Source organism: Variovorax sp. AC103, from assembly GCF_979254005.1.
Window position 1 is genome coordinate 57672 of record NZ_CEEDFC010000027.1, and the last position, 48735, is coordinate 106406.

Consider the following 48735-nt stretch of genomic DNA (forward strand, 5'->3'; position numbering starts at 1 on the left):
AGATCCTCCAGGCCGTGAAGGACACCTTCGGCGTGCCGGTGCTCACCGACGTGCACGAAATCGCGCAGGCGGCGCCGGTGGCCGAGGTGGTCGACGTGCTGCAGCTGCCCGCCTTCCTGGCGCGGCAAACCGACCTGGTGGTGGCGCTGGCCAGGACGGGCCGGGTCATCAACATCAAGAAGCCTCAGTTCCTGAGCCCCTCGCAGATGCTCAACATCGTGGAGAAGTTCAAGGAAGCGGGCAACGACAAGCTCATTCTTTGCGACCGTGGCACCTGCTTCGGCTACGACAACCTGGTGGTGGACATGCTGGGCTTCGGCGTGATGAAGAAGATCACGCAGGACCTGCCGGTGATCTTCGACGTGACCCATGCGCTGCAGCAGCGCGAAGCCGGCGCCGCGGCGTCGGGCGGGCGCCGCGAGCAGGTGGCCGACCTGGCGCGCGCCGGCATGGCGGTGGGCTTGGCCGGCCTGTTCCTGGAGGCACACCCCGACCCCGCGCAAGCCAAGTGCGACGGCCCGAGCGCCCTGCCGCTGGACAAGCTGGAACCCTTTCTCACGCAGCTGAAGGCGCTGGACGACCTGGTCAAGTCGTTCCCGGCCCTGAAGATCTAGCACGGCGATTCAAAAAAGAATGGCTTCGTACTAAAGATCTCGCTGGACTTTCCGATAGATCATTCAGGCGCCTGAACCCGGCACGAGAGGGTCAACGCCGAGGCCCGCCCTCCCGGCGCGAATGATCAAAAAGGAAAGGTTCAGGATGAACCGCGAAGCTGCAACGTCAGGACATGACTTCTCGAGGTGGGCGCGCCTGACCGAGAGCTATGCCGAAGAAGTGGAGGCCCTGCGCCGCCACGAACCCGGGGCGTCCATGCGGCTCATGCGGATCGCCCACGCCATGAAGCAAGACCCGTTCGGCCCGAACTCGCCGGACTCCGAGCACATGCCGCTTCCGCTGCGGCTGGCTCCCCCGCGGCCCCGCAGCCCGACCTGGCAGACGCAGGCGCGCAGGACGCTGCTCAGGCTGCGATTGCTTCTTCGGGCGCTGGCGGCCCGCCGCGCACAAGGCGACGCCACGACCCCGCTGGCTTGAAACCGGCCTCACAGTGAAGCCCGCGGGCTGGAGCCTCGGCGACCGCGTTAAGACGGCACGGTCATGAAGACCGTGCATACTCGCGCGCCCCCGAAATTTCCAGATACATCAAAGGACCTCATGTCAGGACACGGTTTTCACGTGCACGGCCCGCACGATCACGAACTCGAACACGCAGCCTCCGGAGGGCACGACGACGGCCATGGCGGCAGCGCTGCGCATGGCACGGACGGCAAGGATGGCGGCATGAGCATGACCAGCAAGATCGCGGTGTGCACCGCCGTGATCGCCACCGTGGGCGCCATCTTTTCCTACATGGGCGGGGCTACCCAGGCCAACGCCGGCCTCTACAAGAACAACGCCGCCATCAAGAAGACCGAGGCGTCGAACCAGTGGAACTACTTCCAGTCGAAGAGCACCAAGCAGGCGCTGGCCGAGTTCGCGCGCGACACCGCCACCGACGACGGCCGCCGCCAGGGCTGGCAGGTGAAGGTGGCGCGCTACGAGCAGGAAAAGACCGACATCCAGACCGCCGCCCGCAAGCTCGAAGACGAGTCCAACAAATGGGACGCGCAGTCCGAAGAGCAAACGCACCAGCACCACCGCTGGGCGCAGGCCACCACCGTGCTGCAGGTGTCGATTGCACTGGCGGCCATTGCGCTGCTCACCAAGAAGAAATGGCTGGAGCGCGGCATGTTCGGCGTGGCCGTGGCCGGGCTGGCCATCGGCGTGCTGGCGGCGCTGCACATCTAGCGCCGGGGCGAGCCGGCGCGGCCGCGGCTACTTCTTCGGCACCGCGTCGGCGTCTTCCGGCCACTGCTGGGGCACGCGGCGCAGGTTGTCGACCGAGTAGCCCAGCGTTTTCAGCTGCGTGACGGCGGCCTGGTAGAGCGGCTCGGGAATGGTCGGCGTGCGCGCCATGATCCATGCGTAGTCGCGGTCGCTGCGGCCGATGATCGTGAGCTGGTAGTCGCGGTCGATGTCCACGATCACGTACTCCGCCTTGATGGGCCAGATGAACTGCATGCCCCACACCGCGTTGCTGGTGCCCGGCACCACGGTGCCGGTGGGGTTCATGGTTTTCAGCGGGCCGTCGAAGCCGCCTTCGCGGTAGCGAAAGCGCGTGTCGATGCTGCCGTCGGGCTTCAGGCTGTACGACTCCACGGCGTTGAACGCGTTGCGCTCCGGCCGCGTGGGAATGTTGCCGATGACATACCAGTCGCCCATGAAGCGCTGCAGGTCGACCTGCTTCACCGGCGCGATGGTGGGCGGCGACACCGCGCAGCCAGTCATCATGAACGCGGCCAACACGCCCAGGGCCATGTGCAGCGGCGGGCGGGCAAGGAGGTTTTGGAGGGTTCTTGGCATATTCAGGCTCCGGTGTGGGATGCCGAACACTATCGCGCGCCCCCGCAGCGCCACGTCGGACGGCACGCCTTCACCGCATCGCCGAGCGTTGCCGGCGTTTCGCAGGCGCCGGGCTACGCGCGCAGCGCGCCGGGCATCAGCGGCATGGCCGGCAGCGCCGCCGACACCACATAGCTGCCGCGTCCGTTCTGCTTGGCCTGGTACATGGCCTTGTCCGCTGCGGCGAGCAGGTCTTGCGGTGTTTCGTCGCCGCCGCCGAGCGCGATGCCGATCGACACACCGATGGCGGTGCCCGAGTGACGCAGTGGCAACGGCCGCACGATGGCGTCGATGCACCTTTGCGCCAGCGCCAGCGCGGCACTTTCCGCCGGCTCTTCGAAGTCGGCGGCCAGCAGCACGAATTCGTCCCCGCCCATGCGGGCCACCGTGTCGGTCTCGCGCACCAGGCCGAGCAGGCGGCGCGCAATTTCGCGCAGGGCCTCGTCGCCCGCCTCATGGCCCAGGGTGTCGTTGAGGTTCTTGAAGCCGTCCAGGTCGAGGTACAGCACGGCCACCTGGCTGGCGTTGCGCTTGGCACGCACCAGCGTCTGCTGCAGCCGGTCGTCCAGCAGCTTGCGGTTGGGCAGGCCCGTGAGGCTGTCGTGGTGCGCCAGGCGCGCCAGCGCCGCCTGGTTGTCGACCAGCTTGGCGAGCAGGCGGTTGAAGGCCTGCGTGAGATGCCCTATTTCGTCGTTGCGCACCACCCGCAGCGGCGTCAACGGGAGTTCGCCGCGGGTCATGCGGTCGGCTTGGTCGGCGGCGCGCAGCAACGGGCGCAGCAGCCAGGCCAGGACAAACCCGATCACGATGAGCACGCCCAGCACGGCCGGCGCGCGCTGCTGCAGGATGAAGCGCTGCATGCGCCCCACGGGGGCCAGCGCTTGTTCCACGGGCAGCCGTGCCACCACGAACCAGCCGCTGGTCGGCACCGAGGCGATGGCCGAGATTTCGTCGATGCCCTTGGCATTGCGCGTCGTGCCGCTGCCGCGATAGCCCTCCATGGCGCGGTCGTGCAGCAGGTTCACGCCGACCGGCGGGGTGGGCGTGAGCGACATCGAGACGTCCGTCGAGGCGACGAATAGCCGGTCGCGCGGCGACACCACCAGGATGCCGCCCGCCTGCCCCACGCGCCCGCGCTGCAGATGCTCGAGCAGGCCGTCGGCCGACAGGTCGGCGGTGGCCGCCAGCACCGCGACGACCTGCCCGGCCCCGTTGCGCACCGGCGCGGCCATGGGCAGCACCGAATGACCCGAAACGGGAACGGCCTGCGCGCGGCCCAGGCTGGACCGCCCCGCCAGGGCGCCGCTGAATTCCGCGCCGCCGACCGGAAGCTGTCCGACGCCGTCCAGCCGCTGGCCGGAGGCGTCCGCCACCATCAGGCCGAGCGGGAACACGGGGCTCAGCGTGCTGCGTTCTTCCAGCCATGCACGCAGCTGCCCGGGTTGCGAAAGAAGCTCGGGCGGCAAGGTGGCCGCCAGGCGCTCGAGGAACAGCAGCCGCTCGCTCAGGTAGTTGTCGACGTCGCGGGCGACGTAGCCGGCCAGCGCCGCCTGCTGGGTCGCCACCGATTCCGTCAGGTCCTGGCGCAGGAAGCGGCTGAGCTGGAAATAGCTGGCGGCCGTTCCCACGAGCGCCATCACCAAGCCCATCACAATCAGCCGAAAAACCAGGCTATTGACAGATTTTCTAGGTTTCACTCGGGTGGCAGGTGATGGGCGGAAGGTTCGCGACTGTAGCGCAAGCGCCCGAGGGCTCCCCGAGCAGGAACCGAGCCAGCCGGCGGCTGGACATCGAAAGGCACGGAGGATGCAAACGCATACGGAAGTTCTAGCACGAATTCAGCGATTGCCACTGCATCGCCGATTCGCGGCGCAGGCCATTGCCGTTACGCGCGTGGCCGCGGCCTGCTCGTCGAGCGCAAGGTCGTCTGCTCGGAGCGGCATTCGCGCACCAACGGGGACTTTCTCGGATGCGTGCCGCTCCCCCATCCCATCAAGCGCTCAGCGGCAAGGTGTGCGGTGGAGCCTGCGCCTGGCGTGACGGCTGATGGGGAGCAATGGATGCAACGGCCGGCTACCTGGACAAGACCAGGAACTGGGGTTGGACGCCGCCGGTTGCCACGGTCGGCACGGCCATCGGGCTCAAGGCGCCGGTGCTGGCATCGATGGTGAAGGTCGATATGTCCTTGGAAACGGAATTCGTCACGTAGGCGAATCGCCCGGTGGGGTCCACGGCGATGGAAGAGGGAGAACTCCTGACCGCCACTGGCGGCACGGCCATGGGACTCAGCGCGCCGGTGCCGGCATCGACGGTGTAGGCCGACACACTGCTTGAGCCCCGGTTCACCACATAGGCAAACCGGCCCGAGAGGTCCACGGCGATTGACAAGGGAACGTTCAGCGTGGCCGAGCTTGGCATGGCCATCGGCGCCAATGCGCCGGTGCCGGCATCGATGGCGAAGGCGGACAGGTCGCTGGAGAACGCATTGGCTACGTAGGCGAACCGGCCCTTGGGGTCGAACGCGACGGCGCTGGGCCCCGATCCTGTAGGCACCGCCGGCACGGCCAGCGCGGTGAGCGCGCCGGTGCCGGCATCGATGGCGTAGGCCGACAAGGTGCCGCCCGTCCGGTTTGCCACGTAGGCAAACCGGCCCAGGGGATCGACGGCGAGGAACACGGGGTAGCGGCCCGTGGCCACCGCCGGCGCTGCCAGCGGTGAGAGCGCGCCGGTGCCTGCGTCGACCGCGTAGGCAGACACGGTGTAGCCGTAGCTGTTGGTGACGTAGGCAAAGCGACCGGTGGGCTCCACGACCACGGAGATGGGGCCGCCTCCTGTCGCCACCGGCGGCCCTGCCAGCGCAGTGAGCACGCCGGTGCCCGCATCGATGGTGTGGGCCGACACGGTGTTGTCCGCCGTGTTGGGCACATACGCAAATCGGCCCGTGGGGTGCACCGTCATGGCGCCGGGATCGGCCCCGGTCACGGGCATCGGCCCGGGCACGTTTCCCAGGGCGCCGGTGCTGGCATCGACGGTGTAGGCAAAGAGGTTGTTGGAGCCCGAGTTCGTCACATAGGCAAAGCGCGCCGGAGGTGCGGCGCAGTTCACCGCCACGTCGGCGACAGCGGCATTGCCCACGGTGCCCGTGCCGTTGCTGACGGTACAGACCCGGGTCAGGATTTTCGGTTGGCTCTTGACCGTGACCGCATAGCCCGCGCCGCCGAGCACCGCGGTGGCGAAGCTGAAACTGCCGTCGGCCGCAATCGCCAGGTCGTCACCGGCGTTGTTCTGCAACACCAGGCCGGGGCCCAGGAGGCCGCTGGCCTTGCCGCTCACGGTGTACGTCGCGCCGGATGCTGCCGGCGGTGCGGGTTCGGCAGGGGCCTGGGCGGCCGGCGGCGTCGATGCCGAGGGAATCGGAAACGCGAGACCACCACTCCCGCCGCCACCGCCGCCACCGCCGCCACCGCCGCCGCAGGAGGCCAGGCCGACGACCATGGCGCCCAGCACGGGCCTGCCCAGTCGATCGGACAACGAACGCCGGGTGGCATGCGCGCGCGAAGTTGGAGAACAGATGCCACCGGTTGGAGCGAGCGCCGACATGAAAGAGCCTTCAGATCAGGTGAATTTCAAAACGTGTCGGAGTGTGTGTTTTTTGGGTGCGGCAAGCCATCCCCGAGAACTGGTAGACGCGCTCAGCACCCTGAAGAAGCGGGGCCACTTCGCGAAGCCACGACGCGCCGGCTTTCGTTGCGCGAAACGTAGTGTTTTCCTTGCGTCCTGCAGATACACAGGCATACGCAGTTGACGCCGCAAGGTGGTCGCACGCCGAAGAATCGGCCACGTTCACACATCGATGAACGCAGCCACTCATCTTCCGAAGGAACCCCATGCGCTTTCGCTCCCCTGCCCTTTTCTTCGCCGTGGCGCTCGGCGCTTGCGCATCGGCCCTGACGCTGTCGTTCGCCGCCTCGCCGTGGGGAGGCGACATCGCCGCGGCCGATGCGCAGCCCGCGCCCGAATTCCAGAACATCGACACCTGGCTCAACTCGCCGCCGCTGAAGCTGCAGGACTTGCGCGGCAAGGTGGTGCTGGTCGACTTCTGGACCTACACCTGCATCAACTGCCTGAACCACCTTCCCTACGTGAAAGACTGGAACGAGAAGTACAAGGACCAGGGCCTGGTCGTGGTGGGCGTGCACACGCCGGAGTTCGCGTACGAGAAGTCGACGAAGAACGTGAAGGACGCCATCGAGCGTTTGCAGATCAGGCACGCGGTGGCGCAGGACAACGGCTACGGCACCTGGAAGGCCTTCGACAACCAGTACTGGCCGGCCGTGTACCTGATCGACAAGCAGGGAAAGATCGTCTACTCGCACTTCGGCGAGGGCAGCTATGGCACTACCGAGAAGAAGATCCAGGCGCTGCTGGCGGAGCAACCCAAGTGAAGAAGCTCTGGCTGGCCTTGCTGTTCCTCACGGGCGGCATCGCGCATGAAGTGCGCAACCCGGTCAGCTGCCAATGCATCGCCACGCGCGCCGATGCACGCGCGCGCCGGCGTCAGTCCAGCGCCTCGACCGACGACGCGAACACGTAGCCCTCGCTGCGCACCGTCTTGATGTAGCGCGGCTCGCGCGCCCCGTCGCGCAGACGCTGGCGCAGCCGGCTCACGAGCAGGTCGATCGAACGCTCGAACAGCTCGGCCTCTCGGCCCTGCGTGAGGCTCAGCAACTGGTCGCGGCTCAGCACCTTCTGCGGGTGGTCGAGAAAGACGCGCAGCAACCGGTACTCCGCGCCGCTGAGCGCCACCATCACGCCGCTGTCGTCGATGAGGTGACGCGCCGTGGTGTCGACCTGCCATTCGCCGAAAGCCAGCATCGAGGCCGACTCCGTCGAGCGCATGTTCGGCGGCAGCATGCGCGTGCGGCGCAGCACCGCGCGCATGCGCGCGAGCAGTTCGCGCGCTGCGAAGGGCTTGGCCAGGTAGTCGTCAGCGCCCATCTCCAGGCCGAGGATGCGGTCGGCCTCCTCGCTGCGCGCAGTGAGCATCAGGATGGGCGTGGCCTTGTACTTGCCGGTGCGCAGGTCGCGGCACAGCGTGAGTCCGTCTTCGCCCGGCAGCATCAGGTCGAGGACGATGAGGTCGAACGGGCCCGACTCTTCCAGTGCGGCACGCATGTGCCTCCCCGTGGGCACCGCCACCACGCGCAGGCCGTTCTTGACCAGGTAGGCGGTGAGCAACTCGCGGATCTCCCGGTCGTCGTCGACGATGAGGATGTGGTCGGAGGTCTTGGGGGTCATGGCGGTGCGGCGGGGCCTGCAGGTGGGCGGAAACCGCAATGTAGCCCGGCCGGGGCGCGGCGCAAGGCGGCTTGTATGCCTGTGTATCCGGCGGGACGCGGCGCCACACTACGTTGCGCTGCGACGCAGGGCACCGCCAGCGCCGGGTAATGTTCCATGTCGAACGCCACGGTGCACACACTGCAATACAAACAAGCGGCCGAAGGGCCGGGCCGGGGTCTATAAACCCGTCCATGCCTACCTCCGCAAGTCTCCCCGCTGCCCTCGGCCTGCGCCGATGGCTTCCGCGCTCGCTGTTCTCGCGCGTGACGTTGATCATCGTCGTCGGCCTGGCGATTGCGCAGCTGCTGACCTTCGCCTCCATTCGCTACGAACGCGGCATTGCGATGCGCGAATTGATGATGACGGGCATCGAGCGGGACATTGCCAGCTCGGTGGCCATCCTCGACCGGCTGCCCGCCGCCGAGCGCGAAGGCTGGCTGGCGCGGCTGGAGCGGCGCAACTACCGCTTCGTGCTGGGCGGCACGGCGCAGGGCACGCCGCCCGACACGCCGATGTCGCAGCAGTTCGCCACGGCCATCGCCGATGCGATGCGGCCGTTTCGCATCGCCAAGGTCGCGCAGGTGGACAACCCGCCGCAGGGCCTGCAGATCCAGGTGCGGCTGTCGGACGGCTCGGACGTGGTCGTGCATGCGCGCCGCGTCGACATGCCGGTGTCGAGCTGGGTGATGTGGCTGCTGTGGCTGCAGCTGCTGGTGCTGGCCGTGTGCGCCTGGTATGCGGTGCGGCTGGTCACCAGGCCGCTGGCGCAGCTGGCCGACGCGGCCGACGAGCTGGGGCCCGACCTGAAGGGCAAGCCGCTGCCGGAAGAAGGCCCCACCGAGGTGAAGCATGCGGCGCGTGCCTTCAACGCGATGCAAAAGCGCATTGCGGGCTACATGGCGGAGCGCGTGGAAATCCTGGCGTCCATCTCGCACGACCTGCAGACGCCCATCACGCGCATGCGGCTGCGCACCGACCTGATGGACAGCGAGCCAGACCGCCACAAGTTCCGCCAGGACCTGGATGCGATGCATGCCCTGGTGCGCGAAGGCGTGACCTACGCGCGCACGCTGCACGGCGCCACCGAGCCGCCCCTGCGCATAGACGCCGACGCGCTGTTCGAAAGCATGCTGGCCGACTACGAGGACGCGGGCCAACAGGTGCGGCTGGAAGGCCGCGTGGGCGAACCCATCGTGACGCGGCCGAACGCGCTGCGCCGCATCTTGATGAACCTGATCGACAACGCCTTGAAGTTCGGCGACGACGTGCGCCTGCAGGTGCATTCCGGCGCGGACAGGCTGGTGCTGGCCGTGGTCGACAACGGCCCGGGCATTCCGCCCGGCGAGCTGGAGCAGGTGCTCAAGCCCTTCTACCGTGTCGAGGGCTCGCGCAACCGCAGCACCGGCGGCACGGGCCTGGGCCTGGCCATTGCGCACCAGCTCGCGGTGGCAATGGGCGCGGAGCTGGCGCTGCGCAACCGCGGCGAAGGCGGGCTGGAAGCCAGGCTCAGCTTGAACATCCGCGCCGCGCAGCAAAGCTGAACTTCTCCCGCCATCGACCCCTGCCGAGACCTGCACCATGCTGTTCCTCATCGTTGCCTACCTGGGTGGTGTGCTCACCATCCTGAGCCCGTGCATCTTGCCGGTGCTCCCTTTCGTGTTCGCACGGGCCGACCGTCCGTTCCGCTCGCATGGGCTGCCCATGCTGGCGGGCATGGCGCTGGCTTTCGCCGCCATCGCCACGCTGGCGGCCGTGGGCGGCGGCTGGGTGGTGACGCTGAACGAGTACGGGCGCCAGGCGGCCGTCGCGCTGCTGGCGGCGTTCGGCGTGACGCTGCTGTTTCCATCGCTGGCCGAGCGGCTGAGCCGGCCGCTGGTGGCGCTCGGCATCCGGTTGTCCGACACGGAGCGCGCACGGGCATCGGTGGTGTCGCCGCTGCTGCTGGGCGTGGGCACGGGGCTGCTGTGGGCGCCCTGCGCGGGGCCGATCCTGGGGTTGATCCTGACGGGTGCGGCGCTGAATGGCGCGAGCATCGGCACCTCGCTGTTGCTGCTGGCATATGCGGCGGGTGCGTGCACGTCTCTCGCGGCGGCGCTGCTGTTCGGCGGGCGGCTGTTCGCAGCCATGAAGGGCTCGCTGCGCACGGGCGAATGGGTGCGCCGCATGGCGGGCGTCGCCGTGCTGGCGGGTGTGGGCGCGATTGCGCTGGGGCTGGACACCGGCCTGCTCAGCCAGATCTCCTTCGGTACCACCTCTGCGCTGGAGAAGGTGCTCGTGGACAAGGTCGACACGAAGAGGCAGCAACCGCAGGCCGGCATCGACCGTTCCGGCCTGATGCCGACTTCGGCGCAGCCCGGGCCGACGAAGCCCGCGCTGTCCCTGCCCGACGAGGGCGGCTTCGCGCCGCTCACCGGCGCCACCGAATGGATCAACTCCGCCCCGCTCACGCCCGAAGGCCTGCGCGGCAAGGTGGTGCTGGTCGACTTCTGGACCTACTCGTGCATCAACTGCCTGCGCGCCCTGCCCTACGTTCGCGCCTGGGCCGGGAAGTACAAGGACGCGGGCCTGGTGGTGGTCGGCGTGCACACGCCGGAGTTCGCCTTCGAGAAGCAGCCGGCCAACGTGCGCCGCGCGACGCAGGACCTGGGCGTGGGCTTTCCGGTGGCGGTGGACAGCGACTACGCGATCTGGCGCGCCTTCGGCAACCAGTACTGGCCGGCGCTGTACTTCATCGACGCGCAGGGGCGCATTCGCCATCACCAGTTCGGCGAAGGCAAGTACGAGCAGTCGGAGCAGGTCATTCAACAGCTGCTGGCGGAGGCCGGTCGGCCGGCCGCGTCCAGCGCATTCGTTTCGCCGCAGGGCCAGGGCACGCAGGCCGCGGCGGCCGCGTCACCGGCCCTCTCGGGCGAGACCTACCTGGGCCATGAGCGCGCGCACGGCTTCGCGTCGCCGAGCGGCATCGCGAACGACCGGCCGCGCGCGTACTTGGCGCCCGCGTCGCTGCGCACCAACCAGTGGGCGCTGAGCGGCGAGTGGACGGTCGACAGCGAGCGCGCCGTGCTGGGCCATGCCAACGGCCGCATCGTCTATCGCTTCCACGCGCGCGACCTGCACCTGGTGCTGGGCCCGTCGGCCGACGGCAAGCCGGTGCGCTTCCGCGTGCGGGTCGACGGCAAGCCCCCGCTGGCGGACCACGGCGCGGACATCGATGCACAGGGCAACGGCACGGTCGACGCACAGCGGCTGTACCAGCTGGTGCGGCAGGCGTCGAATGCACAAGACCGGCTGTTCGAGATCGAGTTTCTCGATGCCGGTGCGCAGGCCTACGTGTTCACCTTCGGCTGAGCGAGGCGCGCGCCACGCGGCCTGCCTCAGAGCAGGCCGAGCGTCAGCGCCTTCAGCGTGGCCGCGGCGCGCGTGGTGCAGCCCAGCTTGCGAAAAATGTTCTCCAGGTGCGCGCGCACGGTGCTCGGGCTGATGCCCAGCGAGCGTGCCGCTTCCTTGTTGCTTTCGCCGAGGCTGATGCGGCCGAGCACTTCGACCTCGCGGCCGGAGAGCAGCGCGGACGCATCGCCCGCCGGCAACTGCACCGCGGCGTCGACGTGCGGGTGCCCGGTGAGCGCGGCGACCGCATGCGCGTCGAGCCGCCCTGCATCGGCCTCGGCGCGCAAGGCGCCGAACGCGTCGGCCTCGCTCAGCGCGGCCTGGCCGGGGCGGCCGGTACACAAGGCCACCCAGTGCGCGGCCACGGCAAGCACACGCGCCTCGGTGTCGATGGCCGCGCCCTTCACGCCGCGAAAGAACCCGGAGCCGTCGAGGCGCTCGTCCACGAAGGAGGCGATCTCGGCCTCGGGGCGCAGCGTGTCGATGCGGCGCGCCGCACGCTCCGTCCAGTACGGCACGAGGCGCAGCCGCTCGGTGTCGGCCTCGCTGCGCACGCCGGGCACGTCCCACACGCCGTTGGGCACCGACGCGCGACCGATGCCATGGATGAGCCCCGCGCGGTAAATGCGCTGCTGCCGCGCGGCGTCGAGCCCCATGTCCGCCGCGCAGCGCAAGGCCGCTTCGGCCACCCGGCGCGAGAAGCCGGTCATCCACGGCAGCTTGAGGTCGATCACGTCGGCGATGAGTTCGAGCGGTGCGGTGGTGCCCTGCAACGCACCGGCCAGGGGCAAGGGCTCGGCGGCGGCGCCCTGCTCCAGCACGTGGAGCCAGTCGAGCGCATGCCGCTGCACCGCATCGACCAGGAAGGCCGGGTAGCGCGCATCGGCACGCTCGGCGATGTAGCGCAGCGCGTTGTTCAGGCCGTGCACGCGGGAAAAAATCTCGAGGTCGCCCGCAATGGACACCAGGAACACTTCTTCGGGAATGCGCGAGGCGTCGAGCCCGTTCGGCTTGCCGTGACCGTCGAAGGTTTCGAAGATGTGGCGCAGCGGCAGCTCCACCGCCGCCGGCATGCCCAGCGTGCGGGCGATGTCGCCGGACACTTCGCAATGGATTTCGGCGAGCGGGCCGACGGTGCCTGCAAAGTCGGATGCCGCGCGCGCCGAGGGGGTCGAGAGCATGGTGCGCCGCCCGCCGACGTCGTCGCCCAGCAGGTCGGAGAACTCGGGCGCATTGGCCGTGCACCCTGACCAGCGCAGCAGCGACACGCAGGCCGCATGGCCCTGCGTTTCCTGGCTGCGCCCGGTGGCGGCCGCGAGCTGCGAAGCCAGCCACGCGGTGCGCGCCGAATGGTCGATGGGCTGGCCCATGCTGAGATCGCCGACGAATGCGAGGGCGCGAATGGCGTCGAAGACCTGGACGGAGGAGGAAGGCGGCACGGGAGGCGGAAGAAGCGGAGGGAGGCGTGCCGGCGCAAAGGACTGCCTTGCGCCGGCACGCGGCACCTTACTTGGATTGGCGCACAGCGTCCAGGATCACCTCGGCCACCTTGGCGGGCTGCGACTGCTGAGGCACGTGGCTGCTGTTCACGCGCGTGAGGTGCGCGCCGATCTTCTTCGCCATGTCGAGCTGCAGCGCGGGCTGGATCATGTGGTCGGCGCTGGTGGCCAGGTACCACGAAGGCTTGGTCTTCCAGGCGGCCACCGAGAGCTTCTGCTCGAACGACTTGCCCAGGATGGGGCCTTGCGTCGCGGTCATGACGGCGGTGGCCGAGGCCGGCAGGTCTTGCGCGAAGTGCTTGCTCATGCCCTCCCTGGTGAGCGACAGGAAGCCGCTCTTGTCGGCCACGATGTGCGCGAAGCCGGGGGCCGGCGGATAGTCCTTGCCGAGCTCGGCGCTGTTCTGGCCGGCGTCGGGCGCGAAGGCGGCCACGTAGACGAGCGAACTCACCTTGTCGTTGGCGCCGGCCTCGGTGATGACCGAGCCGCCCCACGAATGGCCCACCAGCACCACCTTGCCGGGTTGCGCGTCGATGGCGCGCCTGGCGGCGGCCACGTCGTCTTCGAGCGAGGTCAGCGGGTTCTGCACGGCCACCACGTGCAGGCCCTTGGCCTGCAGCAGCGGAATGACCTTGGCCCAGTCGGAGCCGTCGGCGAAGGCGCCGTGGACGATCACCACGCTGGGCTTGGCGGTGTCCGATGCGGCCGGCGTGGCAGCCGTGGCGGAAAACGAGAGGCCGATGGCGGCGGCAGCGGCGGCGAGCTTGAAGCGTTGGAGGGTGGTCATGAGGATCTCGGTAGGGAGTGATGGAGAACCCGTACTGTCCGCCTCAGGGGGCGTGGCCGCCATTGGACGAATGTCCGATCGGCGGCCCTGCTATACTCGCGGCTTCGCTCAAAGATCCTGAGCGTTGCCTGTCCAGGCAAGCCGAATCTCATACCGGCGCGTCGAAGTCACTACGACGAGAAAAACAAAAATGACTTCATGCAAAAGAATTTGCCGTAGCGTGGACCGCGTAAGAGTTCACGACCACCTTCCAAAGCCCGCCTCGCGCGGGCTTTTTCATGGGCGTCAGGCCCTGGGCTCCAGCAAGGCGCGAGGAGCACAAGCACCCGGCCGGACATGACGGGCGCTGAGCGTGCACAAGAAGGTGACAGCAGGCGCGGCATCGAGGCATTCCCTGAGCAGTTTTTTTATCCCTCCCTGGCCTCTACCAGCGCCGGCCTGCTGTCGAAAGTCAGTGTGGTCCAGCGAAGTGAAGTCAGGGTGAAGTCCGCGCGCGGGTTCTGTGAAACAGGGCTCGAAGCGCTCAGAAATTGGCCCATTCTTCCGACGCGTGTCTTGCCGACTGCTTCGGCGCCGCTACTGCGCGCAAGATGCGCGGCGACGAACTGCCTGCCATGGAGAGCGCCGGTGGCGTTGCGGGCGTCTTGCGGGGCAATGCGGAAGTCTCAGGATGTTGGCTGAAACGCGATGCCGTCGATCACGCCAATGATGTCCAGATCTTCTTCGACGAGCTGTGGATCGATGCCATGGTGCCGACCACCTGCGAGCCCACCGTGCCGCCCTTGTTGGCCACCTCGGAGGCCGACCTGGCCAGCTGGTCGGCCTGGCGTGCGTCCTCCGCGTTCTGCCTGACCGTGGACAACAGAGAACCGGCTGCGTCGCCGGTCCTCTTTGTCTATCGTCACCCAGGCCTGCTGCTTGAAGATTCGGCTGTGCAAGAGCGGATCGCGAGCGTGCATGGAATCGGTCTTGCCCAATTTTTTGCGGCCTGCGTGGAGTGGCATGCGGAGGTGAAACTGCTTGCATGGCACTCAGGAAAAAAAACGGGTCAGAGCTTGTGGCTCTGACCCGTTGTTCCATCTACTGATTTTGGTCGGTGTGAAAGGATTCGAACCTTCGACCCCTTGCACCCCATGCAAGTGCGCTACCAGGCTGCGCCACACACCGAAGCTCTCAATTATAGCTGTGTAATTTCAGCGTCCGATGGTCAACAGCTCACGAATTTCAAAGAGTTCGCGACGCAGGTGCAACAACTGCGACAGATCGGCCGGCTTCGCCGTTGCTGACGCCGACACGGGCGCCTCCTGCACGACGGCGGCGTCGAATTCTTCCTGGTCGATCTCGATCGCTTCCATGCCTTCGAGCGGAACCTCGCCGGCCTTGCGGCGCTCGCGCTCGCCCTGCACGAGTTCCTGCAGCTTGTTGCGCGCACCGCTGATGGTGAAGCCCTGGTCATAGAGCAGGTCGCGAATGCGGCGAATCATGAGCACCTCGTGGTGCTGGTAGTAGCGGCGGTTGCCACGACGCTTCATGGGGCGCAGTTGCGTGAACTCCTGCTCCCAGTAGCGCAGCACGTGCGGCTTGACGCCACAAAGTTCGCCCACCTCACCGATGGTGAAGTAGCGTTTGACAGGAATCGGCGGGAGCGTTTTCTCCATTGAAATCAAGACTGTGCGCGGGAAACCTTAGAGATTACTCCACGCAGGCGCACAGCACCAAGCACTATTCCGCGCCCAGGCTCCACTCGACCTCGGACGCGTTGCCCTGATCGATGCTTCCGTGGATCTGTTCCTTCAGTTTCGCGCTCGCGTGGAAGGTGGCCACGCGGCGCTCACCGATGGGAATGGCTTCGCCGGTGCGCGGATTGCGGCCCGGCCGTGGCGCCTTCACGCGAATCTGGAAGTTGCCGAAGCCCGAGATCTTCACGTCCGTGCCTTCAATGAGGCTGCCGGCCACGAGCTCGAAGAAGGCTTCGACCATGTCCTTGGACTCACGCTTGTTCAAGCCGATCTGCTCGAACAGCAGGTCGGCCAGATGCGCCTTGGTGAGCGCCGGTGTTTCGAGGGCCTCGAGCGTGAATTCGGCAGCGTTCATTCTCATCAACCCCTCAAGCGGCCGCCGAGCGTGGCGCCCAATTGTTCGACGATGGCACGCACGGCGGGTTCGACCTGCTCGTCCGTCAGGGTGGCGCTGTCGCTCTGGAAGCTCAGGCGCACCGCCATGCTTTTCTCGCCCTGCGCCAGCGCACCCGGCGCGGCCGCGGCGCCATCGCGCAACGGCTGCGGACGGTAGATGTCGAACAGCGCCGCATCGCGCAGCAGCCCCTGCGCAGCGGTTGCCGCGCGAATGGTCTGCATGAGCGCGTCGTGCGTGACCGACTCCGCGACGACGACCGCGATGTCGCGTTCGACGGCTTGGTGCTTGGGCACGGCCTGCGCCACCGGCACGGGCCGCGCGGTCACGGCGTCGAGGTCGAGTTCGAACAGCACCGGCGCCTGTGAGAAGTCCCACTTCTGGCGCCAGCGCGGATGCAGTTCGCCGACGAAGCCGACAGCCTTGCCGTCGACCAGCACGCGCGCCGAACGGCCAGGGTGGAGCGCGGGATGCTCGGCCACCTCGAAGGTCGGGACCACGGGCGCAAGCAGCGCTTCGACGTCGCCCTTCACGTCATAGAAATCGACGCGCTGCGACTTGCCGTCCCAGCGCGACTCATCGGCGTCGCCCCAGGCCAGGCCAGCCACGCGCATCGGCTGGTTCACACCGCGCACTGTGCTGTCGGTGGTGGCCACGCTGTCGTCGCGCAGGAACACACGGCCCGCTTCGAACACGCGCACACGTGGCGCCTTGCGGTCGAGGTTGAACTTGAGCACCTGCATCAGCGAACCGAGCAGCGAGGAGCGCATCACGCTCATCTGGCTGGCGATGGGATTCAGCAGCTTGATCGGGTTGGCCTTGCCGGCCAGGTCTTGCTCCCAGTGCGCTTCGACAAAGCTGAAGTTGATCGTTTCCTGGTAACCCAGCGCGGCCAGGCTGCGGCGCACCGCGAACCGGCTGCGCTGTGCCTCAGGGCGCACGCGCGCGGTGATGGGCGCCAGCGGCGCCGTGGTCGGCAGGTTGTTGAAGCCGATCAGGCGAGCGACTTCTTCGATCAGGTCTTCTTCGATCAGCAGGTCGAAGCGATGCGGCGGCGGCGTCACGGTCAACGTGCCCTCGCCTTCCTTGATCGCAAAGCCGAGGCGGTTCAACGCATCGGCGCACTGCGCCTGGGTCAGCGGCATGCCGATGACGCGCGCTGCACGCGCCACGCGCAGCGTGACGGGCACGACCGCGGGCAGGTGCAGCGTCTGGTCGTCGATGGCGCCGACCTGGCCGCCGCAGATCTCGACGATCAGTTGCGTGATGCGCTCGATGATCTGCACCGTGCGGCTCGGATCGACACCGCGCTCGTAGCGGTGGCCTGCATCGGTCGAGAAGTTGAAACGGCGCGAACGGCCCTGCACGGCTTCGGGCCACCAGAACGCGGCTTCGACGTAGATGTTGCGCGTGTCGTCGGACACCGAGGTGGCGTCGCCGCCCATGATGCCGGCGAGCGACTCGACCTCGCGGTCGTCGGCAATCACGCCGACCTTGTCGTCGACCGAGATGGTCGTGCCGTTCAGCAGCTTGAGCTGTTCGCCCGCCTTGCCCCAGCGCACCGTGAGCCCGCCGTGGATCTTGTCGAGGTCGAAGATGTGGGTCGGCTGGCCGTACTCGAACATCACGTAGTTCGAGATGTCGACCAGCGGGGTCACGCTGCGTTGTCCGCAGCGCGCGAGGCGCTCGACCATCCAGCCGGGCGTGCTCACCTGGGTGTTCACGCCGCGCATGATGCGGCCCGAGAAACGGCCGCAGAGTTCGGGTGCTTCGACCTTGACGGGCAACACGTCGGTGAACGCGGCCGCGACCGCGGCGATGGCCGGGGTCTTGAGCGGCGCACCGGTGAGCGCGGCGAGTTCACGCGCCACGCCATAGACGCTCAGGCCGTGCGCCAGGTTGGGCGTGAGCTTGAGCGTGAGCAACGCGTCGTCGAGCTTGAGCACGTCGCGCACGTCGGCGCCGATGGGTGCATCGGCATCGAGCTCGAGCAGGCCGCCATGGTCTTCGCTGAGTTTCAGCTCGCGCGCCGAGCACAGCATGCCCTGGCTTTCGACGCCGCGCAGCTGACCGAGCTTGATGAGGAAAGGCTTGCCATCTTCGCCCGGTGGCAACTCGGCGCCGACAAGCGCACAGGGCACCTTGATGCCGACGCGCGCGTTGGGCGCGCCGCACACGATGTTGAGCAAGGCGCCCTGCCCCGCATCGACCTGGCACACGCGCAGGCGATCGGCGTTGGGGTGCTGCACCGCTGCCTTGATTTCACCGACCACGATGCGCGTGAAAGGCGGCGCCACCGGTCGGCGCTCCTCGACCTCGAAGCCGCCCATGGTGAGCGTTTCGGCCAGTGCGGCGCTGTCGAGGGGCGGGTTGCAGAACTCGCGCAGCCAGGATTCCGGGAATTGCATCTCTTCGATCTCGATCTGGTTTTTTTATGGGTGGGTGCTTACTGGAACTGCGAGAGGAAACGCAGGTCGCCGTCGAAGAAGAGGCGCAGGTCGTTCACGCCATAGCGCAGCATCGTGAGCCGATCGGGGCCCATGCCGAAGGCGAAGCCAATGTAGCGCTCGGGATCGAGCCCCATGTTGCGCACCACGTTCGGGTGCACCTGGCCGGCGCCCGACACCTCGAGCCAGCGGCCGGCCAGCGGGCCGCTCGCGAACTGGATGTCGATCTCGGCGCTGGGCTCGGTGAACGGAAAGAAACTCGGGCGGAAGCGCAGCACGAGGTCGTCGCGCTCGAAGAAGGTGCGGCAGAAGTCGGTGAAGACGACCTTCAGGTCCTTGAAGCTCACGTTCTCGCCGAGCCACAGGCCTTCGCATTGGTGGAACATGGGCGAATGCGTGGCGTCGCTGTCGACACGGTAGGTGCGGCCCGGCGCGATCACGCGGATCTCGGGCGCCTTGACGGTGCCGGTCGCGTCTGCGGCGGCAGCGGCGAACTCGGCCGCATATTTCTTGATGTGCTGATGCGCATAGCGCACCTGCATCGGGCTGGTGTGCGGACGCAGGTTGTAGGGAACACCGTCGTCGCCGTTGATATCGACATAGAAGGTGTCCTGCATCGAACGCGCCGGATGGTTCGGCGGGTTGTTGAGCGAGGTGAAGCTGTGCCAGTCGCTCTCGATCTCGGGGCCGTCGGCCACGTCGAAGCCCATGCTCGAGAAGATCTCCTCGATGCGCTCCAGCGTGCGGCTCACGGGGTGCAGGCCTCCCGGAATGCGGCGGCGGCCGGGCAGGCTCACGTCGAGCGCCTCGGCGCGCAGTTGCAGCGAGAGTTCTTCGTCTGCCAGTTGCTGCCGGCGCTCGGTCAAGGCGGCCTCGATGGCCTGCTTGCCCACGTTGATCGCGGCGCCGCGGGACTTCTTCTCCTCGACACTCAGTGCGGCCATGCCCTTCATCAGCTCGGTGATGCGACCCGACTTGCCGAGGAACTGCGCCTTGGCGTTTTCGAGTTCAGCGGGCGTTTTCGCCTGGGCGAAAGCGGCGCCTGCGGTGGCTACCAGGGAGTCCAGCTCGTTCATAGCAACAAAAATCTTCGAGGGGAAATAAAAAAGAGCTGGAGCCTTTTCAAGCGCCAGCCCTTGAGCCGTGGGCGCAGGAAGCCGCCCGAAGGCGGCACTCCTGCTGTGCAGAATCAAGCAGCCAGCTTGGCCTTGACCTGCTCCACGATGCCGGCAAAAGCGGCCTTGTCGTGCACGGCGATGTCCGCAAGCATCTTGCGGTCGATCTCGATACCGGCCTTGCGGATGCCGTTGGCGAACTGGCTGTAGGTCAGGCCCAGTTCACGCGAGGCGGCGTTGATACGCGCAATCCACAACTGACGGAACACGCGCTTCTTGGTACGGCGGTCACGGTAGGCGTATTGGCCTGCCTTCATCACCGCCTGTTTGGCGACGCGGAAAACATTGCCGCGGCGACCGCGGAAACCCTTGGCGAGTGCGAGAACTTTCTTGTGGCGGGCGCGAGCCGTTACACCACGTTTGACGCGAGGCATGTGTGTACTCCTTGTTCGTCTGAGTTAAATGCCACGGCCGGGCAGCATGGCGGCGACAGAAACCATGTTGGTTTCATGCACTGCGACTGCACCACGGAGGTGACGCTTGTTCTTGGTGGTCTTCTTCGTCAAGATGTGACGCTTGAAGGCTTGACCGCGCTTGACGGTGCCACCGGGACGAACGCGGAAACGTTTTTTCGCGCTGCTCTTGGTCTTCATTTTGGGCATGTGAATGCTCCTTTAGTTTGTGCTCGTGAGGCGCCGCGGATACTCCACGGACTTGTTGGCCCCGAGACACTTCTTTATCTCGCCGCTGCCTGCGCTTCTTTCGAAGTGCCGGCAACGGCGAAATCCCTTCAAAACCTCGCTACTGCGACCCCGCCCGTTCAGGCCGTTGCGGGAGACGCCGCTGCCGGCGCAGCATCTGCTGCCGGCTTCGGTGCGGCGCCTCCGGCCTTCTTGCGGCCCGGCGCGATCATCATGATCATCTGGCGGCCTTCGAGCTTCGGGAACTGCTCGACCATGATCAGGTCGCCCAGTTCGTCGCGAATGCGCTGCAGCAGTGCCAAACCGAGCTCCTGGTGCGTGATCTCGCGGCCACGGAAGCGCAGCGTGATCTTGCATTTGTCGCCCTCATCGAGAAAGCGCTTGATGTTGCGCATCTTGATGTTGTAGTCGCCGTCGTCGGTACCGGGGCGGAACTTGATTTCCTTGACCTCGATGACCTTTTGCTTCGACTTCGCCTCGGCTGCCTTCTTCTGCTCGTGGTACTTGAACTTTCCGTACTCGATCAGGCGGCAAACCGGCGGGTTGGCCGCCGCAACGACCTCCACCAGATCCACGTCAGCCTCGCCGGCAAGGCGCAAGGCCTCCGAGAGACTCATGACACCCATGGGCTCGTTTTCCGGGCCGACTAGGCGGACTTCCGGGGCCATGATTTCCCGGTTAAGGCGGTGTTGGCGTTCCTCGCGGTGGCGGCGGTCGCGAAATGCAGTAGCGATGGTCAGAATCCTTCAAAATTTGCTACAAAATCTGTAGCGAACGCCGGTCAGTCCTCGCGAACAAGCGATACGACCTGCAGGGGAAACATATGAGGTGTTTCCCGGACAAATCAACGCTTGTCAGCAACATCCTGGACGAGCCGTTGCACGAACGATTCGAGGGACATTGCACCGAGGTCTTGATTGCCCCGGGCGCGCACTGCGACGGCACCTGCTTCCTTTTCCTTGTCGCCTAAGACGAGGATGTAAGGGAGCTTTTGCAACGAATGCTTCCGTATTTTATACGTAATCTTTTCGTTGTGCAGGTCAAGCTGAACCCTAAGCCCTTGATTTTGCAGCGCTTTCGCCACGTCCCGAGCGTAATCGGCCTGTCCTTCACTGATATTGAGCACCGCCACCTGCACCGGAGCGAGCCATGCCGGCATTGCGCCGGAGTGGTGTTCGATCAGCATGCCGATGAACCGCTCCAGGCTGCCGACGATCGCGCGGTGCAGCATCACGGGGTGCGCGCGGCCGCTCGACTCCGTCACGTACTCGCCGCCCAGGCGCTCCGCCGTGTTGAAGTCGACCTGCATCGTGCCGCACTGCCACTGGCGACCGATGGCGTCACGCAGCGTGTATTCGATCTTCGGGCCGTAGAAGGCGCCATCCCCCGGCGAGATGACGAAGTCGACGCCCGAACGGCGCAGCGACTCCATCACCGCATGCTCGGCCTTGTCCCACAGCTCGTCGGAGCCCACGCGGTTCTCGGGACGCGTCGCGACCTTGTAGAGGATGTCCGTGAAGCCGAAGTCGGCGTAAACCTTCTGCAACTGCTCCGTGTAGGCAATGCACTCGTCCAGGATCTGGTCTTCCGTGCAGAAGATGTGCCCATCGTCCTGCGTGAAGCCGCGCACGCGCATGATGCCGTGCAGCGCGCCGCTGGGCTCGTTGCGGTGGCACTGGCCGAACTCGCCGTAGCGCAGGGGCAGGTCGCGGTAGCTGCGCAGGTCGCTCTTGAAGATCAGCACGTGGCCCGGGCAGTTCATCGGCTTGAGCGCGTACTCGCGCTTTTCCGACTCCGTCGTGAACATGTTGTCGCGGTAGTTCTGCCAGTGGCCCGTTTTCTCCCACAAGCTCTTGTCGAGAATCTGCGGGCCCTTCACTTCCCAATAGCCCGTGTCGCGGTAGATGCCGCGCATGTACTGCTCGACCTGCTGCCACACCGCCCACCCCTTCGGGTGCCAGAACACCACGCCCGGCGCCACTTCGTCGATGTGGAACAGGTCGAGCTCCTTGCCGAGCTTGCGGTGATCGCGCTTCTCGGCCTCCTCGATGCGCTGGATGTACTGGTCGAGCTGCTTCTTGTCGGCCCAGGCCGTGCCGTAGATGCGCTGCAGTTGCTCGTTCTTCGCGTCGCCGCGCCAGTAGGCACCGGCCAGCTTCGTGAGCTTGAAGACCTTCAGGAAGCGCGTGTTCGGCACGTGCGGCCCGCGGCACATGTCTACGTATTCCTGGTGGTAGTACAGGCCCATGGCCTGCTCGTCGGGCATGTCCTCGACGAGGCGCAGCTTGTAGTCCTCGCCGCGCGACTTGAACACCTCGATCACCTCGGCGCGCGGCGTCATCTTCTTGACCACGTCGTAGTCCTGCGCAATCAGCTCCCGCATGCGCGCTTCGATGGCTTCCATGTCCTCGGGCGTGAAGGGGCGCTCGTACGAGATGTCGTAGTAGAAGCCTTCGTCGATCACCGGGCCGATCACCATCTTCGCCGTCGGGTAGAGCTGCTTCACCGCATGGCCAACCAGGTGGGCCGTCGAGTGGCGGATGATCTCCAGGCCCTCGTCGTCCTTGGGCGTGATGATCTGGAGCTTCGCGTCGTGGTCGATGACGTCGCTGGCATCGACGAGCCTGCCGTCGACCTTGCCGGCCACCGTCATCTTGGCGAGGCCGGGGCCGATGGACTGGGCCACTTCGGCCACCGAAACAGGGCCTGGGAACTCGCGGCGCGAGTTGTCGGGGAGCGTGATCTGGATCATGTGAAAACCTCGGGGAGAAAAACAAAAAAGCGCGGTGGAAGACCGCGCTTTGCTTGGCTGTAGAGCTGGCAGAAGCCAGCACGCGCGGGGCTACCGGCCTTTTCCTTCGGTGAAGAAAAAGCCGCTGATTTCTTGCGGGGTAGTTCGCGGTGTCATAACCAAGGTGCCTTTCTCGCTCTTGTTGAGTGCAGAGCCGGTGATTCTAGCCGCTGCCCGCCCGGGCCGTGGGTACGGCACTCCTGGAGCCACGCGCCCCAACGAGGAAGGGGCCAAAGCAAAAGCCCGGCGATGAGCCGGGCTTGAAAGCGACGGCAAGCCGCCGCGCGTGAACCGATCCGCGAGGATCAGTGGAACTGCTCTTCCTCGGTCGAACCCGTCAGCGCCTTCACGCTGGACGAGCCGCCCTGGATCACGGTGGTCACGTCGTCGAAGTAGCCCGCGCCCACTTCCTGCTGGTGCGACACGAAGGTGTAGCCCTTGTCGCGTGCGGCGAACTCGGGCTCCTGCACCATGTTCACGTAGTGCTTCATGCCTTCGCCGTTGGCGTATGCATGGGCGAACTGGAAGGTGTTGAACCAGTTGATGTGGATACCGGCCAGCGTGATGAACTGGTACTTGTAGCCCAGCGCCGACAGGTCTTCCTGGAACGAGGCGATCTGCTTGTCGTCGAGGTTCTTCTTCCAGTTGAAGGAAGGCGAGCAGTTGTACGACAGCAGCTTGCCGGGGCAGGCCGCGTGCACGGCTTGTGCGAATTCACGGGCGAAGCCGATGTCCGGCACGCCGGTTTCGCACCACACTAGGTCGGCGTACGGTGCGTAGGCGACGCCGCGGCTGATGGCTTGTTCCAGGCCATTCTTGACGCGGTAGAAGCCTTCCTGCGTGCGCTCGCCGGTCAGGAACGGCTTGTCGTTGGCATCGTGGTCGGACGTGATCAGGTTGGCGGCTTCGGCGTCGGTGCGGGCCAGCACGATGGTCGGCACGCCCATCACGTCGGCGGCGAAGCGCGCGGAGATCAGCTTCTCGCAGGCTTCCTGCGTGGGAACCAGCACCTTGCCACCCATGTGGCCGCACTTCTTGACGGCAGCCAACTGGTCTTCGAAGTGCACGCCGGCAGCGCCCGACGCGATCATGTTCTTCATCAGTTCGAAGGCGTTCAGCACGCCGCCGAAGCCGGCTTCGGCGTCGGCCACGACCGGCAGGAAGTAGTCGATGAACTCCTTGTCGCCCGGGTTGATGCCACGGCCCCACTGGATTTCATCGGCACGGCGGAAGGTGTTGTTGATGCGGCGGACCATCGTGGGCACCGAGTCGTAGGCGTACAGCGACTGGTCGGGGTACATCGTCTCGGAGGTGTTGCCGTCGGCGGCGACCTGCCAGCCCGACAGGTACACCGCTTCCAGGCCGGCCTTGGCCTGCTGCATGGCCTGGCCGGCGGAGATGGCGCCGAACGCGTTCACGTAGCCCTTCTTGGCACCGCCGTTGATCTTGTCCCAGAGCTTTTCAGCGCCGCGCTTGGCCAGCGTGTGCTCGATGGGAAACGAGCCGCGCAGACGCACCACGTCGGCCGCGCTGTAGCCGCGCTTGACGCCCTTCCAGCGCGGGTCGGTGGCCCACTCTTTTTCGAGGGCGGCGATTTGTTGTTCGCGGCTGAGTTGTTCTGTGAGGGTCTGGGGCATGGTCACTCCGTGAGGTTGGTTGAAGGTCTGGCGCTGCGGCCGTGGGATTACTTTAATCCGCCCGCGGACTCTTATGTCTTATAGAAGACATATTTTTCAACCAATGAAATCAACAACTTACAAGAGTATTTCTCAATGCAAAATTATTTTTCTCATATTGAGAAAAAATATTGCGGCGCAACACTCTCGCATTTCGCAATGCGCAATCAACCTTTCGTGGGTGAAAACGAGCCACCGCTCAGCGCGGCATGCGCGATCCAGTCCCCGCTCTGGATCACATGGCGGCCTGCAATGCGCGACGGGTGAATCTCGTACACCAGGCAATCGACCCACTGCCCACTCACTTCGACGCGCACGCGCCGCTTGATGTACTCGCCCGAATCGTCATCGGCCACTTCCTCGAGCACATCGAGCGCAGCCTCGACCGCCGGGTCGACCGCATAGACCTCGCCCACGACACGCCCCACACCACCGAGCACGATGCCCGGATAGGCGCCCAGGTCGTACAGCGTGCCGTCGATGCAGGCCTCGCCCACTCGCACAGGCAACGGTCGGTAGCGCGCAATATCGTTGCGCCCGCCGCTGCGCAGCGTGCCGTAGACAAAAACGTGGGGCATCATCGAAACCGCTTTCCGCAACAACAAGATCCCAGTCTATTGAACTCCACCGCCCCCGCATCAGGCCGCCTCGTGGCCTACGGCTGCCTGGCCTTGAGCATGTCGCTCGTGGGCGGCTACGTCGCCCTTTCCAAACCCCTGGTTGCCGCCTTCCCCGTGCTGCTGCTCGCATGGCTGCGCTTCGGCATTGCGGCGCTCGCCATGCCGCATTGGCTCAAGCGCGCGCCCGACGAGCCGCCCATGACATCGCGCACGCGCTGGCTGGTGTTCCTCGAATCGTTCCTCGGCAACTTCCTGTTCTCGATCTGCATGCTGTTCGGCGTGAGCCTGACGAGCGCGGTGTCGGCCGGCGTGATCATGGCGTCGATCCCCGCCTGCGTGGCCGTTGCGAGCTGGCTGCTCCTGCGCGAGCGCATCACCATGCGCATCGGCGGGGCCATCGCTTGCGCGGCGCTGGGCATCGGCCTGCTCGCGCTCTCCACGGCATCTTCCGCCCACGCACCGGCCTCGACCGCCGCCATGCATTCGTCGATGCCGTGGCTCGGCAACCTGCTGGTGTTCTGCGCGGTGCTGTGCGAGACGGCCTACGCGGTGATCGGCAAGTCGCTCACGGGACGCCTCGGACCCAAACGCATCGCATCGCTCATCAACCTGTGGGGCTTCATGCTCTCGATGCCCTTCGGCATCTGGTTCGCGCTGCAGTTCGACTTCACCGCCGTGCGCTTCGGCACCTGGGCCCTGCTCGTGGCCTATGCGCTGGCCGCGAGCATCTGGACCGTATGGCTCTGGATGACCGGACTTCGCAACGTACCAGCCGCACAAGCGGGTGTCTTCGCCGTGCTGCTGCCGGTGAGCGCAGCCCTCGTGGGCGTGCTCGTGCTGGGCGAAAACCTGTCTTCGCCACAGCTGATTGCGTTCGTGATCGCCATCGTGGGCGTGGTGCTCGCAACATGGCCGGCCCGGCGAACGTGAAAAAGGACGCTTCTCCCCTCTGAAAAAACAACAGCCCCCAATGAAAAAAGCGCTTTTCCCCTTGGAAACGCGTTTTTTCTCCTTTAGCATCCGCAATGCCACTGGAGACGCAAGTTTTTCATTGGTGAACGTTCAACCAAAAAAGGAAATCAACCATGGCAACTGCAAAGAAAGCTCCGGCAAAGAAAGCTGCGGCTCCCGCGAAGAAGGCTGCTGCTCCGGCAAAGAAGGCCGCGGCTCCTGCGAAGAAGGCTGCTGCTCCGGCAAAGAAGGCTGCTGCTCCTGCGAAGAAGGCCGCCGCTCCCGCGAAGAAGGCTGCTGCTCCTGCAAAGAAGGCCGCACCCGCAAAGAAGGCTGCTCCCGCCAAGAAGCGCACGCCCAACGCCGCGTTCATGAAGGCCCTGACCCCCAGCCCGGCACTCGCCGCCGTGGTCGGCTCGACGCCGCTGCCGCGCACCGCTGTCGTGAGCAAGCTGTGGGACTACATCAAGAAGAACAACCTTCAAGACAAGGCCAACAAGCGCAACATCAACGCCGACGCCAAGCTGAAGGAAATCTTCGGCAAGGCCCAAGTGTCGATGTTCGAACTGGCCGCGCTGATCGGCAAGCACGTCAAGTAAGCACCCGGGGGCCTCGCGCTCCCGAATCAGGAAGCCGGCTTCATGCCGGCTTTTTTTTCGCCTGGGGCAAGGCCACCCCCTCCTCGAAGAAGCGCGCCGGCGTGCAGCCGAAGTGCCTGCGGAAGGCCTCGATGAAGGCGCTCACCGAGCTGTAGCCCACCGTCAATGCCACCGTCGTCACGGGCTCTTTCACGCTCAGCAGTTCCGCCGCCTTCAGCAAACGCGCCTGCTGGCGCCATTGCGCGAAGCTCAGTCCCGTCTCTGCCGCGAAGCGGCGCGTGAGCGTTCGGCGCGCCATGCCGATGCGATCGGCCCATTCGTCGATGCCATCCGCCAGCGCCGGATCGGCGGCCAGCGCGGCGGCCATCGCGACCAGGCGCCTGTCCTGCGGCATCGGCAGGTGCAGCGACGGCCTCGCGCCCGCCACAAGCTCGTCGATCAGCACACCCACCAATCGCGCACGGCGTGGCTCCTGGAGGGGATCGGATGCATCCAGCGATGTCAGCCGGTCCACCAGCCCCTGCGCCAGCGGCGTGACCGCGAACACATGCGGCCCGTCCGGCAACACGGCCGCCATCGACGCGTCGATGTGCAGGCTCCAGCCCGCCGTCGCGCCGAAGCTGCGCGCCGCATGGGCGCAGCGCGGCGCGATCCAGCCGATCCACCCCGGCGGCTGCACCCATCGCCCCGACGGTGTCTCGATGACCTGCAGGCCCTCGCGCAGCGCGAACAGCTGACCGGTCTCATGGGCGTGATACCCGGTGACGCGCGGTGCCTCGTACGCGTCGAGCCAGAGCTTCGCCGAGGCCTCAGCAGCCATGGCTGGCCCGCCGGCGGTATCGATTGGCCCCGCGCCGCAAGCCTGAACGCGCCGTGCTGCCTAGCATCGTGTTCATCTTCACCACCCCTTCAAAGGAACACACATGCAAGCCCAGGATGTACTGCCCGACGGCCAGGACTTCACCGTCATCAACGGCCACACATTGCGCAAGGGATCGGTCGGCGCCTTCCTCGCGAACGTGCGCGTCCTCGAAGACGCGCATGCGTCTGCCGAGCAGAAACACACCGCGCGGCGCGACCTGCTGTCGCTGGTTCCCACCCTCGACGCCCTGGGCCTGTTCGACGTGTTCGAAATGCGCTCGGGCGCCCTGCGCGCCGAAGTAGCCCGGCATCGCGCCGAACTCAGCGCGAGGCCTGCTGCTTCGCCGAGCGCGTGATCGACGCCAGCGTGCCGCGCGTGGTGATCACCTCGGGGTCGAGCGGAATCTCGATCAGCGTGCCCGTGTCCGCCGCCAGTGCGCGCAACAGCGCGGCTTCGAACTGCCCGGTGGCCGTCACCCGCTCGGCTGCATAGCCATAGGCGCGTGCAAGTCCGCAGAAATCGGGGTTGCGCAGCGCCGTGCCGCTCGTGCGTTCCGGGTACTCGCGCTCCTGGTGCATGCGGATGGTGCCGAACATGCCGTTGTTCAGCAGCACGATGATGCTCTTGCCGCCGTGCTGCGACGCCGTGGCCAGCTCCTGCCCCGTCATCAGGAAATCGCCGTCGCCCGCGATCGTGAAGGCCACGCGCCCCGTCGCCAGGTTGGCCGCGATGCCGGCCGGCACGCCGTAGCCCATGGCACCGCTGGTCGGCGCCAGCTGCGTCTTGGCGCCCTTGGCGAGCCCGTGGTAGCGGAAGTAGCGGTGCACCCAGCTCGCGAAGTTGCCCGCGCCGTTGGTGATGGCCGCATCCGCCGGCAGGTGCTTGTGCAGCAGCGCAACGACCTGCGCCATGTCGACCGGCCCGCGCGGCGTGTCGGCAGGCATGCCGGCGAGCGCCTGCGGCACCAGGTTGGCTTCGTAGTCGGCATGCGCCTGCAGCGTCCACTCTTCCCACGGCAGCGTCGGCGGCGCGCTCAGCACCTCCAGGCTGCGCGCGGCCGCGCTCATGCCGGCGTTGATCGCCAGGTCGGCCTGGTACACGCGGTTGAGTTCTTCCGCGCTCGCGTGGATGTGCACCAGCGTCTGCTTCGCCTTGGGCGCCTCGAGCAGCGTGTAGCCGCCGGTCGTCATCTCGCCCAGGCGCGGGCCGATCGCCAGGATCAGGTCGGCGTCCTTCACGCGCTGCGCGAGCCTGGGGTTGATGGCGATGCCGACGTCGCCCGCATACAGCGGATGGTGGTTGTCGAACGTGTCCTGAAAGCGGAAGGCGTTGGTCACCGGCAGGCGCCAGTTCTCGGCAAAGCGCTGCAGCGCCTGCGCGGCCTGCGCGGTCCAGCCGCCGCCGCCGGCAATCACCAGCGGGCGCCGGGACTTCAGCAGCAGCTCGCGCAGCGTGCGCAGCGCACCGGGGTCGCTCCAGGGTTCGACGGCGTCCACGCGCTTCAACGGCCGCGCCGCGGTCTCGCTGCGCAGCATGTCTTCCGGCAGCACCACCACCACCGGTCCGGGCCGTCCGTTCATCGCCGTGGCGAAGGCGCGTGCGATGTATTCGGGAATGCGGTTGGCGTCGTCGATGCGCTCGACCCGCTTGGCGAAGCCCTTGGTGCTCGGCCCGAAGAAGCTGCCGTAGTCGACCTCCTGGAACGCTTCGCGGTCGCGGAAGTCGCTGCCGACGTCGCCCACGAACAGCACCATCGGCGTCGAGTCCTGGAAGGCGTTGTGCACGCCGATCGACGCATTGGTCGCACCCGGACCGCGGGTCACGAAGCACACGCCCGGCCGCCCCGTGAGCTTGCCGTGCGCCTCGGCCATGAAGGCCGCGCCGCCCTCCTGCCGGTTGACGATGAAGCGCGCACGGTCGCGGTACGCATGAAAGCCGTCGAGCACCGCCAGGAAGCTTTCGCCGGGCACGCCGAACGCGATCTCCATGCCCTGCTCGACCAGGCACTCCACGATCAGGTGGCCTGCGGGTTGTGATGTACTCATGAGAAGTGAAACCTCAGCTGCAAATGTCTTCGGCAATTATGTGCGCCCCCTCCAGATGCCTTGCGTTAATTCACCAATTGGTTAAATTCGCGCCATGAAGGCCCCCAAGGACTCCGCGTCCGACGCTCCCGAACTTCTCGAACCCCGTTCGCGCGATGCCGACCGTTCGCAGCTCGCCATCCTCGCGTCGGCGCGCGACGAGTTCTCCGCGCGCGGCCTCGCAGGCGCGCGCATGGACAGCATCGCCGAGCGCGCGGGCCTCAACAAGCGGCTCATCTACTACTACTTCGGCAGCAAGGACGACCTGTTCCTGGCGGTGCTGGAGCGCACCTATGCCGACATCCGCGAGGCCGAGCAGCGCCTGCACCTCGACGAGATCGAACCGGTCGAGGCGATCCGCCAGCTGGTGTCCTTCACCTGGCACTACTACCTGGAGCACCCCGAGTTCATCACGCTGCTCAACAGCGAGAACCTGCACTGCGCGGCGCACCTGAAGCGCTCCGAGCGCATCCAGGAAATGAACTCGCCGCTGGTGCAGCTGCTCGACACCGTGCTGGAGCGCGGCAAGAAGGACGACCTGTTCCGCGCGGGCGTCGACCCGGTGCAGCTGTACATCTCCATCGCGTCGCTGTGCTACTTCTACCTGTCGAACAACCACACGCTGTCGGCCATCTTCGGGCGCGACCTGCGCGCGCCCAAGGCGATGGCGCAGCGCCTCTCGCACATGACCGACCTCGTGCTGGGCTACGTCCTGCGCTGACATCGCACTGAACGCGCGCCCTCGCGGCGCCTTCGCACTCTCCGGGTATTCACTAGGCAGCGGCCGTTGACGCTGCGGCGCAGCCGTTCTTAAAATCGTTAATTCACTCATTGGTGAATTGAACGATCAAAGAATGCGGACCCACCGCGCGGAGACAACCTTGAAGCCTCTTCTTGCAAGCACTGCACGCACCGCCGTCATTGCCTCCCTGACCTGCATCGCGGCCTTGCTGCCGGGCCTGGCCGCCGCGCAGAACGGCTACCCCACCAAGCCGATCCGCGTGATCGTTCCCTTCGCGGCCGGCAGCACCACCGACATCATTGCCCGCGCCATCACCGACAAGATGAGCCTCAGCATGGGCCAGACGCTGGTCGTCGACAACCGCGGCGGCGCCAGCGGCACCATCGGGCAGGCGGCGGTGGCCACGGCCGCTGCGGACGGCTACACGGTCATGATCCATTCGTCCTCGCACACGGTGAGCCCGTCGACCTTCGCCAAGCTGCCCTTCGACACGGTGCACGACTTCGCCGGCGTCACGCCCATCTCGTCGCTGCCCAACGCGCTGGTCATCTCGCCCTCGAAGAACATCAAGACGCTGCCGCAGTTGCTGGCCGCCGCACGCGCCAAGCCCGGCAGCATGAACTTCGCCTCCGCCGGCCAGGGCAGCGCCACGCACCTGAACGCCGAGAAGTTCAAGATGGCCGCCAAGATCGACGCGACCAACATCCCCTTCAAGGGGTCGGGAGAGGCCGTGACCGAAGTGCTCTCTGGCCGGGTCGACTACTACTTCTCCCCCATCGCGCCGGTCATCGGCCAGATCAAGGAAGGCCAGCTGCTGGCACTGGCCGTCGGCTCGCCCAAGCGCGCGGCCGCCCTGCCCGACGTGCCCACCACCACCGAGGCCGGCGTGCCGGGCTCGGAGTTCAACTTCTGGATCGGCATGATGGCGCCGGCCAAGACGCCACGCGACATCGTCGAACGACTGAACGCAGAGGTGGCCAAGGCGCTGGCCACGCCCGAGGTGAAGGAACGCTTCCTGAAGCTCGGCGCCGACGCCTGGACGCTCAAGCCCGCGCAGTTCGACGCCTACATCAAGGACGAGATCGCCAGCAACGCCGAACTCGTGAAGGCCGCCGGCCTGTCCGTGCAGCAGTAAGCACGCAAGAAAGCGTCGCCCCGCCATGCTCCGCAAGCTCCTGCTCTCCCCGGCCCTGCGCCCGTTCATCCTCATCTTGCTGCTGCTGGTGCTGTGGGACCTGGCGATCCGACTCTTCAAGATTCCGGCCTACCTGGTTCCCCCGCCGTGGGAGGTGGTGAAGCAGCTCGTGGCCGAATGGCCGCGCCTGCTGTCCGAAAGCTGGAAGACCACGCTGGCCACGCTGGGCGGCTTCGGCCTGACCATCCTGATCGGCATTCCGATGGCGATGGTCATCGCCTACTCTCGCGTGGTCGAGTCGTATGTGTACCCGCTGCTGGTGTTCTCGCAGAGCATCCCGAAGGTGGCGATCGCGCCGCTGTTCGTGGTGTGGTTCGGCTTCGGCATCTTCCCGAAGGTGATCAGCGCCTTCCTGCTGGGCTTCTTCCCGGTGGTGGTGTCCACGGTGATGGGCTTCAAGTCGGTCGAGCCCGACATGATCGATCTCTCGCGCTCCATGGGCGCGAGCCGGCTTCAGACCTTCTTCAAGATCAGCCTGCCGCAGGCCCTGCCCCAGATCTTCAGCGGCCTGAAGGTGTCGGTCACGCTGGCCGTGGTGGGTGCGGTGGTGGGCGAATTCGTCGGCTCGAACTCGGGCATCGGCTATGTGCTGCAGGTGGCCAACGGCAACTTCGACCTGCCCCTGATGTTCGCCGCGCTGGTGGTGCTGTCGAGCATCGGCGTCATTCTTTTCGTCGCGGTCGACCTGGTCGAGCGCGTGATGATTCCGTGGCACGCCTCGCAGCGCCACGCGCACTGAGTTCCTGGTTCCTTCTGCATACCAACAACCTCCCGGAGACAAGACCATGAAGAAACTGCTTCCCTCGCTGCTCGGCGCCGCCGCCTTCGCCACCTTCGCCGCCCTTTCCATCGCACCGGCCCACGCCCAGGCCGACAAGCCCAAGGACAAGGTCACGCTGATGCTCAACTGGTACCTGTACAGCGAGCACGCGCCCTTCTTCCTGGGCAAGGAAAAGGGCTTCTACGCCGAGGAAGGCATCGACCTCGACATCCAGGAGGGCCGCGGCTCCGCCGTCACCGCGCAGGCGGTGGCCGCCAAGTCGGCCACCTTCGGCTACATCGACGTCACGACCATGATCAAGGCCGCCGCCAAGGGTGCGCCGCTGAAGTCGACCGGCGTGCTGTTCCAGGTGAGCCCGATGTCGGTCATGGGCTTCACCGAGAAGAACATCAAGACACCCAAGGACATCATCGGCAAGACCGTGGCCGTGACGCCGGGCGACTCGATGTCGCAGATGTGGCCGCTCTTCCTCAAGGTCAACAACATCACGGCCGACCAGGTGAAGATCGTCTCGGGCGACGGCCAGACCAAGCTCAATGCGGTGACCAACGGCCAGGCCGACCTGCTGCTGGGCTATGTGATGGACCAGGCCATCAAGCTGCAGGACGCCACCGGCAAGCCCGTGACGCCCATCCGCTTCGCCGACTCGGGCGTGAACCAGATCAGCTCCGGGATCATCACCAACAAGAACCTGCTGACCGAGAACCCCGACCTGGTGAAGCGCTTCATGCGCGCCTCCACCAAGGCGGCCGAGGCCGCCGAGAAGAACCCCGAAGCGGCGGTGGACGCCATGCTCAAGGCCAACCCGAAGGCCGGCGTGCGCGACACGCTGATCGTGGGCATGAAGCAGAGCGTGGCGCTGTACCACACCAAGGAAACGGCCAACCAGCGCCCGTTTCGCGTGGCCATGAAGAACGTGAGCGACTCGCTCGACCTGCTGGTGCAATACGGCGGCATGGACGCATCGACGCGCGGCAAGCCGGAAGACTACGTGACGCTCGATTTCCTGCCGCAATAGGTTCACCCCAGGCTGCGCGCACTTCGTGTCGCTTCTCCCTCCCCCTTCCGGGGGCGACACCAGCGGCCCGGCAAAGCCGGTTCCGCGGTGTCTCACGAAAAAGCCGAACGCCCCGTTTTCAACTCGCTAGCTTCCGCTCTCTCTTTAAGCTCAATGTCTACCAATGTCCTGATCGAAGCGCGCGGCGTCTCGAAGATCTACCAGAGCAAGGACGGCCCGGTCGAGTCGCTCAAGCCGCTCGACTTCGCCATCGGGCAAGGCGAATTCGTCTCGGTCGTCGGCCCCTCGGGCTGCGGCAAGAGCACGCTGCTGAAGATGGTGGCGGGCCTGCTGCCCATCAGCGGCGGCAGCCTCACGCTGGCGGGCAAGCCGATCGTCGGCCCGCAGAAGGACGTGGGCATCGTGTTCCAGAGCGCGGTGCTGCTGCCCTGGCGCAGCGTGGAAGACAACATCCTGCTGCAGGCCGAGATGCGCCACCTGCCCAAGGCCGCGTCGCAGGCGCGTGCACGCGAGCTGATGGAGATGGCCGGCCTGAAGGGCTTCGAGGGCAAGTACCCCTGGCAGCTGTCGGGCGGCATGCAGCAACGCGCGTCGATCTGCCGCGCGCTGCTGCACGACCCCTCGGTGCTGCTCATGGACGAGCCCTTCGGCGCGCTCGACGCGATGACGCGCGAGAAGATGAACCTGGAGCTGCAGCGCATCTGGCTGGCCTCGAGGAAGACGGTGATGCTCATCACCCACAGCATTCCGGAGGCCATCTTCCTGTCGGACCGCGTGATCGTGATGAGCGAGCGGCCCGGCGCCATTGCCGCCGTGTACGACATCGACCTGCCGCGCGCCCGCACGCTGGACATGATGGCCTCGCCGGAATTCGGCGCGTACACGAAGCTGGTGCGCGCGCATTTCTTCTCCCAGGGCATCCTGGACCACTGAAGGCGACAGCCATGGATGCGATCCGCTTTCACGTCGAGGAAGTCCGCTTTGCCGAGCGCCACGTGGCGCTGCGGCTGCCTTTCCGCTTCGGCGCGGCCACCGTCACGGCCTGCCCGCAGGTCTACGTGAAGGCCCGCATCCGCCTGGCGGACGGCCGCACCGCCGAGGGCTGCGCCGCCGAGATGATGGTGCCCAAGTGGTTCGACAAGAACCCCGCGCTCACCCACGAGCAGAACTTCGAGCAACTGCGCTTTGCCTTGCGCGACGCGCGCGAGGCCTACACGGCCGAGCCCGAAGCGCAGACCGCGTGGACGCACTTCGCATCGAACTACGCCGCGCTGCAGGACCGTGCCAAGGCCAAGGGCCTGCAGCCGCTGGTGGCCAGCTACGGCCCGGCGCTGATCGACCGCGCCCTGTTCGACGCGCTGTGCCTGCACACCGGCGCGAGCTTTGCCACGGCAATGAACGGCAACCTCGGCGGCATCGACATCGCCGGCAGCGGCCTGGTCGACGACCTCGCGGGGTTCGACATGCACGGGTTCCTGGCCGGCAAGTCGCCGCGCATGCGCATCGCGGCGCGCCACACCGTGGGCCTGGCCGATGCCATCGACGACGAAGACGCCGCGCCCGATGCGCCGATCGACGGGCTGCCCGCCACGCTGGCCGCGGCCATGCGCCGCTACGGCCTCACGCACTTCAAGATCAAGCTGTGCGGCAACACCGCGCAGGACATCGACCGCCTGCAGCGCATCGCCCGCGTCATCGACGGCCACGCGCAACTGGTCACGCTGGACGGCAACGAGCAGTACGCGGACGCCGACGACTTCGCCACCTTTCTCGACCGCATGCTGTCCACGCCCGTGCTGTGGAAGCTCGCGCAGAAGACGGTGTTCGTCGAGCAGCCGATCCGGCGCGACGCCGCGCTGCAGCGCGACGTGTCCGCGCTGGGCAAGCGCATTCCGCTGCTCATCGACGAATCCGACGCGACGCTCGACGCCTTCGTGCAGGCCCGTGCGCTCGGCTACACCGGCGTATCGAGCAAGAGCTGCAAGGGCTTCTACAAGTCGGTGGTCAATGCGGCGCGCTGCGCCCACTGGAATGCGGCCGAAGACAAGCCGCGTTACTTCCTTTCCGGTGAAGACCTCACCATGCAGGCCGGCCTCGGCGTGCAGCAAGACCTGGCGCTGGTGGCATGGCTGGGCCTGTCGCACGTGGAGCGCAACGGGCACCACTACGTCAACGGCCTGGCAGCCGCGCCAGAGGCCGAACAGCAGGCCCTGTTGAAGCTGCACCCCGGCCTTTACGAGCAAAGCGACGGCGCGGTGCGCCTCGCCATCCGCGACGGACAAATCGACCTGTCCTCGCTCGCCACCGCGCCCGGTTTCGCCACCGGCCAACCCGGCGCCGGCATCTCGTGGGACGCGATGCGTTCCGTTTACTGAAGCCCCCCCGCTTCGATCTCCAATCTCTCTCGCATCTCAAGGAAGCAAACGATGGCCACCCAACGTCTAGGAATCATCATGCACGGCGTCACCGGCCGCATGGGCATGAACCAGCACCTGATCCGCTCGATCTGCGCCATTCGCGCCCAAGGCGGCGTCACGCTGTCGAACGGCGACAGGGTCATGCCCGACCCCATCCTCATCGGCCGCAACGCCGAGAAGATGGAGGCGCTCGCCAAGGCGCACAACATCGCGCGCTGGGGCACCGACCTCGACAAGGCCCTGGAGAACAAGGACGACACCATCTTCTTCGACGCCGGCACCACGCAGATGCGCCCCACGCTGCTCGCCAAGGCCATCCGCGCGGGCAAGCATGTGTACTGCGAGAAGCCGATCGCCACCAACCTGAACGAAGCCGTCGAAATCGCGCGCCTGGCCGAAGGCTCGGGCCTGAAGCACGGCGCGGTGCAGGACAAGCTCTTCCTGCCCGGCCTGCGCAAGCTCGACATGCTGCGCCGCGCGGGCTTCTTCGGCCGCATGCTCAGCGTGCGCCTGGAGTTCGGCTACTGGGTGTTCGAGGGCGACCTGCAGCCCATCCAGCGCCCGAGCTGGAACTACCGCAAGGAAGACGGCGGCGGCATGATCCTGGACATGATGTGCCACTGGCGCTACGTGCTGGACAACCTGTTCGGCGAGGTGAAGTCGGTGTCGTGCATAGGCGCCACCCACATCCCCAAGCGCTGGGACGAAGCCGGCGAGCCCTACCAGGCCACCGCCGACGACGCGGCCTACGCCACCTGCGAGCTCACCGGCCACAACGGCGAGCCCGTCATCGCGCAGATCAACATGAGCTGGGTCACGCGCGTGCGCCGCGACGACCTGGTCACCTTCCACGTGGACGGCACCGACGGCTCGGCCGTGGCCGGCCTGTCGAGCTGCCGCGCCCAGTCGCGCGTGGCCACGCCGCGCCCGGTGTGGAACCCCGACGAGAAGCAGACCATGAACTTCTTCGACCAGTGGCAGGAAATTCCGGACTCGCAGGTCTACGACAACGGCTTCAAGATCCAGTGGGAGCACTTCATTCGCCACGTGGTCGAGAACGCGCCCTACAAGTGGACGCTGCCCGAAGGCGCCAAGGGCGTGCAGCTGGTGGAGGCCGCGCTCGAATCGTGGAAGGACCGCCGCTGGGTCGACGTGTCCCCGCTGAAGGTCTGAGGTGGCCATGGCGCTTTCGCTCATCCTCCCCACCGCCGGCGGCACGCTGGCGCCTTACACCCTGCGCGGCACCGTGCCGGTGAAGCCTGCTGCGGGCGTGAAGTTCGACCGCATCGCCTACTCGGCCGCGCACGTCGTGGCCGATCCGCTCGCGGCCATCGACCCGTGGCTGCAATGCGCGATCGACTGGGACACCACCATCGCCTACCGCCGCCACCTGTTCTCGCTGGGCATGGGCGTTGCCGAGGCCATGGACACCGCGCAGCGCGGCATGGGCCTGGACTGGCCCACGTCGCTCGAACTGATCCGCCGCTCGCTCGATGCGGCCAGCGACGTACCCGGCGCGCTCGTCGCCTCGGGCTGCGGCACCGACCACCTGGACATCGACGGCGTGAAGAGCGTCGACGATGTGATCCGCGGCTACGAAGAACAGATGGCCGCGATCGAGAAGCTCGGCGGCAAGCTGATCGTGATGGCCAGCCGCGCGCTGGCCCGCGTGGCGAAGAGCCCGGCGGACTACGAGCGGGTGTACGACCGCATCCTGGGCCAGGCCAAGCAGCCGGTGGTGCTGCACTGGCTGGGCGACATGTTCGACCCGGCGCTGGCAGGCTACTGGGGCACCAAGGACGTCGATGCGGCCATGGACACGGCGCTGGGCATCATCGCGGCGCACCCCGACAAGGTCGACGGCATCAAGATCTCGCTGCTCGACAAGGACAAGGAAATTGCGATGCGCCGGCGCCTGCCCGCTACCGGAGGGGCCGATGGCCGTGGTGTTCGCATGTACACGGGCGACGATTTCAACTATGCCGAGCTCATCGCGGGGGACGGCTTCGGAAGCGAACCGACGCACGGCAAGAGCGATGCGCTGCTGGGCATCTTCGACGCCATCGCGCCCGCAGCCAGCGCCGCACTGGGCGCGCTGTCCCAGGGCGACACCGAGAAGTTCCACGCCATCCTCGGCCCGACGGTGCCGCTGTCGCGCCACATTTTTGCCGCGCCCACGCGCTTCTACAAGACCGGCGTGGTGTTCATGGCCTGGCTCAACGGCCACCAGAAGCACTTCACGATGGTGGGCGGCCAGCAGAGCACGCGTTCGCTGCAGCACTTCGCGGAGTTGTTCCGCCTGGCCGACGCGGCCAACCTGCTGGAGCAGCCCGAACTTTCGGTGCGGCGCATGAAGACGCTGCTGGCCCTGCACGGCGTGGAAGGTTGAAGCCGCCCCATGCGCGATTTTTCGAAAGACCACGACTGGCTGTCGATCAACACCGCCACGGTGCGCAAGCAACTGGGCGCCGAGGTGCCGCTGGACCGCATCATCGACCAGTGCGCCGAGCGCGGCATCCGTGCGATCAGCCCGTGGCGCGACCAGGTGGCGGCCGTCGGGCTCGACAAGGTGGCGAAGCAACTGAAGGCGCACGGCATCGGCCTGTCGGGCTACTGCCGCGGCGGCTTCTTTCCGGCGCCCGATGCGGCGGGCCTGAAGGCCGCGCTCGACGACAACCGCCGCGCCATCGACGAGGCCAAGACACTCGATGCGCCCTGCCTCGTGCTGGTGGTGGGCGCGCTGCCCGGCGCGCTGGAGGGCAAGGCCGCATACACGGACATCGGCCGTGCGCGCAACGAGGTGCGCGACGGCATTGCCGCGTCCCTCGAGTACGCCCGCGAGGTCGGGATGCCGCTGGCCATCGAGCCCCTGCACCCGATGCAGGCGGCAGACCGCGCGTGCATCAACACGCTGGAACACGCGCTCGACCTGTGCGACGAACTCGATGCGGGCAAGAGCGGCATGCTGGGCGTGGCGCTGGACGTCTACCACGTGTGGTGGGACCCGAAGCTGCGGCAGCAGATTGCCCGCGCGGGCCGGGAGCGCCTGCTGGCCTACCACGTGTGCGACTGGCTCACGCCCACGCGCGACCTGCTGAGTGACCGCGGGATGATGGGCGACGGCGTGGTCGAGCTGAAGAAGATCCGCGGGTGGGTCGAGGACGCAGGCTTCTCCGGCTTCAGCGAGGTCGAGATTTTTTCCAACCTCGACTGGTGGCAGCGGCCTGGCGGCGAAACGCTCGACGTTTGCATCGAGCGGCACACGGTGGCTGTCTAGCACCTGATGCGGGTCGCGCCGCCCTGAACGAGCTCTCCACCGAGCACGAAGCGCAAAGCAGCCGCATATGCTGCAATCCGCCCCATGGCTGACCCGACCCTCGACGACCTGCGCCGCTACGCCGTGGCGCGGACCCTCTTCAAACCCACCACGCTGCCCGCAGCGATCCGCCAGCTCGGCTTTGTCCAGGCCGATCCCATCCGCGCCCCCGCGCGTGCGCAAGACCTGACCTTGCGCCACCGCGTGAAGGACTACCGCGCGGGCGACCTGGAAAGCCGCTACGCGCGCCTTGCCGTCGAGGAAGACTGTCTCGTCAACTACGGCTTCCTGCCGCGCGAACATCTGGCGCTGATGCATCCGCGCGAAGCCAGGCAGGCCTGGGACGCCGGCACCCGCCGCAAGGCCGCCGACGTGCTGGCCTACGTGCAGGAACACGGCCCCGTGCACCCGCGCCAGGTCGAGCAGCATTTCGCGCACGGCCGGGTCAAGAACTACTGGGGCGGCTCGAGCAACGCGACCACCCACCTGCTCGACGGCATGCACTACCGCGGCATGCTGCGCGTGGTGCGGCGCGACAGCGGCACGCGCGTGTACGCGGCCGTCGCGCACCTGCCCGCCGACGACAGCCCCGCCGGCCGCGCGCTGCGTGCCGCCGCGCTCATTGCACTGGTGGTGCGCAAGTACGCGCCGCTGCCGGCCGCAAGCCTCACCTACCTCGTGCGCCTGCTCGGCTACGGCGCGCCGCACCTGTCGGCGCAGACACAGGCGGCCCTGCGCATCGCGCGGGACGAACTCGCCAGCTGCCGCATCGACGGCACCACCTGGTACTGGCCCGCCGGCGAGAACCCGGCCTCGCGCCGCCATGCCCCCGACGACGCGGTGCGCCTGCTCGCGCCCTTCGATCCGGTGGTGTGGGACCGCCGTCGCTTCGAGCTGCTGTGGGGCTGGACGTACAAGTTCGAGGCCTACACGCCCGCGCCGAAGCGCCAGTTCGGCTACTACGCGCTGCCGCTGCTGTGGCACGACCGCGTGATCGGCTGGGCCAACGTCACGGCGCCCGGCGGGCAGGTGCAGCCCGACTTCGGCTACGTCGACAAGAAGCCGCGCGACGCGGCCTTTCGCGCGGCGCTGGACGACGAGCTGCAGCGCATGACGCAGTTCCTTTCGGGACGCTGAAGCGCTTCTATAATTCCGCCGCTCAGCCAGCCGCCCGCCACGGGCGCGCCAGCCGTCTTCGAAGGAACGAAGACCGCAGCCGCAACGGCTGCCCCGACGACGCACAGACACACAAACACCATCGGCCGCCGGCATCCGGCGCGCGGCCGGGTGCGCTCGCACGGACCGAACCGAACCCGAGAAGCCATGGCACGCCCCGACGCGCGCCGCAGCCACTCCCCCTTCACGCAGGACACAGGAGAAGCTGCACATGACATCCAGGATCCGTCGCCCGAATTGGCGCCTTTCACCCCTTTCACCCCTTTCACGCATGTCGCACGGCCGCCGCGCCACGCTCGCCGCCACCGCCGTGGCGCTGAGCGCGGCCGTGCCCGCCTACGCCGAGGACAAGGACGAAGCCAACGAGCCCCGCAGGGCGTTGCCCACCGTCACCGTCTCGGGCGATTCGGGCGAGACCGCGACCGGCCCGGTGACCGGCTTCGTCGCCAGGCGCGGCGGCACCGCCACCAAGACCGACACGCCGCTGATCGAGACGCCGCAAGCCATCTCGGTCATCACGCGCGACCAGATGGAGGCCCAGGGGGCGCTCACGCTGCGCGAAACCACCAACTACACGGCCGGCGTGGTGTCGAGCTACTTCGACAGCCGGGTCGATTCGTTCAAGGTGCGCGGCGGCGATGCGGTGCAATACCTCGACGGCCTGCAGCGCACCTACGGCACCTACAACTCGACCAAGGTCGATCCGTACCTGCTCGAGCGCGTCGAACTGCTGCGCGGCCCCTCGTCGGTGCTCTACGGGCAAGGGGGCATCGGCGGCGTGCTCAACCTGGTGTCGAAGCGGCCGCAAGCGGAGGCACAGCGCGAAGTGCAGGTGCAGCTGGGCAACCACGACCGCAAGCAGGTGGCAGCCGACTTCACCGGCCCGCTCGATACCGAAGGCAAGTGGCTCTACCGCCTGGTGGCCGTGAACCGCGACAGCGGCACGCAGGTCGACCACGTGTCGGACGACCGCATCCTGGTGGCGCCGTCGCTCACCTGGCGACCGAGCACCGACACCTCGCTCACGCTGCAGGCGTCGTACCAGAAGGACAAGAGCGGCTCGCTGATCGGCTTCTTTCCCTGGCAGGGCACGCTGCAGCCATCGCTCTACGGGCAGATTCCCACCTCGACCTTCACCGGCGAGCCGGGCTTCGACCGCTACGACTCGCGCAACACCTCGCTGGGCTACCTGTTCAGCCACCGCATCGACGACACCTGGACGGTGCGGCAGAACCTGCGCTCGACCGAAAGCAAGGTCTGGTACGACACCTCGTACACCAGCTTCACGGCCAACCGCCTCACGGGCCGGCCCGCGCGGCCGGTGTTCAACATCGACCAGCGCACCATCGAGCGCGACCTGAGCTCCACCATCAGCGGCGGCAAGATGCTGCTGGTCGACAACCAGGCCGAAGCGCATTTCAAGACCGGTGCGGCCGAGCACACGCTGCTGGTCGGCGCGGACTTCCAGCGCAACCAGACCTCGCAGCTCACCGGCCGTGGCCGCGCGGGCGCGCTCGACGTGTATGCGCCGGTGTACGGCAACTACACGCCGCCCGCCGTCCTCACGCGCCAGCCCGCCGTGGTGCAGAAGCAGGTGGGTATCTACGCACAGGACCAGGTGAAGTACGGCAGATGGATCGGCTTGCTGGGCCTGCGCCACGACAAGGCCGACACCGACACCGAAGGCCGCCCCGCGGCCGCGGTCGACGACAAGGCCACGACCAAGCGCGCGGGCCTGGTCTACCTGGCCGACGGCGGCTGGGCGCCGTACCTGAGCTATGCGGAGTCGTTCCTGCCGCTGGGCGGCGTCGACCTGAACAACACGCCCTTCAAGCCGCAGCGCGGCAAGCAGTGGGAGGCCGGCATCAAGTGGGAGCCCGAAGGCCAGCGCACCTCGTTCATGGCCGCGGTGTACGACCTGCGCGACACCAACCGCAAGACCACCGATCCGACCAACCCGCTCAACAGCGTGCAGCTCGGCGAGGTGCACGTGAAGGGCCTGGAGCTGGAGTACAAGGGCAGCATCGCGCGCGACTGGGACTGGATCGCCTCGTACGCCTACACCGACGCGCGCGTCTCGCGCAGCAACGGGGCCGACCTGGGCAAGCGCCTGTCGGGCGTGCCGAAGCATGCGGCCTCGGCCTGGGTGATGCGTCGCTTCTCGATCGGCGGTGTGCCCGGCTTTTCGCTGGGCGGCGGCGTGCGCTACCTGGGCGAATCGTGGGACGGCACGGACGCCCTGCGCACGCCGTCGGTCACGCTGTTCGACGCGATGCTCGCCTGGGACAACGGCCCGCTGCGCCTGTCGCTGAACGTCGGCAACCTGACGGACAAGGTGCAGATCACCACCTGCCTCACGCGCGGCGACTGCTTCTACGGACAGCGCCGTAACGTGACCGGGGCCGCCACGTATCGCTTCTGAAGAAAATCCCCGTGCGCCTGAAGGTCTGGCGCGCGGGCGACAACCGGGCCCTGCGCCGGACTTCTAGAATCGCGCGGTCGTCCGGTTCGCCGGGTGGCAAGCGTTCTCAGGGCGGGGTGCAATTCCCCACCGGCGGTGATGGTGGATCTTCCGAAAGGAGGCCGCACAAGCCCGCGAGCGCCTGGAGCTTGCAACAAGCCCCAGGGTCAGCAGATTTCGGTGAGATTCCGAAGCCGACGGTCACAGTCCGGATGAAAGAGAGCGCGAAATGCGGGCATGCCCGCGCGCCTCGCATTTGCGGGCGCGCGGGCGGGCCTGTGGTTTCGTGCGCCCTGATTCAGGAAACCTGCTTTCTAGAGGCACACCATGAGTCAGATCAACGACCTTCCCCTTTCCGCAGTGACGGCATCGGGCTCCCCGCGCGGCACGCGCATCGCCTTCGTCGAGGCCCAGTGGCACGCCGACATCGTCCACCAGGCCCGCGACGCCTTCCTTGCCGAGATGGACCGGCTCGGCGTGGCACGCGAGCGCATCGACATCTTCGACGTGCCGGGCGCCTTCGAGATTCCGCTGCATGCCAAGCGGCTCGCCAACTCCGGCAAGTACGCGGCCATCGTCGCCTGCGCGCTGGTGGTGGACGGCGGCATCTACCGCCACGAGTTCGTGGCGAGCACGGTGGTCAGCACGCTGATGTCGCTGCAGCTGGAGACCGACGTGCCGATCTTCTCGGCCGTGCTCACGCCGCACCACTTCCACGAGCACGTGGAGCACCGCAAGTACTTCCACCGCCACTTCGCCATCAAGGGCACCGAAGTGGCCGAGGCCTGCTTCCGCACGCTGGAAGCCCTGAACAAGGTCGACGCGCTGCTGGCGGCGTGACAGCGGCGGATTGCGCGTTTTTTCGATGATTCCGCCATGACCGCACGCTCCCCCACCACCGCCTACCCGATGACGATCTTCCACAAGCCCAACTGCAGCACCTCGCGCAACGTGCTGTCGTTGATCCGCGAAAGCGGCGTGGAGCCCGAGATCGTGCTGTACCTGGAAACGCCGCCCTCGAAGAAGAAGCTGCGTGAACTCGCCAAGGCCATGGGCATGGGCCCGCGCGACCTGCTGCGCACGAAAGAAGCGCCCTACGCGGAATTGAAGCTGGCCGACGAGACATTGACCGACGACCAGTTGTTCGACGCCATCGTCGCGCACCCGATCCTGCTGCAGCGCCCCATCGTGGTGTCGCCGCGCGGCACGCTGATGTGCCGCCCGTGGGAACGCGTGCGCGAGATCCTGCCCGCCTGAGTATTCAGTTGCCGGCCTGCTGCGCCAGGCCCCAGGCCACGTGCTCGCGCACAAGCTCGCTGTCGTGCGAGGCCCGTGTCGCGAGTGCTTCTTGCGCCCCGCCCTCGCCCGCTCTGGCCGCATTGCCCAACGCCACCGCGATGTTGCGCAGCCAGCGTTCATGCCCGATGCGGCGGATCGGGCTGCCCTCGGTGCGGCGCAGGAAGTCTTCTTCGGTCCAGGCGAACAGCTCGGCCAGCGTGCGGCCGGTGAGCCCTTCGCGGGCATCGAAATCGGGCAGCGTGCTTTTTTTCGCGAACTTGTTCCAGGGGCAGATCAGCTGGCAGTCGTCGCAGCCGTAGATGCGGTTGCCCATCAGCGGGCGCAGCTCGGCCGGAATCGGTCCGCCGTGCTCGATGGTGAGGTACGAGATGCAGCGCCGCGCATCGAGCCGCCGCGGCGCGACGATGGCCTGCGTCGGGCACACGTCGATGCAGGCACTGCAGCTGCCGCAGTGCGCGGTGACGGGCTCGCTCGGGGGCAGTTCCATGTCGACGTAGATCTCGCCCAGGAAGAACATCGAGCCCGCGTCGCGGTCGAGTACCAGCGTGTGCTTGCCGCGCCAGCCCTGCCCGCTGCGCGAGGCCAGCTCGGCTTCGAGCACCGGGGCCGAGTCGGTGAAGGCGCGGTGGCCGAACGGGCCCACCTCTTCGGCGATGCGCTCGGCCAGCCTGGCGAGCCGGTTGCGCAGCACCTTGTGATAGTCGCGGCCCCGCGCATAGACCGACACGATGGCCTCGCCGGGGCGCGTGAGCCGGTCGAACTCGACGGCCTGCCATTCGGGCGAGGTGTCGCGCGGCAGGTAGTCCATGCGCGCGGTGATCACGCTCACCGTGCCCGGCACCAGCTCGGCCGGGCGGGCGCGCCGCGTGCCGTGCGTTGCCATGTATTGCATCTCGCCGTGGAACCCATGGGCCAGCCATTGCATCAGACCGTCCTCGGCGCTCGATAGATCGACGCCCGCGATTCCGATTTGGGAGAATCCGAGATCCCGGGCCAAGGCCTGAATACGAACAACGAGTGGATGGCTGACGATCACTTGCCGATTGTAGAAACGCAAACGAGCACCCGCACCCTGCGCTGGCGCAGCGAAGACGACACCGACGCCTTCGCGCGCGCACTCGCGGGCTCGCCTGCGGTGCGCGACGCGTTCATCGCGCTGCACGGCGACCTGGGCGCGGGCAAGACGACTTTCGTACGCCATCTGCTGCGCGCGCTGGGCATCGCGGGGCGCATCAAGAGCCCCACCTATGCCGTGGTGGAGCCGCACGAGGCGCCCGACGGCCTGCAGATCTTCCATTTCGACTTCTACCGCTTCGCCGACCCGCGCGAATGGGACGACGCGGGCTTTCGCGACATCTTCGCGGGCCCCGGGCTCAAGCTGGCCGAATGGCCGGACAACGCCGCGGGCCGTACCCCACCTGCCGACCTCGCTATTAAAATAGAAGCAATGACTGACGACACACGCAGCGTGACCCTCCTCGCGAACACCCCTCGCGGCCGCGATCTGCTGGCGCGCATCGCCGCATGAAGGCGGGCGGCCTGAAACGGCGCGTGCTGCTGCAAGGCGGCAGCATCGCGCTGATGCTCGGCGTGCACCAGATCGCACGCGGCGCCTCCATCCTCGCCGTGCGGGTGTGGCCCGCCGCCGACTACACCCGCGTGACCATCGAGTCCGATGCGCGCCTCAATTCGCAGCAGCTCGTGGTGGGCAGCCCGCCGCGGCTCGCGGTGGACATCGAAGGCATCGACCTCAACCCCGAACTGCGCGAGCTGGTCGGCAAGATCAAGCCGGGCGACCCGTTCATCAACGGCCTGCGCGTCGGGCAGAACGCACCGAAGGTGGTGCGCATCGTGTTCGACCTGAAGCAGGCCGTGGTGCCGCAGGTGTTCTCGCTCGCGCCCGTGGCCGCGTACAAGCACCGGCTGGTGCTCGACCTGTACCCCGAGCAGGCCGTCGACCCGATGGAAGCGCTGATCGCCGAGCGGCTGCGCGACGCGCCCCGTACGGCAGGCAGTTCAACGGGGAGCTCCACAGGCAGCTCGGCCATGGCCGGCGAGGCCCCCACGCCCGCACCGCCGCCTCCGCCCGGCGTGCCGGTGCGCCCCGCGCCCCCCGCCGGCGACGCGCTGGGCGACCTGATCGCGCAGCAAGCCATGCGTCCCGGTCCTCCCGCGCCGCCGCCGCCGGTGGTGGCCGGCGCCGACCGGCCCGGCCCACCGCCGGTGCTCGTGGCACCGCCGCCCGTCAGGCCCCTGCCGCCGCCGATGCCGCCGGCTGTGGCGGCGGCCCGAGGCGGCACCGCCACCGCGAGCCGCACCGACCGAATCATCATCGTGGCGCTCGACCCCGGCCACGGCGGCGAAGACCCCGGTGCCATCGGCCCGGCGGGCACGCGCGAGAAAGACATCGTGCTGCAGGTGGCGTTCCGCCTGCGCGACCGCATCAATGCGAGCAGCGTCAACGGCAACCCGATGCGCGCCTTTCTCACGCGCGACGCCGACTTCTTCGTGCCGCTGGGCGTGCGCGTGCAGAAGGCCCGCCGCGTGCAGGCCGACCTGTTCGTGAGCATCCATGCCGACGCCTTCACCACGCCAGCCGCACGCGGCGCGAGCGTGTTCGCGCTGAGCCAGAGCGGCGCGTCGAGCAGCGCGGCGCGCTGGATGGCCAACAAGGAGAACGACGCCGACAAGGTGGGCGGCGTGAATGTCGGCGGCCACGAGGCGCAGGTGCAGCGCGCGCTGCTCGACATGAGCACCACCGCGCAGATCAACGACAGCCTGAAGCTGGGCGGCGCCATGCTCGGCGAAATCAAGGGCATCGGTGCGCGGCTGCACAAGGGCCAGGTCGAGCAGGCCGGCTTCGCGGTGCTGAAGGCGCCGGACATTCCCAGCGTGCTGGTGGAAACCGCGTTCATCAGCAACCCGGAAGAAGAGGCCAACCTGCGCCGCGTCGACTACCAGGAAAGCCTGTCCGACGCGCTGATGCGCGGCATCCAGCGGTACTTCTCGCAGAACCCGCCGCTGGCCCGCAGCCGCCAGCTCTGACCCAGGCGCCTGCCTTGCGAACTCGAGGCAGGCCCTGCTGTCCCACGGCTGCCGGCCTGTGACACCGCACAGGCAGGCGCGGCAGGCTCCTACACGGCGACAACAGGGGCGTTGGCCATGATTGACCCATCACTCTTCGAAAGGTGGACATCATGAACACACGTCTCTGGATCGCTGCAGCCGCAGCCACTTCGGTCATGACGATTGCAGGCTGTGCAAGCGGCCCCAACCAGAACCTCGGTACTGGCGTCGGTGCAGTGGGCGGTGCGCTGGTGGGCAACGCCATCGGCGGCAACACGGCCGCCACCGTGGGTGGCGCTGCCATCGGCGGCATCATCGGCAACCAGGTCGGCCGCAATGCCGACGAGCGCAACTACAACCGCCAGCGCTATCCGCAAGGCAGCGGCTACTACCCGAGCAACGGCCCGAACTACTGATCGCCAGCCGGCTTGAACGAAAAAACGCGCCCTCGGCGCGTTTTTTTATGGTGGAGAAGAAAGAAGATCAGGCTTGGGCGGCCGCACGCGCTTTCTCGGCCTTCGACGCGCGCCATGCACCGAAGATGGCCAGCAGGCCCGGAATGAAGATCAGCGCCCAGATCATCTTGTCCAGGTGCTGGCGCACGAGCGGCAAATTGCCGAAGAAGTAGCCGGCCGTTGCAATGCCCAGCACCCAGATCAGCGCACCCACCACATTGAACATGGTGAACTTGGCGCGGCCCATTTCGGCCACGCCTGCCACGAAGGGCGCGAAGGTGCGAATGAACGGCATGAAGCGCGCCAGCACGATGGTGATGCCGCCATAGCGTTCGTAGAAGGCATGGGCCTGGTCGAAGGCCTTGCGGTTGAAGAAGCGCGAGTTCTCCCACTGGAAGACCTTGGGCCCGAAGAAGCGGCCGATGGAGTAGTTGCACTGGTCGCCCAGGATGGCCGCCGCAATCAGGATGCCGCAGGCCAGCGGGAAGCTCATGAGCCCCGCGCCGCACAGCGCGCCCACGATGAAGAGCAGCGAGTCACCGGGCAGAAACGGCATGACGACCGCCCCGGTTTCCACAAAGACGATGAGGAACAGCAACGCGTAGACCCAGGGGCCGTAGGCAATGACGAAGGCCTCAAGGTGTTTGTCGACGTGCAGGATGAAGTCGACGAGAAAGCTGATGATTTCCATGGGCGCGGATTATCCTTGTTGCAATCGAACGCTCCCTGAATCACCCCATGCTGCACATTCGCCTTGCCCTCGATGCGGACTGGCCCGCACTCTGGTCGTTCCTCGAGCCCACCTTCCGCCGCGGCGACACCTACACCTTTGCGACCGACGTCACCGAGGCCGAGGTGCGCCACGCGTGGATGACCTTGCCCGCCGCAACCTTCGTGGCCTGCGACGACCAGGGCGCGGTGCTGGGCACGTACGTGATCAAGCCCAACCAGCCGGGCCACGGCGCGCATGTGAGCAACTGCGGCTACGTGGTGTCGGAGGCAGCGCGCGGGCTGGGCGTGGCGTCGGCGTTGTGCGAACACTCGCAGCAGGAGGCGGTGCGCATGGGCTTTCGCGCGATGCAGTTCAACTTCGTGGTGTCGACCAACGAAGGCGCGGTGCGGCTGTGGCGCAAGCTGGGCTTTGCCGTCGTGGGCACGCTGCCCGGTGCGTTCCGGCACCCGCAGCGCGGGTTCGTGGATGCGTTCGTCATGTTCAAGCAGTTGCTGCCGCACTGAATCGTGCGCGCGGGTGTGGCAAAGAACAGCTCGCGCACCTCGACCGTGGTGCCGGCAGCACGCGCCACCGGCCGCAGCTCAC

At 67.0% G+C, this 48735-nt stretch carries 47 protein-coding genes, 1 tRNA gene, 1 pseudogene and 1 riboswitch (1 of these 50 cut by a window edge); of the genes and pseudogenes, 27 read left to right on the top strand and 22 right to left on the bottom strand.

The features are described from left to right. From kdsA to AC0IYU_RS30105, 3 genes are all read left to right on the top strand, one after another. Positions 1 to 614, top strand: the 3' portion of a protein-coding gene (gene kdsA, locus AC0IYU_RS30095; protein ID WP_435438437.1) for a 3-deoxy-8-phosphooctulonate synthase. Its footprint begins 232 nt before the window's first position; the window shows 614 of its 846 coding nt (coding positions 233-846); the start codon falls outside the window, past its left edge; its stop codon occupies positions 612 to 614. Between the two features lie 145 nt (positions 615 to 759). Then, positions 760 to 1092, top strand: coding sequence for a hypothetical protein (locus tag AC0IYU_RS30100; RefSeq protein WP_472124814.1), 333 nt, complete (start codon positions 760 to 762; stop codon positions 1090 to 1092). A gap of 246 nt (positions 1093 to 1338) precedes the next feature. Beyond that, positions 1339 to 1845: a DUF4337 domain-containing protein gene (locus AC0IYU_RS30105; protein ID WP_472124816.1), complete on the top strand. Its 507-nt coding sequence runs from the start codon at positions 1339 to 1341 to the stop codon at positions 1843 to 1845. Positions 1846 to 1872: 27 nt separating this feature from the next. Here AC0IYU_RS30105 and AC0IYU_RS30110 read toward each other — a convergent pair whose 3' ends face one another. The 3 genes from AC0IYU_RS30110 to AC0IYU_RS30120 form a co-directional block, all read right to left on the bottom strand. Continuing rightward, a complete protein-coding gene (locus tag AC0IYU_RS30110; protein ID WP_472124819.1) occupies positions 1873 to 2460 on the bottom strand; it encodes a lipocalin family protein in 588 nt (195 codons plus the stop codon). 113 nt (positions 2461 to 2573) lie between these two features. Further along, positions 2574 to 4148 (bottom strand): diguanylate cyclase domain-containing protein, encoded by a 1575-nt coding sequence (locus AC0IYU_RS30115; RefSeq protein WP_472124822.1) that lies wholly within the window; start codon positions 4146 to 4148, stop codon positions 2574 to 2576. Positions 4149 to 4572: 424 nt separating this feature from the next. Next, positions 4573 to 6030, bottom strand: coding sequence for a lactonase family protein (locus tag AC0IYU_RS30120; RefSeq protein ID WP_472124825.1), 1458 nt, complete (start codon positions 6028 to 6030; stop codon positions 4573 to 4575). Between the two features lie 356 nt (positions 6031 to 6386). On the opposite strand from AC0IYU_RS30120, the gene AC0IYU_RS30125 reads away from it, so the two are divergent. Together AC0IYU_RS30125 and AC0IYU_RS30130 are read left to right on the top strand one after the other, a co-directional pair. Further along, on the top strand, positions 6387 to 6944 hold the full coding sequence (locus tag AC0IYU_RS30125; protein ID WP_472124827.1) for a thioredoxin family protein: 558 nt from the start codon (positions 6387 to 6389) through the stop codon (positions 6942 to 6944). Then, positions 6941 to 7093, top strand: a complete 153-nt coding sequence (locus AC0IYU_RS30130) for a hypothetical protein (protein WP_472124830.1) — start codon at positions 6941 to 6943, stop codon at positions 7091 to 7093. Before AC0IYU_RS30125 ends, AC0IYU_RS30130 begins: the two co-directional genes overlap by 4 nt. On the opposite strand, the gene AC0IYU_RS30135 is transcribed toward AC0IYU_RS30130, so the two are convergent. Continuing rightward, a complete protein-coding gene (locus tag AC0IYU_RS30135) occupies positions 7057 to 7797 on the bottom strand; it encodes a response regulator (RefSeq protein ID WP_472124833.1) in 741 nt (246 codons plus the stop codon). The two genes, AC0IYU_RS30130 and AC0IYU_RS30135, sit on opposite strands and share 37 nt — an antisense overlap. A 233-nt stretch (positions 7798 to 8030) precedes the next feature. On the opposite strand from AC0IYU_RS30135, the gene AC0IYU_RS30140 reads away from it, so the two are divergent. Beyond that, a complete protein-coding gene (locus AC0IYU_RS30140) occupies positions 8031 to 9380 on the top strand; it encodes an ATP-binding protein (RefSeq protein WP_472124836.1) in 1350 nt (449 codons plus the stop codon). A gap of 37 nt (positions 9381 to 9417) precedes the next feature. After that, positions 9418 to 11187, top strand: coding sequence for a cytochrome c biogenesis protein DipZ (locus AC0IYU_RS30145; protein WP_472124839.1), 1770 nt, complete (start codon positions 9418 to 9420; stop codon positions 11185 to 11187). 26 nt (positions 11188 to 11213) lie between these two features. On the opposite strand, the gene AC0IYU_RS30150 is transcribed toward AC0IYU_RS30145, so the two are convergent. The 14 genes and pseudogenes from AC0IYU_RS30150 to AC0IYU_RS30215 form a co-directional block, all read right to left on the bottom strand. Then, positions 11214 to 12665 (bottom strand): HD domain-containing phosphohydrolase, encoded by a 1452-nt coding sequence (locus tag AC0IYU_RS30150; protein ID WP_472124842.1) that lies wholly within the window; start codon positions 12663 to 12665, stop codon positions 11214 to 11216. A 67-nt stretch (positions 12666 to 12732) separates the two neighbouring features. Beyond that, the gene (locus tag AC0IYU_RS30155) at positions 12733 to 13512 is read right to left on the bottom strand and encodes an alpha/beta fold hydrolase (protein ID WP_472124845.1); all 780 of its coding nucleotides are present in this window, start codon (positions 13510 to 13512) and stop codon (positions 12733 to 12735) included. 677 nt (positions 13513 to 14189) lie between these two features. Beyond that, positions 14190 to 14377: pseudogene (locus AC0IYU_RS30160) on the bottom strand (methyl-accepting chemotaxis protein); the annotation flags it as partial. 225 nt (positions 14378 to 14602) lie between these two features. After that, positions 14603 to 14679, bottom strand: a tRNA-Pro gene (locus AC0IYU_RS30165). 26 nt (positions 14680 to 14705) lie between these two features. Further along, complete coding sequence (locus AC0IYU_RS30170) at positions 14706 to 15170, bottom strand: MerR family transcriptional regulator (protein ID WP_472124847.1); 465 nt, start codon at positions 15168 to 15170, stop codon at positions 14706 to 14708. A 64-nt stretch (positions 15171 to 15234) separates the two neighbouring features. Beyond that, positions 15235 to 15606, bottom strand: a complete 372-nt coding sequence (locus tag AC0IYU_RS30175; protein WP_435436677.1) for an integration host factor subunit alpha — start codon at positions 15604 to 15606, stop codon at positions 15235 to 15237. Between the two features lie 5 nt (positions 15607 to 15611). Further along, positions 15612 to 18053, bottom strand: a complete 2442-nt coding sequence (gene pheT / locus AC0IYU_RS30180) for a phenylalanine--tRNA ligase subunit beta (RefSeq protein ID WP_472124850.1) — start codon at positions 18051 to 18053, stop codon at positions 15612 to 15614. A gap of 38 nt (positions 18054 to 18091) precedes the next feature. Next, positions 18092 to 19168, bottom strand: a complete 1077-nt coding sequence (gene pheS, locus AC0IYU_RS30185; protein ID WP_435436675.1) for a phenylalanine--tRNA ligase subunit alpha — start codon at positions 19166 to 19168, stop codon at positions 18092 to 18094. A gap of 113 nt (positions 19169 to 19281) precedes the next feature. Beyond that, positions 19282 to 19641, bottom strand: a complete 360-nt coding sequence (rplT, locus tag AC0IYU_RS30190) for a 50S ribosomal protein L20 (protein WP_007832499.1) — start codon at positions 19639 to 19641, stop codon at positions 19282 to 19284. A 24-nt stretch (positions 19642 to 19665) separates the two neighbouring features. Then, entirely contained in the window at positions 19666 to 19869 is a 204-nt protein-coding gene (gene rpmI, locus AC0IYU_RS30195) for a 50S ribosomal protein L35 (RefSeq protein WP_007832497.1), read from the bottom strand. A 158-nt stretch (positions 19870 to 20027) separates the two neighbouring features. After that, the gene (gene infC, locus AC0IYU_RS30200) at positions 20028 to 20651 is read right to left on the bottom strand and encodes a translation initiation factor IF-3 (protein ID WP_435436705.1); all 624 of its coding nucleotides are present in this window, start codon (positions 20649 to 20651) and stop codon (positions 20028 to 20030) included. A gap of 101 nt (positions 20652 to 20752) precedes the next feature. Further along, positions 20753 to 22660 carry a threonine--tRNA ligase gene (gene thrS / locus AC0IYU_RS30205; protein WP_472124853.1) on the bottom strand — a complete coding sequence of 636 codons (1908 nt, stop codon included), beginning with the start codon at positions 22658 to 22660 and terminating at the stop codon, positions 20753 to 20755. Between the two features lie 344 nt (positions 22661 to 23004). Further along, entirely contained in the window at positions 23005 to 24336 is a 1332-nt protein-coding gene (gene aceA / locus AC0IYU_RS30210) for an isocitrate lyase (protein WP_472124856.1), read from the bottom strand. A 206-nt stretch (positions 24337 to 24542) separates the two neighbouring features. After that, positions 24543 to 24956: a gamma-glutamylcyclotransferase family protein gene (locus AC0IYU_RS30215; RefSeq protein WP_472124859.1), complete on the bottom strand. Its 414-nt coding sequence runs from the start codon at positions 24954 to 24956 to the stop codon at positions 24543 to 24545. Between the two features lie 36 nt (positions 24957 to 24992). Here AC0IYU_RS30215 and AC0IYU_RS30220 point away from each other — a divergent pair, with 36 nt between their 5' ends. Together AC0IYU_RS30220 and AC0IYU_RS30225 are read left to right on the top strand one after the other, a co-directional pair. Further along, the gene (locus AC0IYU_RS30220; RefSeq protein ID WP_472124862.1) at positions 24993 to 25925 is read left to right on the top strand and encodes a DMT family transporter; all 933 of its coding nucleotides are present in this window, start codon (positions 24993 to 24995) and stop codon (positions 25923 to 25925) included. Positions 25926 to 26080: 155 nt separating this feature from the next. After that, positions 26081 to 26545: an SWIB/MDM2 domain-containing protein gene (locus AC0IYU_RS30225; RefSeq protein WP_093128656.1), complete on the top strand. Its 465-nt coding sequence runs from the start codon at positions 26081 to 26083 to the stop codon at positions 26543 to 26545. Between the two features lie 40 nt (positions 26546 to 26585). Here the strand turns inward: AC0IYU_RS30225 and AC0IYU_RS30230 are convergent, their stop codons facing one another. After that, entirely contained in the window at positions 26586 to 27365 is a 780-nt protein-coding gene (locus AC0IYU_RS30230; protein ID WP_472124864.1) for a helix-turn-helix domain-containing protein, read from the bottom strand. A gap of 103 nt (positions 27366 to 27468) precedes the next feature. Between AC0IYU_RS30230 and AC0IYU_RS30235 the strand changes: the two genes are divergently transcribed. Further along, positions 27469 to 27762: a hypothetical protein gene (locus AC0IYU_RS30235; RefSeq protein WP_472124867.1), complete on the top strand. Its 294-nt coding sequence runs from the start codon at positions 27469 to 27471 to the stop codon at positions 27760 to 27762. Here AC0IYU_RS30235 and AC0IYU_RS30240 read toward each other — a convergent pair. Then, positions 27728 to 29452, bottom strand: coding sequence for a thiamine pyrophosphate-binding protein (locus AC0IYU_RS30240; RefSeq protein WP_472124870.1), 1725 nt, complete (start codon positions 29450 to 29452; stop codon positions 27728 to 27730). The two genes, AC0IYU_RS30235 and AC0IYU_RS30240, sit on opposite strands and share 35 nt — an antisense overlap. A gap of 94 nt (positions 29453 to 29546) precedes the next feature. Here AC0IYU_RS30240 and AC0IYU_RS30245 point away from each other — a divergent pair, with 94 nt between their 5' ends. The 13 genes from AC0IYU_RS30245 to arsC all read left to right on the top strand — a co-directional run bounded on the left by AC0IYU_RS30245 (position 29547) and on the right by arsC (position 43854). Beyond that, positions 29547 to 30212: a TetR/AcrR family transcriptional regulator gene (locus tag AC0IYU_RS30245; RefSeq protein ID WP_472124872.1), complete on the top strand. Its 666-nt coding sequence runs from the start codon at positions 29547 to 29549 to the stop codon at positions 30210 to 30212. A 160-nt stretch (positions 30213 to 30372) separates the two neighbouring features. Then, complete coding sequence (locus AC0IYU_RS30250; RefSeq protein WP_472124875.1) at positions 30373 to 31368, top strand: tripartite tricarboxylate transporter substrate binding protein; 996 nt, start codon at positions 30373 to 30375, stop codon at positions 31366 to 31368. A gap of 25 nt (positions 31369 to 31393) precedes the next feature. Then, positions 31394 to 32167 (top strand): ABC transporter permease, encoded by a 774-nt coding sequence (locus tag AC0IYU_RS30255; RefSeq protein ID WP_435436664.1) that lies wholly within the window; start codon positions 31394 to 31396, stop codon positions 32165 to 32167. A 46-nt stretch (positions 32168 to 32213) separates the two neighbouring features. Then, positions 32214 to 33227, top strand: a complete 1014-nt coding sequence (locus AC0IYU_RS30260) for an ABC transporter substrate-binding protein (protein WP_472124878.1) — start codon at positions 32214 to 32216, stop codon at positions 33225 to 33227. Between the two features lie 153 nt (positions 33228 to 33380). Next, entirely contained in the window at positions 33381 to 34160 is a 780-nt protein-coding gene (locus AC0IYU_RS30265; protein WP_472124881.1) for an ABC transporter ATP-binding protein, read from the top strand. A gap of 11 nt (positions 34161 to 34171) precedes the next feature. Then, positions 34172 to 35602 carry an enolase C-terminal domain-like protein gene (locus AC0IYU_RS30270; protein ID WP_472124887.1) on the top strand — a complete coding sequence of 477 codons (1431 nt, stop codon included), beginning with the start codon at positions 34172 to 34174 and terminating at the stop codon, positions 35600 to 35602. 51 nt (positions 35603 to 35653) lie between these two features. Then, positions 35654 to 36817: a Gfo/Idh/MocA family protein gene (locus tag AC0IYU_RS30275; protein ID WP_472124890.1), complete on the top strand. Its 1164-nt coding sequence runs from the start codon at positions 35654 to 35656 to the stop codon at positions 36815 to 36817. A gap of 7 nt (positions 36818 to 36824) precedes the next feature. Further along, positions 36825 to 38033, top strand: coding sequence for a dihydrodipicolinate synthase family protein (locus tag AC0IYU_RS30280; protein WP_472124892.1), 1209 nt, complete (start codon positions 36825 to 36827; stop codon positions 38031 to 38033). A 9-nt stretch (positions 38034 to 38042) separates the two neighbouring features. Further along, positions 38043 to 38921 (top strand): sugar phosphate isomerase/epimerase family protein, encoded by an 879-nt coding sequence (locus tag AC0IYU_RS30285; protein WP_472124895.1) that lies wholly within the window; start codon positions 38043 to 38045, stop codon positions 38919 to 38921. Between the two features lie 84 nt (positions 38922 to 39005). Next, positions 39006 to 40097: a DNA glycosylase AlkZ-like family protein gene (locus tag AC0IYU_RS30290; protein WP_472124897.1), complete on the top strand. Its 1092-nt coding sequence runs from the start codon at positions 39006 to 39008 to the stop codon at positions 40095 to 40097. 310 nt (positions 40098 to 40407) lie between these two features. Then, positions 40408 to 42558 (top strand): TonB-dependent siderophore receptor, encoded by a 2151-nt coding sequence (locus tag AC0IYU_RS30295; RefSeq protein WP_472124899.1) that lies wholly within the window; start codon positions 40408 to 40410, stop codon positions 42556 to 42558. Positions 42559 to 42656: 98 nt separating this feature from the next. After that, a riboswitch (FMN riboswitch) is annotated at positions 42657 to 42825 on the top strand. A gap of 99 nt (positions 42826 to 42924) precedes the next feature. Next, entirely contained in the window at positions 42925 to 43437 is a 513-nt protein-coding gene (locus AC0IYU_RS30300; protein ID WP_472124902.1) for a 6,7-dimethyl-8-ribityllumazine synthase, read from the top strand. A 36-nt stretch (positions 43438 to 43473) separates the two neighbouring features. Continuing rightward, positions 43474 to 43854 carry an arsenate reductase (glutaredoxin) gene (arsC, locus tag AC0IYU_RS30305; RefSeq protein ID WP_472124905.1) on the top strand — a complete coding sequence of 127 codons (381 nt, stop codon included), beginning with the start codon at positions 43474 to 43476 and terminating at the stop codon, positions 43852 to 43854. A gap of 4 nt (positions 43855 to 43858) precedes the next feature. Here the strand turns inward: arsC and queG are convergent, their stop codons facing one another. After that, positions 43859 to 44932 (bottom strand): tRNA epoxyqueuosine(34) reductase QueG, encoded by a 1074-nt coding sequence (queG, locus tag AC0IYU_RS30310; protein WP_472124908.1) that lies wholly within the window; start codon positions 44930 to 44932, stop codon positions 43859 to 43861. Between queG and tsaE the strand changes: the two genes are divergently transcribed. From tsaE to AC0IYU_RS30325, 3 genes are all read left to right on the top strand, one after another. Next, positions 44918 to 45424, top strand: coding sequence for a tRNA (adenosine(37)-N6)-threonylcarbamoyltransferase complex ATPase subunit type 1 TsaE (gene tsaE, locus AC0IYU_RS30315; RefSeq protein ID WP_472124910.1), 507 nt, complete (start codon positions 44918 to 44920; stop codon positions 45422 to 45424). The genes queG and tsaE overlap by 15 nt on opposite strands. Next, positions 45421 to 46941: an N-acetylmuramoyl-L-alanine amidase gene (locus AC0IYU_RS30320; protein ID WP_472124912.1), complete on the top strand. Its 1521-nt coding sequence runs from the start codon at positions 45421 to 45423 to the stop codon at positions 46939 to 46941. Before tsaE ends, AC0IYU_RS30320 begins: the two co-directional genes overlap by 4 nt. Before the next feature lie 152 nt (positions 46942 to 47093). Continuing rightward, positions 47094 to 47378 carry a glycine zipper domain-containing protein gene (locus AC0IYU_RS30325; RefSeq protein WP_435436650.1) on the top strand — a complete coding sequence of 95 codons (285 nt, stop codon included), beginning with the start codon at positions 47094 to 47096 and terminating at the stop codon, positions 47376 to 47378. A gap of 67 nt (positions 47379 to 47445) precedes the next feature. On the opposite strand, the gene AC0IYU_RS30330 is transcribed toward AC0IYU_RS30325, so the two are convergent. Further along, positions 47446 to 48108 carry a DedA family protein gene (locus AC0IYU_RS30330; RefSeq protein WP_472124914.1) on the bottom strand — a complete coding sequence of 221 codons (663 nt, stop codon included), beginning with the start codon at positions 48106 to 48108 and terminating at the stop codon, positions 47446 to 47448. Between the two features lie 47 nt (positions 48109 to 48155). On the opposite strand from AC0IYU_RS30330, the gene AC0IYU_RS30335 reads away from it, so the two are divergent. Beyond that, entirely contained in the window at positions 48156 to 48653 is a 498-nt protein-coding gene (locus AC0IYU_RS30335; protein ID WP_472124917.1) for a GNAT family N-acetyltransferase, read from the top strand. Positions 48654 to 48735: the final 82 nt, after the last annotated feature.

What these genes read in the sequence shown, in the direction of transcription:
- AC0IYU_RS30175 (WP_435436677.1), bottom strand. Translation starts at nt 15,606, where the DNA reads ATGAACGCTGCCGAATTCACGCTCGAGGCCCTCGAAACACCGGCGCTC.
- AC0IYU_RS30240 (WP_472124870.1), bottom strand. Translation starts at nt 29,452, where the DNA reads ATGAGTACATCACAACCCGCAGGCCACCTGATCGTGGAGTGCCTGGTC.
- AC0IYU_RS30275 (WP_472124890.1), top strand. Translation starts at nt 35,654, where the DNA reads ATGGCCACCCAACGTCTAGGAATCATCATGCACGGCGTCACCGGCCGC.
- arsC (WP_472124905.1), top strand. Translation starts at nt 43,474, where the DNA reads ATGACCGCACGCTCCCCCACCACCGCCTACCCGATGACGATCTTCCAC.
- rplT (WP_007832499.1), bottom strand. Translation starts at nt 19,641, where the DNA reads ATGCCTCGCGTCAAACGTGGTGTAACGGCTCGCGCCCGCCACAAGAAA.
- AC0IYU_RS30105 (WP_472124816.1), top strand. Translation starts at nt 1,339, where the DNA reads ATGAGCATGACCAGCAAGATCGCGGTGTGCACCGCCGTGATCGCCACC.
- AC0IYU_RS30245 (WP_472124872.1), top strand. Translation starts at nt 29,547, where the DNA reads ATGAAGGCCCCCAAGGACTCCGCGTCCGACGCTCCCGAACTTCTCGAA.
- AC0IYU_RS30135 (WP_472124833.1), bottom strand. Translation starts at nt 7,797, where the DNA reads ATGACCCCCAAGACCTCCGACCACATCCTCATCGTCGACGACGACCGG.
- aceA (WP_472124856.1), bottom strand. Translation starts at nt 24,336, where the DNA reads ATGCCCCAGACCCTCACAGAACAACTCAGCCGCGAACAACAAATCGCC.
- AC0IYU_RS30335 (WP_472124917.1), top strand. Translation starts at nt 48,156, where the DNA reads ATGCTGCACATTCGCCTTGCCCTCGATGCGGACTGGCCCGCACTCTGG.
- AC0IYU_RS30260 (WP_472124878.1), top strand. Translation starts at nt 32,214, where the DNA reads ATGAAGAAACTGCTTCCCTCGCTGCTCGGCGCCGCCGCCTTCGCCACC.
- AC0IYU_RS30110 (WP_472124819.1), bottom strand. Translation starts at nt 2,460, where the DNA reads ATGCCAAGAACCCTCCAAAACCTCCTTGCCCGCCCGCCGCTGCACATG.
- AC0IYU_RS30125 (WP_472124827.1), top strand. Translation starts at nt 6,387, where the DNA reads ATGCGCTTTCGCTCCCCTGCCCTTTTCTTCGCCGTGGCGCTCGGCGCT.
- AC0IYU_RS30140 (WP_472124836.1), top strand. Translation starts at nt 8,031, where the DNA reads ATGCCTACCTCCGCAAGTCTCCCCGCTGCCCTCGGCCTGCGCCGATGG.
- tsaE (WP_472124910.1), top strand. Translation starts at nt 44,918, where the DNA reads ATGGCTGACGATCACTTGCCGATTGTAGAAACGCAAACGAGCACCCGC.
- AC0IYU_RS30115 (WP_472124822.1), bottom strand. Translation starts at nt 4,148, where the DNA reads ATGGGCTTGGTGATGGCGCTCGTGGGAACGGCCGCCAGCTATTTCCAG.
- AC0IYU_RS30235 (WP_472124867.1), top strand. Translation starts at nt 27,469, where the DNA reads ATGCAAGCCCAGGATGTACTGCCCGACGGCCAGGACTTCACCGTCATC.
- pheT (WP_472124850.1), bottom strand. Translation starts at nt 18,053, where the DNA reads ATGCAATTCCCGGAATCCTGGCTGCGCGAGTTCTGCAACCCGCCCCTC.
- AC0IYU_RS30300 (WP_472124902.1), top strand. Translation starts at nt 42,925, where the DNA reads ATGAGTCAGATCAACGACCTTCCCCTTTCCGCAGTGACGGCATCGGGC.
- pheS (WP_435436675.1), bottom strand. Translation starts at nt 19,168, where the DNA reads ATGAACGAGCTGGACTCCCTGGTAGCCACCGCAGGCGCCGCTTTCGCC.
- AC0IYU_RS30155 (WP_472124845.1), bottom strand. Translation starts at nt 13,512, where the DNA reads ATGACCACCCTCCAACGCTTCAAGCTCGCCGCCGCTGCCGCCGCCATC.
- AC0IYU_RS30270 (WP_472124887.1), top strand. Translation starts at nt 34,172, where the DNA reads ATGGATGCGATCCGCTTTCACGTCGAGGAAGTCCGCTTTGCCGAGCGC.
- AC0IYU_RS30145 (WP_472124839.1), top strand. Translation starts at nt 9,418, where the DNA reads ATGCTGTTCCTCATCGTTGCCTACCTGGGTGGTGTGCTCACCATCCTG.
- AC0IYU_RS30280 (WP_472124892.1), top strand. Translation starts at nt 36,825, where the DNA reads ATGGCGCTTTCGCTCATCCTCCCCACCGCCGGCGGCACGCTGGCGCCT.
- AC0IYU_RS30170 (WP_472124847.1), bottom strand. Translation starts at nt 15,170, where the DNA reads ATGGAGAAAACGCTCCCGCCGATTCCTGTCAAACGCTACTTCACCATC.
- AC0IYU_RS30325 (WP_435436650.1), top strand. Translation starts at nt 47,094, where the DNA reads ATGAACACACGTCTCTGGATCGCTGCAGCCGCAGCCACTTCGGTCATG.
- AC0IYU_RS30215 (WP_472124859.1), bottom strand. Translation starts at nt 24,956, where the DNA reads ATGATGCCCCACGTTTTTGTCTACGGCACGCTGCGCAGCGGCGGGCGC.
- AC0IYU_RS30230 (WP_472124864.1), bottom strand. Translation starts at nt 27,365, where the DNA reads ATGGCTGCTGAGGCCTCGGCGAAGCTCTGGCTCGACGCGTACGAGGCA.
- AC0IYU_RS30100 (WP_472124814.1), top strand. Translation starts at nt 760, where the DNA reads ATGAACCGCGAAGCTGCAACGTCAGGACATGACTTCTCGAGGTGGGCG.
- rpmI (WP_007832497.1), bottom strand. Translation starts at nt 19,869, where the DNA reads ATGCCCAAAATGAAGACCAAGAGCAGCGCGAAAAAACGTTTCCGCGTT.
- AC0IYU_RS30290 (WP_472124897.1), top strand. Translation starts at nt 39,006, where the DNA reads ATGGCTGACCCGACCCTCGACGACCTGCGCCGCTACGCCGTGGCGCGG.
- AC0IYU_RS30285 (WP_472124895.1), top strand. Translation starts at nt 38,043, where the DNA reads ATGCGCGATTTTTCGAAAGACCACGACTGGCTGTCGATCAACACCGCC.
- AC0IYU_RS30330 (WP_472124914.1), bottom strand. Translation starts at nt 48,108, where the DNA reads ATGGAAATCATCAGCTTTCTCGTCGACTTCATCCTGCACGTCGACAAA.
- AC0IYU_RS30265 (WP_472124881.1), top strand. Translation starts at nt 33,381, where the DNA reads ATGTCTACCAATGTCCTGATCGAAGCGCGCGGCGTCTCGAAGATCTAC.
- thrS (WP_472124853.1), bottom strand. Translation starts at nt 22,660, where the DNA reads ATGATCCAGATCACGCTCCCCGACAACTCGCGCCGCGAGTTCCCAGGC.
- AC0IYU_RS30295 (WP_472124899.1), top strand. Translation starts at nt 40,408, where the DNA reads ATGTCGCACGGCCGCCGCGCCACGCTCGCCGCCACCGCCGTGGCGCTG.
- AC0IYU_RS30320 (WP_472124912.1), top strand. Translation starts at nt 45,421, where the DNA reads ATGAAGGCGGGCGGCCTGAAACGGCGCGTGCTGCTGCAAGGCGGCAGC.
- AC0IYU_RS30225 (WP_093128656.1), top strand. Translation starts at nt 26,081, where the DNA reads ATGGCAACTGCAAAGAAAGCTCCGGCAAAGAAAGCTGCGGCTCCCGCG.
- AC0IYU_RS30255 (WP_435436664.1), top strand. Translation starts at nt 31,394, where the DNA reads ATGCTCCGCAAGCTCCTGCTCTCCCCGGCCCTGCGCCCGTTCATCCTC.